This window comes from Dietzia sp. 2505 (assembly GCF_040546785.1).
Classification (GTDB): domain Bacteria; phylum Actinomycetota; class Actinomycetes; order Mycobacteriales; family Mycobacteriaceae; genus Dietzia.
Genome location: NZ_JBEPON010000007.1, coordinates 57,311 through 114,606, shown reverse-complemented (window position 1 = coordinate 114,606; position 57,296 = coordinate 57,311). Strand labels below are relative to the sequence as shown.

Below are 57,296 nucleotides of genomic sequence, written 5' to 3'. Positions count from 1 at the left end.
CAGATCGAGGCCGGGCACGGGTGCCCGCTGTCCATGACGCACGCCGTGGTGCCGTCCCTGCGGTTGAGCCCGGAGCTGGCCGCGGAATGGGAGCCGGCACTGATGTCCACGGTCTACGACCCCGAGCTGCGCGACCCCGCCACCAAGTCGGGCGTGTTGTTCGGGATGGCCATGACCGAGAAGCAGGGCGGCTCGGACGTCCGGGCCAACACCACCACGGCCACCCCGGTCGGGGACGGCCTGCACATGCTGCGCGGACACAAGTGGTTCTGCTCGGCCCCGCAGTCGGACGCCTTCCTGGTGCTGGCGCAGGCACCGGAGGGACTGAGCTGCTTCCTCGTCCCCCGCGTCCTCCCCGGCGGCGAGCGCAACCCCTTCCTGGTCCAGCGCCTCAAGGACAAGCTCGGCAACAAGTCCAACGCCTCGTCCGAGGTGGAGTTCGACGGCACCCTGGGCTGGATGGTCGGCGATCCCGGTCGCGGGGTGCGCACGATCATCGAGATGGTCGGGCGCACCCGTCTGGACTGCGTCCTGGGCGCCACGGCCGGCATGCGTCAGGGCGTGGCCGAGGCCGCGTGGCACGCCCGACACAGGGCGGCGTTCGGGGCGACCCTGGTGGACCAGCCGGCCATGGCCGCCGTTCTGGCGGACCTCCAGCTCGAGGCGGAGGCCGCCACCTGGACGGCGACCCGCCTGGCAGCGGCCTATGACGACGACGAGTCCGCCGCGTACCGGCGGCTTGCGACCGCGGTCGCCAAGTACTGGACGTGCAAGCGCGGACCCAACCACGCCTACGAGTCGCTGGAATGCCTGGGCGGCAACGGCTATACCGAGGCGTTCCCACTGGCCCGCCGCTACCGCGAGCAGCCGGTGCTGGCGGTGTGGGAGGGCTCGGGCAACGTCATCGCGCTCGACGTCCTGCGCGCGATGACCCGTGAGCCGGAGTCGGTGGCCGCCTTCGACGCCGAGCTCACCGCCCAGACCGGGCAGCACATCCTGTTCGACCGGCACGTCGAGCGCGTCCGCGGACTGATCGGGCGCGCGGCGTCCGATCCCGCTGCGGCGCCCGCGCTCGCACGACGACTCGTCGAGGCCATGGCGCTCGCACAGCAGGGCGCGGTCCTACTCGCTCAAGCCCCGGCGGCGGTCGCCGAGGCGTTCTGCCTGGCCAGGCTCGGCGACGAGCGCTCGGCCGAGTACGGCGCACTTCCCGACGGCGTGGACGTGGCCGCGCTCGTCGCCCGAGCCTGATCACGGCACCTGCCCCCCGCCACCCGGCACCCACGACCCGCGACCGACGACTCGCGAGCCACGACCCACGGCCCCGAGATGGGGTCCAGGCACGAGCGTTTCAGAGAAACGACACTGTCGGTTTCGCTATTCGGCTGACAGCATGTGAGTGCTGTCACACACTGGGGGTACCCGACAAAGAGGTGCAATATGTCAATCGATGGCGATCCGCGCGATCCGGTCTACCGACCGGGCCCGGCCCCCCTCCGCTCCCACCTGCCGATCCTGGGCGGGACCCTCGAGTACGTCGAGAACCCACTGGCCACGATGGCTCGCCGATACCGCGACCACGGGCCGGTCTCCGAACTGAGCTTCCTCGGCGCCACCTGGACCGCGCTGCTCGGCCCCGACGCATGCCAGATCGCCCTGCAGAATGCCGACAAGGCGTTCGCCAACGGCCCCGGCTGGGGATACCTCGTCGGTCCTTTCTTCGACCGCGGGCTGATGCTGCTGGACTTCGCCGAGCACCACCACTACCGGCACCTCATGCAGGAGGCGTTCACCCGCCCCCGGCTCGAGGGGTACGCCCGTACCCTGGCCCCGCTGGTCGAGCGCGGGATCTCCGGCTGGACCCCTGATCGGGCGTTTGAGATCTACCCTGCCCTCAAGTCGCACACGCTCGATCTGGCTACCGAGGTGTTCATGGGCGGCGCCGAGTACGCCGAACCTGGCGAGATCGAGCGGGTCAACACCGCGTTCGTGGACTGCGTGCAGGCCGCCAACGGCTACATCCGCTCGACCGCTCCCCTGCCGTTCACCAAGTGGGGTCGAGCGACCCGCGGCCGGCGCCTCCTGGAGGAGTTCCTCCGGCGTCACCTGCCCGCCCGCCGCGCCAACCCCGGTGAGGACCTGTTCTCGGCCCTGTGTCAGGTCGCCGACGCCTCCGGCGGGATCGACGACGACGACATCATTAACCAGATGATCTTCCTGCTGATGGCCGCGCACGACACCACGACCAGCACCGTGACCTCGATGGTCTACGAGCTCGGTCGCGATCGGGAGTGGCAGGAGCGTTGCCGGCGACAGTGCCTGGAACTGGGTCCCTCGCCGACCCTCGCCGAGCTGGAGGGCCTCACCGACCTGGACCTGGTGATGAAGGAGACGCTGCGGCTCCACCCGCCGGTACCGGTGCTGGCGCGCCGGGCGGTCAAGGACACCGAGGTGCTCGGCGTGACGATCCCCAAGGGCCGGCTCGTCTCGGTGATGCCGCTACTGTCGCACCACATGCCCGAGTACTGGACCGACCCGGAACTCTTCGACCCCGAGCGGTTCACCGAGGGCAGGCGGGAGGACAAGTCGCACCGCTACGCGTGGGAGCCCTTCGGCGGCGGGGTGCACAAATGTCTCGGCATGATCTTCGCCAACCTGGAGTCCAAGCTCGTCCTCAGCGCGCTGCTGCGGCACTTCGAGTGGTCGGTGCCGCTGGACTACGTCCCGCCCATGAAGAACGACTCGCTGCCGTTCCCCGGGGACGGGCTCCCGGTGTCCCTGCGGCCGCTCACACCGGCCCGCACCGGCTGAGCCGACCCCCGGCGACTGGCCCGCCCCGCGCGGGACCCGCCCGCCCGGCGAGCAGCTCGCTGCCGATCCAACGTCAAGAGCGTTCCGCGCACCTGCCTCTCGGGCGATGTGCGCGGAACGCTCTTGAAGATGGTGGGGCGGCCCGTTCGGGGCTACTTCTCCAGGGCGTTGACCACCGTGAGCTCACCGTCGGAGTGCGAGACGCGGATGCGCTTCTTGTCGAGCTTGCCGACGGAGGTCTTGGGGATCTCGTCGACGAACGCGAACTTCTCCGGCACCTGCCACTTGGCCATCCTGGACTCGAGGTGCGCCCGCAGGTCCTCGACCTCGGGGTCGGCCACGCCCTCCTTGACCACGATCGTGGCCAGCGGGCGCTCGTCCCACTTGGGGTCGGGGATACCGATCACGGCGGCCTCGGCCACGGCCGGGTGCTCGAGGAGGTAATTCTCGACCTCCACGGAGGAGATCCACTCGCCACCGGACTTGATGATGTCCTTGGCACGGTCGGTGAGCTGGAGGAACGCCTCGGGGCGGACGTATCCGACGTCGCCGGTACGCAGCCAACCGTCGTCGAACTGGTCCGAGTTCTCCACCTTGTAGTAGCTGCCCGTGATCCAGGGGCCACGCACCTGGAGCTCACCCACGGACTCGCCGTCCCAGGGCAGTTCCTGTCCGGCGTCGTCGACGATCCGGGCCTTGACCCCCGCGATGAACCGGCCCTGCGTGGTGCGCAGGTCGAATTGCTTGTCTTCCGGCAGGTCCGCCTTCGGCCGCGACAGCGTGCCGATGGGCGAGGTCTCCGTCATGCCCCACGCGTGGATGATGTCGATCCCGTAGTTCTCCTTGAACTTGCGGATCAGCGCGGGCGGGCAGGAGCTGCCGCCCACGACCACGGCACGGAAGCTCGACATGTCGATGGGGTGGTCGACGCTGTAGGCGTCCACGGCCTGCCAGATCGTGGGGACGGCGGCGGCCAGGGTCGGCCGCTCGGAGGCGATCATCGCGGCCAGCGGCTCGGGCTGCAGGAAGCGCTCGGGCATGAGCAGCGACGCCCCCACCAGGAACGCCGCGTAGGGCAGCCCCCACGACATGGCGTGGAACATTGGCACGATCGCCAGCACGTTGTCGTCGAGCGAGATGTCCATCCCGTCCGACATGCACACCTGCATCGAGTGCAGGTAGATCGACCGGTGCGAGTAGACGACGCCCTTCGGATCGCCCGTGGTGCCCGAGGTGTAACACATCGCGGCGCCGGAGTTCTCGTCGACCTCGGGCCACTCGAACTCGGTGGGCTGGGCCGCCAGAAGCGCCTCGTAGTCGTGCACCTGAACGCCCTCGGGGGCCTCGAGGTTCGCCGCTCCGCCGCCGGTGACGATCACGTGCTCGACGGTCGAGAACCGCGGCAGCAGGGGCTGCAGCAGCGGGATCAGGCTGGGGTCGACGATCACGACCTTGTCCTCGGCATGGTTGGCCACGAACTCGAGCTGGTCCGGGAACAGCCGGATGTTCAGGGGGTGGAGCACCGCGCCCATCGACGGGATGGCCAGGTAGGCCTCCATGTGCTCCGAGTTGTTCCACTGGAACGTCGCGACGCGCTGGTCTGCGTCGATCCCGAGCGAGCGCAGCCCGTGGGCGAGCTGGGCCGCCCGCTTACCGAGCTCGCCGAACGTGACTTTCCGTGGGCCCTGATCGGTCCAGGTGGTGACGACCGCGTCCGAGTGGACGGTCGCGCCGAACGTCAGGATGGTACTGATGTTCAGCTGTTCCGGCTGCATGGTGCTGCGCATGCGAGGGGCTCCTCACTCAGGGGGGTGTCGGGGGTCACTTCTGGACACGACCCTACCTGTCGTCCAGGGCGTCGAAGACCTCCTGGACCGTCTTCATGGCCGAGAGGGCCGCCGGCGCCCCGCAGTATCCCGAGGCGTGGATGACGGCCTCGGTGATCTCCTCTCGGGTGAGGCCGTTGGTCAGGCCGCCGCGCACGTGACCGGCCAACTCGGCGTCCGCCCGCAACGCCACGAGCATGCCGATGTTCAGCAGGCTCCGGTCCCGGCGCCCGAGTCCCGGGCGGTCCCAGATGTTGCCCCACACGTTCTCGGTGACGACGTACTGGAGGGCCTCCGAGGCGGTCCCCTCGGCCCGGCCCATCGCGCGGTCCACGAAGTCGTCGCCCATCACCTCGCGCCGGGTCGTGAAACCCCGCGACCGGAGTCCCGCGGCCGAAGGCCCCTCGCCTGAACCGTTCGTCGTCGTCATCTCGTGGTCCTTCCTGTCAGTGGGTGTCGGAGGGTGATCCCGGCCCATCCTGCCGTCGACCCGGGGGTCGGCTACCCTCGGAGGGTCCGGCTCCCCCGCCGGACACCCGTGGTGCCCGGCGGAAGTCGGTGTGAATCCGACGCTGTCCGCGCAACTGTGATCCCGCCCCGAGCGGGCGAGCCAGGTCGGCCGGTACCGCGGCGCCGTACGAACTGACCTCGCACGAAGGACGGTTGCGTGCCGTGGCGTCCGCGTCGTGGCCGAGCTGCTTTCGTCCTGGCGATCCCCGGAGGATGTCATGCACCAGTCTCGAGCCCGGACCACGCCCCGATCCCGCTTCCGGTTCGCCGCCGTCCTCACCGCCGTCGCCCTGGTCGTCTCGGCCTGCTCCGGCTCTGACGACCCGGCGGCCGACCAGACCGACGGCACCGGCGCCACCGCCTCCGGCGAGCCGCAGGCGATCATCTCGCTCAGTCCCACCACCACGGAGATGCTGTACGCCGTGGGTGCCGGCGACCGGGTGGTCGCGGTGGACGAACGCTCGAACTATCCCGCCGACGCCCCGGTCACCGACCTGTCCGGCTACACCCCGAACCTCGAGGCGATCCTCGCGTACCAGCCGGATCTGGTCGTGGCCACGGACGACACCGGCGACATCGTGGCCGGCCTCGAGCGGTCCGGGGTCGAGGTCCTGCTACTCCCCGCCGCACAGACCCTGGACGACACGTACACCCAGATCGAACAGGTCGGCGCGGCCACCGGGACGGTCGGCGAGGCCGCCGAGCTGGTCTCGCGGATGCAGGGCGAGATCGACGAGATCGTGGCCTCGGTCCCGGAGCGTGAGACCCCGCTGACCTACTTCCACGAGCTCGACGACACCTACTACACCGTCACCGACGACACGTACATCGGCGAGGTGTACTCCCTGCTGGGGCTGACCTCGATCGCGACCGGAGACGACGCGTACCCGCAGCTGTCCGAGGAGCTGATCCTCGAGGCGGATCCGGACCTGGTGATGCTCGCCGACGGGCAGTGCTGCGGGATCACCCCGGAGGTCGTGGCCGAGCGCCCCGGGTGGGGAGAACTCGCCGCGGTCAGGCAGGGCCGCGTCTTCGTGGTCGACGAGGACCTGGCCAGCCGGTGGGGCCCGCGCGTGGTGGACTTCATGCGCGAGGTGGCCGGGATCATCTCCACCCTGCCTGTGAACGAATCACAGCCCGAGAGGGCACCTGCCTCGTGACCCGTGCGTCGCCCCGCCACGCCCTGGTGTTGGGCGGGGCGACTCTGCTCTTCCTCCTGGCCCTGTTGGCGGGCACGCTCGTCGGCCCCGCCGGCCTCACGCCTCGAGGGGTCCTGCTCGAACTGGTCGGGCAGCTGCCGTTCGTGCAGGTCGACTCGGGGTTCTCGCCCCGCCAGCAGGTGATCCTGTGGGAGATCCGGATCCCGCGGGTCGTACTCGGCGGGATCGTCGGCGCGATGTTGGCGATCGCCGGTGCGACCTATCAGGGCGTGTTCCGCAACCCGCTCGCCGACCCCTATCTCCTTGGTGTGTCCAGTGGCGCCGGACTGGGCGCGACACTGGCGATCGTCGTGGGCGGGGCCATGGGTTCGGCGATGGTGCCCCCCGCGGCGTTCGTCGGCGGCATGATCGCGGTGATGGCCACCTACACCCTCGGCCGCAGTGTCGGTGGCGGGCGGACCGAGGTCGTGATCATCCTCGCCGGAGTCGCGGTCGCCGCGTTCGCGAGCGCCATCCAGACCTTCTTCATGCAGCGCAACGACGAGACCCTGAGGCAGGTGTACTCGTGGATGCTCGGCCGGCTCACGACCAGTGGCTGGTCCGAGGTGCGGACCGTGCTGCCGTACGTCCTGGTCTCGGTCGCGGTGATCGCCCTGTTCCGGCGCACCCTCGACGTGATGGCGGTGGGTGACGTCGAGGCCTCCACCCTCGGGATCGCCCCGGCCCGGGTGCGGCTGGTGCTGATCAGCGTCGCCACGCTGGGCACCGCCGCGGTCGTGTCCGTGAGCGGCCTGATCGGGTTCGTCGGCATCGTGATCCCGCACGCCGTCCGGATGGTGATCGGCCCGGGACACCGGCTGCTCCTGCCGCTGTCCCTGCTGGTGGGGGCGAGTTTCCTCATCCTGGCCGACATCGTGGCCCGCACCGCGATGAGCCCGGCCGAGCTGCCGATCGGGGTCGTGACCGCGGCGATCGGTGCCCCGTTCTTCCTGTTCGTCCTGCGGCGGAGCAGGGGCCTCATATGAACTCGGCCCCGGACGCTCGCGCGGCCTTGTACTGCCGGAGACTTCACGTCGCCCGTGACGCCGTGCCCGTCCTGCACGGGATCGACCTGGCCGTGCCGACGGGGACCTGGATCTCCCTGGTCGGGCCGAACGGCTCGGGCAAGACCACGCTGCTCTACGCCCTGGCCGGGCTCATCCCGTCCCGGGGGGAAGTCGAGGTCATGGGCCTGGCACCACGGAGGGCGGGGCGACGGCGGGTGGCCCGGATGGTGGCGCTCATGCCGCAGCGCCCCGTCGTGCCCGAGGGCGTGAGCGCGCGGGAGCTGATCCGGCTGGGCCGCACACCCCACATCCCCCGGTTCGGCACCGAGTCGCCCCACGACCACGAGGTCGTCGAGGGGGTGATCGACCGATTGGCCCTGCACGACCTGGCCCCGCGCATCGCGACCACGCTGTCCGGGGGTGAGCTCCAACGCGTGGTACTGGGCCGGGCCCTGGCACAGGAGCCCCGGGTGTTGTTGTTGGACGAGCCGACGAGCGCCCTCGACATCGGGCACCAACAGCAGGTCCTCGAGCTGGTCGACTCGATGCGGCGGGAGAGCGGACTCACCGTGGTGGCGGCCATGCACGACCTCACCTCCGCCGCGCACTACGGCGAACGCGTGGTCCTGTTGGACGACGGCCGGATCGTCGCCGACGGCTCCGGAGAGGACGTGCTGACCGTGGAACGGGTGGCCGAGGTGTACGACGCCCGCGTCGAGGTCCTCGACCGCCCCGACGGCCGCGCCGTCCTGCCGCTCCGCGAGCCGGGGGACTGATGGAGGTCGTGCTGCTGGGCACGGGTGCCGCCGACGGGTGGCCCAACCCGTTCTGCCGCTGCGACTCCTGCCTCGACGCCCTGAGGCGCGGGGAGGTGCGCGGCCAGACCGCCGCCCTGGTCGACGACGAGTTGCTGATCGACTGCGGGCCGGAGGTGCCGGGGGCAGCGTCGCGTCACGGCCGGACCCTCGCGGGGGTCGGACATCTGCTCCTCACCCACGCCCATTCCGATCACCTCGGCCCCCAGGCCCTGCTCTCCCGTTCCTGGGTCGCCGGGGCCGGCCCGCTCGAGGTGGTCGGACCGGCCGGCGCGCTCGAGCTGTGCAGGCCGTGGGTCGGGCCCGCCGACCCGGTGCGGCTCGTCCCGGTCGTGGCCGGGGACCGGCTTACAGTCGGCGGGTACGACGTGCGGGTCCTTCCCGCCCGGCACCGGGTGTTCGAGGACGGTGACGCGGTGCTCTACGACGTGACCGCCCCCGACGGCGCACGCGTGTTGTGGGCCACCGACACCGGCCCGTGGCCCGACGCGTGGTTCGGGGCCGTCCGGGGAGCGGGGTATGACGTGGTGTTCCTCGAGGAGACGCTGGGCGACCGCGAGGAGATCTCGGACGCCCATCTCGGGCTGGAGCGGTTCGACGCGATGCTCCGAACGCTGCGGTCCGTCGGGGCGGTCGACGACCGTACCGACGTCGTGGCGGTGCACCTCGGCCACCACAACCCGCCGCTCGATCAGCTTGTCCCGCGGCTGCACGAGCTCGGGGCCCGTCCGGGGTCGGACGGCGAGGTGGTCGGCTGCGGACCGGTCGGCCCGGACCGCCCCCGTCACGAGCGGGGCGGGCCCCGGTGACGGGCCCCGCCGGGCGGCAGCAGGTGCGCGACAGCCAACGCGCGACAGCGTATGCGCAACAACCGGTGCGCAAGAGCCGGCGTGGGATACTCCCTACCCGGTCCCCTGCTGGTCCGGACCGCCCCCGAACTCCCGCCCGGTTCCGCGCCCGAGCAGGTCGAAGGCCTCGTCGAGGTAGACGGTCGGGTCGTGCTCCGCTGCGCCGCGGCCCGGATCTCCCGCGAGCGACTGGTGCCTGAGCACCGACGCCCCGGCCGCCAGCCCCAGGTCCACGAGCACGCGGACCCGGAACACGCTCAGGTGGGGCGCCCGGCGGCCGACCGCCTCGTACAACGGGTCGAGGATGCTCTCGGCACAGGGGCGCTCCTCGTTGCCCATCAGCAACATGACCTGTTCGCCGACCACGAGGAGGTTCTCCGCCGCGACGATGTCGTCCTCCGAGCGGCCGTAGGACTCCCGGAAGATCGAGCGCAGGACGTCGAGCGGCGACATCCCGGCCGGCGCCTGGTCGACCCTCCGGACCCATTCGGCGACCTGCTCGCGGAGGAAGTGGACGAACGCGTCCTCGCGGTGGGCGAAGTAGTTGTGGAACGTGCGGGTGGAGACCCCGGCCCGGTCGGCGATGGCCGAGACCGTCGCCCCCTCCGCGCCCTCGGCAACCAGGAGTTCGACCGCGGCCACCGAGAGGCGGGTGAGGGTGTCGGCCTTCTTGCGCTCCCGGAGGTTAGCCATCTGTCCGCGTCCCGGTACCACCGCCACCGTCCGAGTCGGCGCGGCCGCCGCGCGCCTCGTGCCGGCCCGCCCCCGGGGACTGCTCGGCGACGGTGTCGGCCGAGTGTCGGCCGCCGACGAGTGCCGATTCGCGGTGGGCGCCACCGTCGGTGTCCTCGCCGTCCGTGCCGCTGATCGTCCCCTGTTGCGCGGACTCCTCCGAGGTCTCCAGCGCCGACCCCTCGACGTCGACGGTGGGCAAGAGCCTGTCCAGCCACCGGGGTAGACCCCAGGCCCGCTCGCCGAGGAGGAACATCACCGCCGGGATGATGGTCATGCGCACCACGAAGGCGTCGAACAGCACGGCGATCGCCAGCGCGAAGCCCATCACCTTGATGAACTGCTCGTCGATCGTCATGAACGCGGCGAAGACGCTGATCATGATCAACGCCGCGGCGGTGACGACGCGGGCCCCGTGTTTGAAGCCGTTGGCGACCGCGTTGTGTGCGGTCTTGCCGTGCACCCACCCCTCGCGCATCCTCGTGACCAGGAACACCTGGTAGTCCATCGCCAGACCGAACACGATGCCGATGAGCATGATCGGCAGGAAGCTGATGACGGGCTGCGGATCGGAGATGATCCCGCCCCAGCCCTCCTGCCAGATCGCCACGGTGACGCCGAAGGTCGCCGCGACCGAGAGGCCGAAGCCCAGCGCCGCGATCAGCGGCACCCAGATCGACCTGAACACGAGCATGAGCAGGATGAACGCGAGCGCCAGGACGATGGCGATGTACGGCAGCAGGACCTCGGTGAGGCGTTCGGAGATGTCCTCGTAGATCGGGGTGACGCCGGTGACGGAGTAGGTCCCCCCGGTCTCCTGTTCGAAGGCCGCGACCCCGGACCTGATCTCCGCCAGGACGTCCGCGGCCCGCTCGTCGGTGGCCCCGTATGCGGGCGTGACGAGGAGTTGCGCGGCGTCGCCCGCCTCGTTGGTCTCGATGATCTGCGCGTTCTGCACACCGTCGAGCGCCTGGATGTCCGCCGCGGCGGTGGCCCACGCGGCCGGACGCTCCTCCTCGGCGACATCGAGCGTGTCCACGAAGGCGATCATGGGGGCGTTGCGTCCGGGGCCGAACGCCTCGTCCGTCATGTCGTAGGCCACGCGGTTCGGGGTGTCCGGGGCCATCGTGCCGTCGGACGGCATGGCCAGCCGCAGCTGCACCGCCGGCAGGGCCAGCAGGACGAGCAGCAGGACCCCGGCGGTCGCGAAGAACACGGGGCGGGCGCGGATGCGGCGCACCCACGTCAGGCCCATCGTCGGCTTCTCGTCCTCCGGGTCGGGCGCCTTGACGCCCTTGACGCGGGCCGCGAAGAGCCTGGTCCCGACGGCACCGAGGATCGCGGGCAGCAGCGTGATGGCGACCAGGACGGCGATCGCGACGGTCGCCGCGGCGGACAGCGCCATCGCGGTGAGGAACGGGATGTTGATGATCGACAGGGCCGCGAGAGCGACGAGCACGGTGAGTCCGGCGAAGACGACCGCGGAGCCGGCCTTGCCGACCGCCAGCCCGGCGAGGTGCGCGCGCTGTGGGGCGTCGATGGTCTTGAGCTTCTCCGCGAGTTCGGCGGGCTCGAGGTCGTTCCCCCCGATGTGTTTGACCAGCTCGGTGCGGAATCGGGAGACGATGAACAGCGCGTAGTCGATGCCCACGGCGAGACCGATCATGGACGCCAGGGTCGGCGTCATGGTGTTGATCGTGTCCGTGAAGGCGGTGGCCGCGAAGATGCCCGCGATGCCGATCCCGACACCGATGATGCCGGTGAGCAGTGGCATGCCGGCGGCGATGAGCGAGCCGAAGGTGACGAGGAGGATCACCGCCGCCACCGCGATGCCGATGAGCTCGCCGATGGCGCTGATCTCGGACATCTGGAAGGCGTTTCCGGAGTACGCGATGGTCAGGTCGCCCTCGTTCTCGGCCACGACGTCGGCGAAGGCCTCGCGGTCCTCGGCCTCGATGTCCATGGTCGTCTCGGCCGCGAACAGGACCTGGACGGTGCCGGTCGTCTCGTCCGCGCTCAGCGGGCTCAGGGCCGCGATGTCGGCCCCGATCTGCTCCTGCGGGATCTCCTGTGCCGCTTTGGCCTCGGTCAGCTGCTGCGACAGCCCCTCGGCGGCGACCACCGGGTTGACGATCGCGTCGGTATCGGCGAGGAAGTCCAGCTCCCGCACCTGTGCGAGGAATGCGTCGACGTCCTCCGTCACCGCCGGATCGGCGAGGGTGCTGCCCTCCGGGGCGCGGATGACCACTGTCCCCGTGGGCGCGTCGAGTTGGTCCCCCGCCCCGGCGAACCGCTCCTGCATCTCCTCCTGGGTCTCGATCGACTCCAGGCCCGGGATCGAGAAGGTGGTGCTGGTCTGCTGCGACATCGTGGCCGCGGCGGTGCCGACGCCGACGATCAACAGCATCCAGGCCGCGATGAACCGCCACCTGAACAGATAGGCGGACCGCCCGATGCGGTAGAGGAATGACGCCATGCGCTGGCTCCTGGTGCGTAGGTGCGGGAAGCGAACCCTCGCAGTTTTGCATGGCCACTGCACCATTGCACAGCCTGTGCAAGCAGTTGTGGCGAACGCCACCCTGACCGGAGGCGCCGCCCGGCTTGTCGATACCCCCCGGGGTATGTACAGTCGTGGCACGCCCCTCGCTGGGAACCCCGACCGACAAAGGAGAGCACCATGCTTCTCGAGCGCATCTACGACGAGGACCTCGCCCAGGCCGGCTACTTCATCGGCTGTCAGGCCAAGGGGGAGGCCGTGGTGGTCGACGCCCGCCGCGACATCCGCCAGTACCTGGATCTGGCGACGCAGCATGGGATGACGATCACCGCGGTGACCGAGACCCACATCCACGCGGACTACCTGTCCGGTACCCGCGAGCTCGCGGCCGCCACCGGGGCGAGGGTCTACGTCTCCGGCGAGGGCGGTGACGACTGGCAGTACCGCTTCGAGGCCGAGCGCCTGCACCACGGAGACCAGTTGAAGCTGGGCAATATCACCGTCGAGGCCGTGCACACCCCGGGCCACACGCCGGAGCACCTGTCGTTCCTCATCACCGACGGCGCGTTCGCCGATACCCCCGGGTACATGCTGACCGGCGACTTCGTGTTCTCCGGCGACCTCGGCCGACCTGACCTGCTCGACGAGGCCGCGGGCGGGGTCGACACCCGGTTCGAGGGCGCCAAGCAGATCTTCCGGAGCCTGAAGAACTCGTTCGTCACGCTGCCGGACCACGTCCAGGTCTTCCCGGGCCACGGCTCGGGCAGCGCCTGCGGCAAGGCGCTCGGCGCGCTTCCGTCGACCAGCGTCGGTTACGAGAGTCGCTACGCGTGGTGGGCCGGGTACGTGAACGACGACGACGAGGAGGGCTTCGTCTCCGAGCTCCTCGACGGCCAGCCGGACGCGCACGCGTACTTCGGGCGGATGAAGCGGCAGAACAGGCAGGGTCCGGCCGTCCTCGGCCCGCTTGCCCCGCTGCGCCGATACGACTCCGCGGAGCTCGCCGACGCCCTGGAGTCGAACGACGTCGTCGTCGTCGACACCCGCGACCAGGACGAGGTCCACGCCGGTACCGTGCCCGGGGCGCTCAACATCCCCGGCGTCGACAAGGCCGCCTCCTTCGGCGCCTGGGTGTACGACCCGGAGCGTGAGGACACGCCCCTGGTGGTCCTGGCCGAGGACACCGAGATGGCCGAGGCGCTGCGGGATCACCTGCTGCGGGTCGGCATCGACACCGTCATCGGGTACACCACCAGCCTCGAGGGTCTGCCCATGACGACCCCCGAGATGATCACCGCCGACGAGCTCGCCTCGTTCGACTCGGCGATGGTCCTGGACGTGCGCAACAAGACCGAGCACGCCGAGGGTCACATCCCGGGCTCGGAGCAGCTCAGCGGCGGCCGACTCCTGTGGAACCTCGACCGGCTCCCGGCCGACGGGCCGATCGTGACGTACTGCCAGAGCGGCGTCCGCAACTCGGTCGCGGCCAGCGCGCTGCGTCGCGCCGGCTACCGGGTGGTCGAGCTCGAGGGCAGCTACGCCGCCTGGTCCGAGCGCAACCTCGTCTCCGCCTGAGCGGACCCACCCCACACCCCGGGGGCCGGACCACCCGTCCGGCCCCCGGCCCCGCGGCGACCCGCCGCCCCTCCCACCCCCCACACGAAAGGGCTGTCACCACCCATGCTCTCGACCCTCACCCACGCCCCGACCATCGCCCCGGCCGACCTGCGCGACGCGATGGACTCGGGCACCCCGCCCACGGTCATCGACGTGCGTTCCGCCGCCGAGTTCTCCGGCGTCCACATCCGCGGCTCCTACAACGTGCCGCTGCCCCTGCTGGCCGAGCACGGCGAGGAGTTCGCCTCCCGCCTGCCCGGTCAGGTCGTGCTGATCTGCCAGTCGGGCAACCGCGCCCGGCAGGCCAATGAGCGCCTCGAGTCCGTGGGCGTGGACCCCGACTCGGTGACCGTCCTGGACGGCGGGATCGCCGGCTACGAGGCCGCCGGCGGCGAGGTGATCCACGGCAAGGGCGCCTGGGCGATGGACCGGCAGGTCCGCATGGTCGCCGGTTCGCTCGTCCTGGCCGGAGTCACCGCCTCCAAGGTGCTCTCCCCGAAGTTCGCCTACCTCGCCGGCGCGATCGGAGCCGGGCTGACCTACTCCGCGGCGAGCAACTCGTGCGCCATGGCCGCGGCCCTGTCGAAGATGCCGTGGAACCGCTCGGACGACGAGCCCGGCCTCGGTTCCGTCCTGGACTCACTGCCCGCCCGCTCCTGACCCACCCCACTCCCACGCACCGGCGCCCCCGCCGGAGAAAGGCACCCGACATGGAGATCACCACGATCATCGTCGTGACCCTGGCCGTCCTGGTCGGACTGTCCCTGGGCCTGCTCGGCGGGGGCGGGTCGATCCTCGTCGTGCCGCTGCTGACCTACATCGGCGGACTCGACCCCAAGGAGGCCATCGCCACCTCCCTGTTCGTCGTCGGCGCCACGTCGCTGGTCAGCCTGTTCGGCCACGCCCGCAAGGGCAACGTCCAGTGGCGGACCGGACTGATCTTCGGCGCCGCCGGCATGGTGGGAGCCTTCCTCGGCGGACTGGCCGGCGGCTACATCCCCGGCACCGTCCTCATGGTCGCCTTCGCGGTGATGATGATCGCCACCGCGGGCGCGATGATCAAGGGCCGGAAGGACCGCGACGGTGAGAGCACCACCCATCACCACCCGCTCTGGCGGATCCTGCTCGACGGCCTCGTGGTGGGCGCCGCGACCGGACTGGTCGGCGCGGGCGGCGGATTCCTCGTCGTCCCGGCCCTGGTGCTCCTCGCGGGCCTGCCGATGACCGTCGCCGTGGGCACCTCGCTGCTGGTCATCGCCATGAAATCGTTCGCCGGGCTGGGCGGGTACCTGACCTCGGTCAGCCTGGACTGGCCGCTCGTCGCCGCGGTCACCGCCGCCGCCATCGCCGGGTCGTTCCTCGGCATCCGGCTCACCTCCGTGGTGCCGGAGAAGGCCCTGCGCAAGGGCTTCGGCTACTTCGTCCTACTCATGGGAGCCTTCGTCCTGTCCCAGGAACTGCCCTTCCCCGCAGCCCCGATCATCCTCGGCACCGTCGCCCTCCTGGGCATCGCCGCGGCGGTCTGCCTGTTCGCCTTCCGGGACCACTGCCCGCTGCGATCCACCACACCGGCGACCACACCGGTCACCGTCGCAGCCGCCTGACTCCGCGCGACACCCGCCCCCGACCGCACGGCCCCCCGGCCGTGAGGTCGGGGGCGTTCCCGTCGACGCCGGTTGTCCTCCGACCGCGGTGCGCGCACCATTCGCGTCATGGACACAACTCTGCTCTGGGACGGCTGGGAACCGGTCGTCCACTCCGTCGTCATGGTCGTGTGCGGTTTCGTCGCCCTGGTCGTGATCCTCCGGGTATCCGGCCCACGCACCATGGCCAAGATGACGCCCCTCGACTTCATCGTGGCGGTGACCATCGGGTCGGCGTTCGGGCGCACGCTCACCGCGACCGAGGTGCCGCTCGCGCAGACGGTCCTGGTGTTGGCGTTGCTCGTCGGCGTCCAGTGGGTGTTCGCGGCGGTCCGCGCGCGGTCTCCGCGGGTCCGTTCCCTGCTGGACAGCCCGCCGATCCTCCTCTACTACCAGGGACGGATGCAGGGCAGGGCCCTGCGAAGCCACCGCCTCCTCGAGGACGACGTCCACACGGCGGCCAGGCAGTCGGGGAAGGGTTCGCTCGAGCAGGTCGCCGCGGTGATCCTGCAGCAGGACGGCAGCCTGGGGGTCATCGGTCGCGACGATCTGGGCGACGCCTCGAGCCTCCTGCCGTTCACGGGCCGACACGACATCCGCGACAACGAGGGATAAAGGAATCGTCCCTAACCGGTGGCGTGACGAATATCACATCGTTACGGTGGCCCCACTCTTCGAGCGGAAGGCGGGGTCATGGATCAGTTCAACCGGAGGGCCTTTCTCGCGCGGGCGTCCCTGTTCGGCGCGTTCGTCAGCGCGGGCGTCGCGTTTCCGGGCGCCCTGAACGGCTCCCTCGGAGCTGTGGGACGAGCGAACGCCCAGGGGACCGGTAGTGCCGTCCTCGACGCGGTCGAGGAGTTCTCCCTCGACACCATGCGGGCGTTGTGCGTGATGGTCATGCCCGGACCTGACGAGTGGTCGAGGCAACAGGGCACGCCGCGCGACGACCCGGGACCGATCGAGGTCGGCGGCGGCGAGTTCATGAAGGACCTGTTCGACAACTACCTCGCGATGGGTGACCAGCTGGCCCGACCCCTCGCGCTGGGACTCGGCGAGGCGCTCTCCGACATGGGGATCCCCACGGAGCCCTTCCTCGGCCTGAGCGAACCCGACGGCCGCCGCATCGACCAGGTCCTCGGGTACGTCTACAGCGACCGGGTCCTCCCCCTGTCGCTCCCCGTCGCGCTGCTGCTCAACACAGGCGCGCTGCTCGTCAACCCCGGATCGATCGTCGGCCCGCTCGGGTCGCCGTTCTCGCGCCTGTCGCTCGGGGACAAGTGCCGGGTGCTCGAAGGGATCGAGGGGCCCGTCCCGCAGCTCATCTCGATCATCGACGGCGCCCTGCCGGTCCCGCTGCGCGGCTCGGCGTCGGGATTCCTCCGCTTCGCCGGCGGAATCCTGCTCCAGGGCACCGCCTTCGGCGTCTACTCCGAGCAGTACAACTTCGACCGGGCGACCCGGACGGTGACCCCCCGACCCGTCCCCTGGGACCTCACCGGGTTCCGGCCCACCGGCCTGGTCGACGGCCATCCCGAGTTCATCGGGTACTACCAGAACCGCACGGAGGTGCCCGCGGATGCGTGATGTCATCGTCATCGGAGCAGGAGGGGGCGGCCCCGCCGTCGCCGCCGAACTGGCCGGGAGGGGACTGGATGTCCTGGTCCTCGAGGGTGGCCCCCGACACGCCGATCCCGAGAATCAGTGGTCCCACGCGGAGAACGACGCCAACAACCCGAACGACGGGTTCCTCCGCTTCGGCCCGGAGGACCGCGACAAGCCCGCGTGGTTCCGGGAATGGACCGAGAACCTCTTCGTCTGGCAGTTGTCCGGTGTCGGCGGCACCACCCAGCACTACTACGGGAACAGTCCCCGTCCCATGCCGGGCGCGTTCCGCGGGTACACCGGTGCCGACGCGGCGGAGTACGACACCGCCCACCTCTTCCCCTTCAGCTACGAGGAACTGGTCCCCTACCTCGAATGGGTCGAGGCCACGCTGCCGGTGGAGACCGCGGCGATGGGCACCAAGGAGGAGATCACCTTCCGGGGCTGCGAGGGCGTCGGGCTGCCGGTCCAGACCTCCCGCGACATCACCCGGCCCGCGTTCCGGCCCCAGCAGAACGCGATCCTCCAGCCCGGGGGGAACTCGGGACGGACGGACGACGCCAACCTGCTCACCTATCCGCAGGCCACCGGCTGCACCTTCTGCGGCCACTGCTTCCAAGGGTGTTACGTACCCCGGCAGGCCCCGCGGAACCAGTACGCCAAACGCTCCACCGACAACAGCTACGTCCCGCTCGGGTTGGCCGCGGACGCGGTCCGCCCCGGTGGCCGCGCCTTCGAGTTGATCGCGGACAGCTTCGTGCAGTCCATCCGGCACGAGCAGGAAGGCGCCCACACGGTGGCCAGGGGGGTGACCTGGCGCAACAACACCACTGGCGCGACCTTCTCCGAGGACGCGCGCGTCGTGGTTCTGGCCGGTGGGGTCACCGAGAGCCCTCGCCTGTGGTTCAACAGCGGGCTGCCCAACCCGAACGACTGGGTCGGCCGCGGGCACACCGACCACCACTTCGACTGGGTGGTCGGCAGCTTCGACGAGTACACCGGCAATTCCAAGGGCGCCAACTCGGCCGCACGGATGGACTGGCCGGGTCGCGGCGGCATGGAGAACGTGGGGCTGGGTCCCGCGATCCAGGCGTTCACGCTGTCATTGTCCGACTCCGGGGTCCGCGGGGTCTACGACAACGGGCGCGGACTCTACGGACCGTGGGACGGCCCCTCGGGCCGCCTGGTGGGCAACGAGCTCAAGGACCTCATGATGGGCGGGATCGACAACCTGCTCAACTTCCTCGTGATCACCGACGATCACGTGCAGTCGACCAACCGGATCACCCCGTCCCTGTTCCCGGCCGACGAGAACGGCGCGCCGGCCAAGCTCGACATCACGCTGCGGAACCGCTCCCCGCGGACACAGGAGAACCGGGAATTCATGGTGCGCAAGTCCGCGGAGATCATGCGGGCCGCCGGGGCGAAGAAGGTGTACCGGCTGGACTGGGCTCCACTGCTGCTCCACGTGCACTCGTCGATGCGCATGGGCGAGTCCGACCAGAACTCCGTGCTCGACGCGAACGCCGAGGCGCGGTGGGTCAAGCGGCTGTTCATCGCCGACAACTCGGCGCTCGCCAACGCGCTCGGCGGACCCAATCCCACCCTGACCACCCAGGCGCTCGCCACCCGGACGGCGGAGAAGATCTTCCAGCTGTACTTCGGCGGGGACCCCTGGGTGGACTCCGAGGCCCCGATCGTGAGCACGGACGCCAGGATCTCCGCTCGCATGAACGCGATGGGGCTCTGAGCGGAGGAGCGCTGCGCACGCCCCCCCCGTCCGCGGCCCGGACCGCATTCGCGTCCCGACCAGCACACCGGGTGATAGCTTTTCTTCATCTTCAGGTCGATGCTCCGGGAAGGCAGCCCATGTGCACGCGAACGCTCTGGTCACCGGGCGAGGACCTGGTCCTGGCCGGCCGCACCATGGACTACGAGGTGGATCTGCGGACCAACTTGTGGGCCTTCCCGCGGGGGCTGTCCCGCGACAACGGCGTGGACGACAGCCTGCGCTGGACCTCGGTCCACGGCAGCGTGGTGGCGGCCGCCTACGACCTGGCGAGCACGGACGGGATCAACGACGCCGGCCTGGCCGGCCACCTGCTGTGGTTGGCGGAGTCCGACTACGGCGAGCGCGATCCGGACCGTCCGGCGTTGAGCGCCTCCGCGTGGGTGCAGTACATGCTGGACAACTTCGCCACCGTCGCCGAGGCCGTGGACTGGATGCGGCAGTCCAGGGTCCAGATCCGGACCTCCGGGGACCCGGTCACCGGCTCCACCGTCACCGTCCACCTGGCGCTCGACGACCGCAGCGGCGACTCGGCGATCATCGAGTACATCGACGGCGAACCCCACATCTGGCATGACCGGTCCTACACGGTGATGACCAATTCGCCGCCGTTCGCCGAGCAGCTCGAACGCCTCCACGAGATCACGGGCTTCGGCGGTGACCGCCCGCTCCCCGGTGGCACGGACGCCGACGAGCGGTTCGCGCGCGCGGCCTTCTACCTGGACCGGCTCCCGGCGCCCGCCGACCGGACGGGCGCCGTCGCGGAGCTGTTGAGCGTGATGCGCAACGCGTCCCAACCGTTCCGCGTGCCGGATCCGGATCACCCCAATGCCTCCACCACCCTGTGGCGGACCATCACCGACCACGTCGACGGTGTGTACGTCTTCGAGGACACCGGTCGGCCCAACATCGTCTGGGTCCGGTTGGACGGCCTCGACCTGTCGGAGGGCGCGCCCGTGCGCAAGCTCGACCTGGTCGCCGACACCGGGCTCGAGGGGGGACTGGTCGGCGAGGTCAGCGCGCACTTCGAGGCGACGGCCCCCATGGAGTTCCTCCGCGCGTCCTGAGCGCCGCGCTCAGAAGACGCCGACCCCCAGCCGTCGGCGCGCCCGCAGGTCCCACAGGTTGAGCGTGTAGACCACGCGCAGCGGCCTGGACAGGACCATGTCGAGCGCGGCCGCGAGGTTCACGATGACCCGGCGGCGCCTGAGGTCCTGAGGGGTGATCGTCCAGCGCATCTCCTCACGGATCCGCTGGGGGACCGCGAACTTGGTCATGGACAGACTCCACGGTCCCAGTGTCTTGTGTGCGAGTGTCCCCAGCTGCTTCATCCGGATCTCGAGGACCTTGAAGTCGGCGAGCGACTGGAGGTACTCGCGGACTGTGTCGTCGATCCGTACGCCGTCGACGCCTTCGGCGAATCGTCGCTGGTAGTCGTCCCAGTTCGCCGGCCAGCGGGCCTCGGGAACGTTCAGGGTGGTGCCGAGCGGCCGCGCGAGTTCGACGACCCGGTCGAGCTCCGCCTCCGACAGCGGCCCGTGCACCATCTCCCACTGATCGATGTAGTAGCGGACGAGACACAGCGCCACCCACGTCTGGGAGGTCGCGGAGTTGGCGTTGTAGCTGACCGGACTGGACTCGGTCGAGTAGACCTGCGCGTGGATCTCCCGCACCGCCTCGTGGAAGAACTGCCGATCCGCCTGGTTCCCCAGCGTCGCCACGGCGAGGTACTGGGCGGTGGTCCTGCCGCGCTTGATCGGGCGGAGGTCGCCGCGGCCCCGGTCCACCCGGCTCTCGACCACGCCGTACCCGACTGCGGGGTCGGCGAGCTGCATCACCACGTTCGCGACGGGTAGCCAGAACCACAGGTGCGTGGACAGGTCCGGGAGGTGCCGGATCCTCGTCGGGCCGACGCCTGCGTCGGCGGATCGCGTCCCTGCGTTCATCACGTCGCTCCCTGGCCCTGTCCGTGCCACCCGCTCGGCGGCCCTGTTTCAGATCACATATATCTTACATCGCAACCCATAAGGGGGGAACCCGCCGATCGACCGCGCGGTCGAGCAACGCCGCCTGGCAGGATAGGGTTGCCTAACTTAAGGAGACCCCCGTGGCAGATGAGCGCAAGAGCCCCACCCCGACCACCCTCACCGTGCTGCGCACCGAGACGGTGAGCGCCCACATGGTCCGGGTCGTCCTCGGCGGCGCGGGGTTCGACGCCTTCGCCCCACGCGCGGAGACCGACAGCTACGTCAAACTCGAACTGCCCTCCGAGGACGGCCCCGTGGTGCGGACCTACACCGTGCGACGCGTCGACCTCCCCGCCCGAGAGCTCTGGATCGACTTCGTCGTACACGGAGACGCGGGCGTGGCGGGCCCGTGGGCCCGGACGGTCGCGCCCGGAACCGACGTCACCGTCCGCGGGCCGGGCGGCGGGTACCGTCCCGACCCCGGGGCCGACTTCCACCTCCTCGCCGGGGACGAGACCGCGGTCCCCGCGATCTCCGCCGCGCTGGAGGCCCTGCCCGAGGACTCGGTGGGAGCGGTGTTCCTGGAGGTGGGGGACGACGACGACGAGGTGTCGCTCACCGCTCCGGAGGGTGTGCAGATCACCTGGCTGCACCGGGGTACACCCTCCACCCAGGCCGGCCCCGGACGGATCGACGGCGACGCGCCGCTGGTCGCCGCCGTGCGGGACATGCCGTGGCCGGACGGCGACGTGCAGGTGTTCGTGCACGGCGAGGCCGAGACCGTGATGAAGCACCTGCGCCCCCTGCTGCGCTCCGGACGCGGCGTCCCGGCCCGGCGGGCCTCGATCTCCGGATACTGGCGGCGGGGCCGCACCGAGGAGGGTTTCCGCACCTGGAAACGTGAGTTGGCGGAATCGGAGCCGGATCAGCAACCCGTGAGGTGAGTCCCGGGTTACGCGGTCGGCGTGACCCGGTACCCTCATGTGCCAGCACTGTTAACGCATCCGGCCCCTCACGCTCACCCGTGACCGTAGACAAGGCATGGCACATGGCATTCTCACGCGCGACGCTCTTCACCGGACTGGTGGCCACCTCGGCACTCGTCCTCGCAGGCTGCACCGGCGGTTCCGACGATGACGCCGCCGGTGGCGGCGGCGAGTCCTACACGATCGGCATCAACCAGCTCGTCCAGCACCCCGCTCTCGACGCGGCCACCGCGGGCTTCAAGGAGGCCTTCGCCGACGCCGGTGTCGAGGTGGAGTTCAACGAGCAGAACGCCAACGGTGAGCAGGCCACCGCGCTGACCATCGCGCAGCAGTTCGCCGCCGACGACCTGGACCTCACCCTGGCGGTGGCGACCCCGGCCGCCCAGGCGATGGCCCAGAACATCATCAACATCCCGCTGCTGTTCACCGCGGTCACCGACCCGGTCTCGGCCGAGCTCGTCGACTCGATGGAGGAGCCGGGCGCCAACGTCACCGGCACCTCGGACGCAGCGCCGATCGACGAGCAGCTCGAACTGCTCAAGGAGATCGTCCCCGACGCCGAGCGCGTCGGCATCGTCTACGCCTCGGGCGAGGTCAACTCGCAGGTCCAGGTGGACCAGGCCGAGGAGGCCGCCGGCCCGCTCGACCTGGAGATCGTCACCCAGACCGTCACCACGGTCAACGAGATCCAGCAGGCCGTCGAGGCGCTCGGCGACGTCGACGCGATCTACGTCCCGACCGACAACATGGTCGTCTCCGGTATCGCCTCGCTGGTCCAGGTGGCCGAGTCCAAGCAGATCCCCGTGATCGCCGCGGAGGAGGGCACCGTCGAGGGCGGCGCCGTCGCCACGCTGGGCATCGACTACACCGAGCTCGGCCGCCAGACCGGCGAGATGGCGCTGCGCATCCTGCGGGACGGCGAGGACCCGGCCACGATGCCGGTCGAGACCGCGACGGAGTTCACCTACGTGGTCAACGAGGCCGCCGCCGAGCGCCAGGGCGTCACCATCCCTGAGGACATCCTCGCTGAGGCTGAGAAGAAGTGATCGGCGCCGTCGAGGTAGGCCTCATCTACGGGGTCATGGCGCTGGGGGTCTACCTGACCTTCCGCGTGCTCAACTTCCCCGACCTCACCGTCGACGGCAGCTTCACCACCGGCGCCGCCACCGCGGCGACGGCACTCCTGGCCGGCTGGAACCCGGTGGCCGCGACCCTCGCGGGTTTCGTCACCGGGTTCCTCGCCGGCGTGGTCACCGGCCTGTTGCACACCAAGGGAAAGATCGACGGGCTGCTGGCCGGCATCCTCACCATGATCGCCCTGTGGTCGGTCAACCTGCGGATCATGGGCGGCGCGAACGTCCCGCTGCTGCGCCAGGACACCGCGTTCACACCGCTGCGCGAGGCCGGCATCCTCGGCACCTGGGGTGGCGTCGCCGTCCTCGCGCTGGCCGTGGTGGTGCTCGGCCTCGTCGTCGTCTGGTTCCTCACCACGAACCTCGGGCTGTCGATCCGCGCCACCGGCGACAACGGTCCGATGATCTCCTCGTTCGGTGTCTCCACCGACTTCACCAAGACCCTCACCCTCGCCCTGTCGAACGGACTCGTGGGCATGTGCGGCGCCCTGGTCGCGCAGTACAGCGGATTCGCCGACATCTCGATGGGAGTGGGGCTGATCCTGGTGGGCCTGGCCTCGGTGATCCTCGGCCAGGCGATCCTCGGCCAGCGCAGGCTGGTGTTCGCCGTGTTCGCCGTGGTCGTGGGTGCGGTGCTCTACCGCCTCATCATCTTCGCGGCCCTGCAGGTGGGCCTGAACCCCAATGATATGAAGGCCATCACGGCGATTCTGGTGGTGATCGCACTGCTGGTGCCCAGGTGGAAATCCATGGGTGGTCGGTTCGGGCGCAAGCCCACGACCGCGGTCGCCGCGAACGAGCGCGCGGTGGCGGGCACCGGGACCGCCGTCGACGCCGGGCCCGAGTCCGCCGCCACCGCCGCGACCGGCGCCAAGGAGACCTGACGATGCTGACCGTCACAGATGTGTCCAAGACCTTCTTCCCGGGCACCGTCAACGAGCGCCGGGCACTCCACGGTCTCAGCCTCACGATGGCCGAGGGCGACTTCGTCACCGTGATCGGCTCCAACGGCGCCGGCAAGTCGACCCTGCTCAATGTCGTGTCCGGGCGGTTGATCCCCGATTCCGGTCGGATCGACATCGACGGCAGGAACGTCTCCCGGCTTCGCGACCACAAGCGTGCCAAGTATGTGGGACGCGTCTTCCAGGACCCGTTGGCCGGGACCGCACCCACCCTCACCATCGAGGAGAACCTGTCGCTCGCGGTCCTGCGTGGCAGGCGGCGCGGGCTCGGCCCGAGCCTGAGCAAGAAGCGTCGGGCGCAGTTCGTCGACCAACTCGCCATGCTCGAGCTGGGTCTCGAGGACCGGCTCACCGCCAAGGTCGGGCTGCTCTCGGGCGGCCAGCGACAAGCGCTCTCGCTGCTCATGGCCGGGTTCACCCAGCCGCGGATCATGCTGCTCGACGAGCACACCGCGGCCCTGGACCCCCAGCGCGCCGAGCTGGTCACCACGATCACCGAGCGGATCGTCCGCGAGGGCGGGCTCACCACGCTCATGGTCACCCACAACATGGAGCAGGCCATCCGTTTGGGCAATCGGCTGATCATGATGCACGAGGGCCGGATCGTCTACGAGGCGGACGACGAGAAGAAGGCGTCGCTCACCGTGCAGGACCTGCTCAAGGAGTTCGCCAACATCAAGGGCGCGACGCTGTCCGACAAGGCGTTCCTGGGCTGAGGCCCCGGCTCCCCGCCCGGCCCCGCCCTGCCCCGCCGCCCATCGAGAAGAGCGTTCCGCACACCCGCCTCTCGGGCGATGGGTTCGGAACACTCTTCTCGTCGGGTTCAGCTCTTGATTTCGGGGCGGCGGTCCTCAGTGGTCCGGCGTGCGGAGACTGCCTCCCACCCGTCGCCGCGTCGGCGGACCAGGCCCCTCCGCTCGAACTCCTCGAACCAGCCCGGGGCCGGCCACTCGCCCCAGCGCTCGGCGTAGTGGGCTCCGTTGCGCAGCAGGTCCGCCAGGTGCTCCACCGGCGGAGACGACACGGGGTGCCACCGGTGGTAGGCGTGGGCGCCCGCCACGAGCACCACCGGCACCCGCCGGTACAGCAGCCTGCGACCGAAGTCGGTGTCCTCGGCGCCGTAGCCGGTGAACTGCTCGTCGAACCCGCCGAAGTCCGTGCGGATCCGTGTCCAGAGGTCGGAGTGGAGGGCGAAGGAGAGCGACCAGAACATCCCGAACTCGTCCGCCTCGAGTCGCCGGACGCCGTGCTCCGGGAACGGCCGCGCGGCGTGAGGGTCGGTGAGGCCCACCAGCTCGGAGGGATCCGGCGCCCCCGCCGATTCGGGTAGGTAGGTGACCGGGCCCACCCCCACCGCGTCGGACGGGAGCTCCGCGTACCTGCACCCCAGGTCCGGGCCGGGCATGCAGTCGACGTCGAGGAAGATGATCAGGTCGGCGCCGGACCTCACCGCCCGGTCCCCGCCGGCGTTCCGGCAGCGGGCCACCGGCAGGTCGGGCCCCGCCGGCACCTCGAAGGGGTCCGCGCCGTCAGCGGAGAGTTCGGCGGCCAGCTCCGCGCTCCCGGGCCGCTCGGGCAGTACCACCACGTGACGGGTACCGGGCAGGTGCGCGGCCAGCGCGCGCCGCTGGGACCACAGGTGATCGGCCCGCGCCGGCGTGCACACGGTCACCACGGCAACCGACGACGGGGCGGGATCGGACGTCATCGGGCACCCACCATCGAGTCCGCCGCCACCGTCTCCAGCACCGCCGCCAACCGCTCGGCCGCGCCGTCGATCTCCCAGGCCTCCCGCAGACCGGAGCCCGCCCCCGGCGTCGACCGGGACCGTTCGAGAGTCCGCCGCACCGCGCTGAGGAGGTGCTCGACGGAGGAGTCACGTCCGACGACGGCGCCGTGACCGAGGGCCTCGAGTTTCCCGGCGGTGTCGTCCTGCTCGGCGAAGGGCCGCTCCTCGGGCACCGCGACGACGTACGCGTCCGCGGCGGCCAGGTCGGCCACCGAGCTCTGGCCGGCCGCACTGATCACCACGTCGGCCCGGCACAGTTCGGCCCACGGATCGGCGACCCAGCGGCCGCCCGGGCCGCCGAGCTCGACCCACTCCGCCTCGCCGAGCTCCTCGCGGACGGCGTCCCACCGCTGGTCGCGACCGGATCCCCCGCTACCGCGGAGGTGCAGCACCCGCGGCCGACCGCGTCCCCTGCCGGCGGGCTCGGGCAGGCGACCGGCGAAGCGCGAGACCCCGCCCACGGGGATCACAGGCTCGCTCGCGCCGGCGGGGACGGGCGCCCCCGCCGAGCGCGGCCACCCTGCGACCAACGCCGAGCACACGCCGTGCGCCAGGGTGTGGGGGGCGTCGTCGCGCCGGCCGGGGAGCACGGTGGAGATCACTGGAGTCCCAGTCAGGCGGGAGGCCAGAGTGACCTCGACCGAGATGTCGGTCCACATCACGGTCGGCCGGTGGGTGTCGATCCACCCGGTCAGCATCGCCGTTCGCCGCCGTAGACCCGATTGACGCAGCGGGGCCCAGTGCAGGCGTCCTCCGGCGGTCGGCTCGAGGGCCGGATCGACCGCCCCGGACACCGCTCCCGGACCGTCGTGGTCCAGGGGAAGCCGCAGTACGTGGATGCGAGAGGGATCCGGGTTCCCGCCGTCCCCGACATCCGCGGAGGTGAGGATGGTGACCTCGTCGTCCATCGCGGCGGCCACGGCGAACGCGCGCTGGAGGTGTCCGTTCCCGTGATGGTGGGCGTACACGCCGATCACGAGACTGCCCCGACCGGAAGTCCCCTCAGCTGCGCTTCGACCCGGTCGATCCGCCGCTCATGGGAGAACGCGGCGGCGGCCGCACGCGCGGTGGCGACCCGGTCGAGGGTCAGGGCCGCCGGGATGGCCGCGGCCAGGGCGGAGCCCGGGTCGCGGCCCGGGTCGACCAACACCACGCCGGGCTGGCCACTGAGGATCTCGCGGATCCCGCCGCGGGCCAGTGCGACGACCGGCGTCCCGCAGGCCAGCGCCTCGACGGCGGTCAGCCCGAAGGGCTCCTCCCAGCACGGGGTCACCAGGGCCACCGAGGCCCCCGCGACCAGCGGGACCAGCGAGTCGCGCCCGAGCGCCCCGTGGTAGCGGACAGTTCCGCCGGCGTCACGAAGGCGCGGGGCCAGGACTCTACGCATGTATCGGTCGTCGCCGATCCGGCCGGCCAGGTCGAGGTCCATCCCGGCGCGCAGTGCGGCGTCGACCGCCAGGTGAGGGGCCTTCTCCGGCACGATGCGCCCGGACCAGACCGCGCGCGGCGGGGTCGCGGAGATTGCGCGGGGTCTCCAGATCCGGGTGTCCACCCCGTTCGGGACCACTTCCGCGCCCTGCGGCACCCGCCACGAACCGAGCACCGACCGACTGACTGCCTGGACCAACCCCGTGGACCCGCCGAGCAGGTCGAAGGCATCCTGCATGGGGGCGAGCCGTGGGCAGTGCAGAGTGGTGATCATGCGGGCGTCCACGTCTGCGGCCCGGATGAGCGGAACGTGACTGAGGCTGTGGTTGAGGATCACGTCGAAGCCGGAGTCGGCGAGGTGGTCCATCAGCCTGTGGAACTCGGCGGCGTCCGCCTCGTAGCCGCCCGGGGGGTAGAAACTATCCCCGAAACCGGTGACGCCGGACATCGCGGTGAACTCGAACCGGGGGTCGTGGCCCTCGCTGCCGGCGGCGGCGAACAGGGTCACGCGGTGCCCGCGCGCTCTCAGGGCCGCGACCTCCTTGGCCACCACCACCTCGAGGCCGCCGGCGTACGGCTCGCGGATGGGGAACCGCGAAGGGCCTATCACCGCGATGGTCATCGGGTCGTCGTTCTGGGCGTCCACGGGCCCCCTCTCGCTTCAGTCCTGCCGGCCGCTCCGGCTGGTCCGGGTGTTCCCGATCTGGGTCGGTTCTCCCCGATCTCAGATGGTGACCCCCCGGGGGGCCTGCCGCCACCGGAGGGGCGGCGGCGGGGTCACCAGCCTCCGACGATCCGCTCGAGCCGCACCCCTGCTCCGTCCGCTCCGAACGGCGTGACGCGCAGGTCCGCGGCGGGGATCGCGACCGGTTCGCCGGGGCGATCACCCCAGTGGTGCTCCCGCGCCAGGGCACGCGAGGTGCGGACCCTCGCGAGGGCGCGGCCCTCGTCGTCGTCAAGGGTGACGCTCCCCACGGGCGGGCACAGGGCGCGCAGCCGGTCCGGGTCGAGCCCCCCGAGCGAGCAGGGACGGAGGATGTCGATCAGGACCTCGGGACGACGACGAGGTCCCGCCCCTGCCGTCCCCGGTTCCCACCACCGGCCGCGCACGTCGAGCCCGACCCGGGGGTCGGCGGCGAAGAGCTCGGCGATCACTGCCGCGTCGGCGCTGTCGGGGTCGGCGGTCACGGACACGTCACCCCAGCGCAGCAGCGAGGCGCACGTCGCCGCCTCGGCCCCGCTCCCCGCGCCACTCGCGTGGACGTGCACGGCGATGAGCGGGATCTCGAAGATGCCGCCGGCCGGACGGGTGAGCGGGGAGACGATGAGGGGGGCCAGGCGGGCGGTCTCCGCGTTCTTCTGGGCGAGGTGACCGGGATCGTCCTCCGCCCGTCCGCCCCAGTCCGGGCCGTCGTGCCAGGCCACGGCGTCGGGGACGTGTCGCAGCCGGCCACCGGCCTGTTCGCAGCGCCACGCCAGATCCCAGTCCTCGCCGCCGTAGCCGACGATGTCGGGATCGAATCCGCCGGACAGGTCGTAGAGGCGCCGGTGCAGCCCGCACACCGCAGAGAGGACCCCGCGCCACAGGCCCGCGCGCCACCCGCCGGCCTCGTGGGTGAGGTCGTCGGTCTCGGCGTAGAACGAGGCGGGCCAGGCGGGGTCGGGCAGGACCTCGGCTGGCTCGGGGTCTGCTGGCCCGGCGTCGGCCAGCGCGCCGTCGGCCAGCGCGGCGTCGGCCAGCGCGGCGTCGGACCTGCCCGGGGCCGCGAACCGCCCGTACCGCCTCCGCCCCACCACCAGCAGGTCCGGATTCTGCTCGAGCGCGGCGAGCAGGGCGGACACGTAGTCGGGAGCGGGGACGGTGTCGCCGTCGAGGAACAGGATCACCTCACCGTCCCCGGCCCGCGCCCCCAGGTGGCGTGCGGCGGAGGCCCGGAACCCCAGATCGTCCTGTCTGACCACCGTCACCTCGGGCGGGACGGTGGGCGGCGTGGGCGAACCGTCGTCGGCGACGATCACCCGTGGCGGCTCGGCCAGGCCCGTCTGACGTCGCAGGGCGGCCAGGATCCGGTCGAGCATCCGCTGGTCTTGGTAGAACGGGATCACCACGTCGACGCTCATCGGTCCCGTGCTCCTCGGTCCCCCACTCGTGCCGACCAGCTCTCCCAGGCGCGAAGGTACGCCCGGCCCAGTTCCGCCAGCTCGGGTCCGGGCGGGTCGACGCGGGTCGGGACGGGGTCGTCGAGTAGCCGTCGCAGCTCTCCCGGCAGGTCGGTGGCGTCGGTGAGCAGCAGCGATCCGGGCCGCCTGCGCTCCATCTCCCGGGTGTAGTCCGAGTCGCTGACCAGCGGTCGGCGGCCGGCGGCGGACCAGGTGTTGATCGACCCCGAGGCCGACACGTTGCGGAACAGCGCGACGGGCACGGTCACCTCGCCGAGGACACGGGCGAGGTCGTCGTCGTCGATACGCCCGGTCAGCTCGGCGTGACCTCCCGCTGCCCGGACGGTCTCGAGTGCGGCCCGCACGTAGTCCTCGTGACCGTCGGCGGGTGCACCGAGCAGGCGCAGCGACACCGCGTGGTCACCGGCGGCGGCGAGCTCGGCGACCGCCTGCGCCACCAGGTCCACGGCCTTGCCTGGATGTAAGAAGCCGAAGACGCCCACGGAGCGCTCGTCCGGCCGGATCCGGTCGGGGGACGAGCCCGCGTGGCCGAGGTCGGGGACCGGCAGGGGGATCACGGCATTGACGGCGATGCCCGCCGCGTCGCAGAGGTGGCGCTCGTGCTCGGAACTCACCACCACCAGCCCCGCGGCCGCCGAGATCCGCTGGTAGGCCCGGGTCCGGCGCCGACACCGCTCGGCGCCCTCGGCCGGCTGCGGGACGTCGTGGAGCGTCACGGCCACCGCGCGGTCCCGGGCCAGCGATTCGATCGTGTCCGCCGCCTCGTCCGGCGTCGCCCCGAACAGGGCGTCCGTGATGTGCAGGTGCACGGCGCCGCCGGGGTGTGCGGCCAGTGCGTCGGCCAACCGGGCCACGTCCGGCACCTCGAGCAGCGGGGTCCCGGCGGCGTGAGCGCAGTCGGCGGCGAACCTGGTCACCCCGTGTGCCGGCGGGCCGAGAGCGACCGTCAGCGGCGGGGTCGGCGGGGTCGGCGGGTCGGCCGGCGGCGGGGCCTGCAGGGTCGGCTGGTTATGCGGGTCGGTCACGTGAGCCCCAGCAGTTCGATCCGGTCGGCGTGGCGCCGCAGCCCCTCCTCGACCACCCCCGGGGTGGACGCGTACCAGGCCAGATGCGCCTGGGTGACCTCGTCGCCGGGGACGCTGACTCCGTCGACCAACCAGTCGCGGGGACCGGTCTCCGGGAGGCCGAGTGCGCGCTCGACCGCCGGGTCCACGGGGGCCCGCGTGGCGCCGAGCGGTTCGCGGTCGCCGATGCGGGGCGGGTGGTCGATCAGGCCAGGGGGCAGTGCCGCGAGGACTCGGTCGAACACCTCCTGCAGGGTGTGGCGGTCCGGGTGGTTGATGGTGTGCCAGCGCGGGACGCCCTCGAGCAGATCCGAGGCGATCAGGGTGCCGTGGGCCTGTTCGCGGGTGCGCAGTGCCTCCACGGATTCCTGCGCCGCCCCGAGCGCCTGGTCGGGGTCGGGGGCGGCGCCGAGCACGTCCCGGTCGCCCGTCGCCGCGGCCACGATCGCCCGGAGGTCGTGGTACGGGGCGATCGGCGGCACGAGGGAGCGATCGTGCGGGGGCCGGATCAGCACCTGGTAGGGGTGCAGTCCGGCGTACCGCAGGACCGGCACCAGCACCACGGTCGCCGAGGCCGGCAACCGGGCGGCGAGCTGGCGGTGGCCGAGGGGCAGGTCGCGGTAGTCATCGCGGACGGGCTGCACGATGAGCACGTCGGTGCGCGCGAGGTCTGCGTGCAGGTCCGGCAGGTCGCGGGCCGTCATCTCGTACACCGGTCGCACGTCCCTCACCGTCAGGCCCTCGGCGGAGCGCAGCAGGTCACGGTAGACGTCGGCCTGGCAGTTGCCGATCACCATGACGGACGGCTGGGCGGGGGTGCTCACCGAGCCGAGCGTAGGCAGGGCCCCAGGTGGCGGCAACCGGCGGACGTGGCACGGTGGCGGGGTGACCTCCAGCACCTCCCCCGGCACGGCCCCGCTGCGGGTGCGGTCGATCCCCGCCGGACACGACTACGTGCGCCACGCCGTCGGCGCCGCCACCGGTCCAGCAACCGGCCCCGCCAGCGGTGCAGCAATCGGCCCCTCCACCGCAGCAGCACCCGACGCCTCCACCGTCCCGGCGGGGATCGTGGTGATCGCCGATCCCGTGCTCGATCCGGCCGAGCCGTCGCGCTGGTGGCCGCACCCCGCGCTCGAGGCCGCCGATCGTCCCGAGGTGTTGGACGGCACCGACCTCGTCCACGTGCACTTCGGCTACGAGCACCGCAGCCCGGCACAGGTGGCGGAGTTCGTCGCTGCGGTGCGGTCACGGGGGTTACCCCTGGTGGTGACCGTGCACGACCTGACCAATCCGCACGAGGCGGACCCGGCCGCGCACCTCGACCGCACGGGGCACCTGGTGCGCGGGGCCGACGCGGTCGTTACGTTGACCCACGGTGCGGCGGACGAGATACGGAGGCGTTGGGGGGTGGGCTCCCAGGTCATCCCCCACCCCAGGCTCATGCCGGTCGGGATCACCGAGCCGTACAGGTTGCGCCGCCTCGAGTGGGCCGGCCGCCACACCGGGCCGCACGCCGTACGGCCACCCGAGCGGCGGACCGTGGGCGTCATGCTGGGCTCGCTGCGGGCCGGGGTCGCCGCCGAGGGCCTGCTTCCCCAGCTGGCGGACGCACTCCCCGCCGGTGCCGACCTGGTGGTGATGGTGCGCTCGAACGCCCTCGCCGCCGCCCATGATCCCGGCCACGCCCGGCATGAGGCGGCGCTCGCGCTGGACACACTCGCCGAGCGTCCGGACGTCGAGGTCCGCTCCCACGAGCTGCTGACCGATGACGAGCTGTGCCGGGCCCTGGCCGGGTTCGACGCCCTGGTCCTGCCCCACCGCCACGGGACGCACTCCGGGTGGCTCGAGTTGTGCCGGGATCTGGGCCTGCCGCCGGTCATCCCGGATGTCGGCTACCTGGTCGAGCAGTGGGGTTCGCCGGCGGGCTCCTACGACCCCTCAGCCCCGACGGCTTCCGAGCTGCGCCGGGCACTGGCGACCGCTCTGGGCGGCCCACCGGTCCCCGCTCGCATGGCCGATGCCGAGGACAGCGCGGTCGCCGCAGCCCACTCAGCGCTCTACCGCCGCGTGCGCACAGCTGTGGCCTCTCGTCGCGGGGCCGGTTCCGATCACGTTTCCCCAGGAGACTGATCGGCGAATTCCCACGTATGTGACCACTCGCCGTGGGGCGGGCGGGCCGGGCGCGACGGACGGCGAGGCCAGGGCGGGGGCCGGGGCGGGCGGCGCGGGTCAGGCGCGGGGCCTCAGCCCTCGTTGCGGCGCACCATCTCGCCGATCCACTCCGGCACATAGGGCGAGGTGCAGCCCGCGGGAGTCGGATAGTCCCGGAGGACCCCCAGTCGCTCGCCGATCTCCAGTGCGCGCGGACGCAGGTCCGGGTTATGGATCCCGATCTGCGCGAGGCACGTGTTCATCTCCCACTGCAGCCTCTCGTGCGCGTCGGCCATCTCGGCCTCGATCGCGTCCAGCAGCCTGGGCAGATCCAACCCGTCGGGCTTCTTGACCACCCTGTCGGCGGTCAGCGCCCACCCAGCGGCGGCGACCACCGGATCGGGGTCGCCCAGCCATTCCAGCCGGAGTTGTTCGGCGTTCGGGCCCTTCATCACCACGTACCCGACCAGCCAGTCGTGCACCTTGCGGGTGCGGGCCTCGCGCAGCATCGCGTCCAGCTGCCCGGCGGAGAACTCCCTGGGGCGGCAGATCAGGAGCGCGAGCAGGCGCGCCGCCGAGTCTCCGGTGGCCCACAGCTCCTCCGCGAACGGCTGGTTCTTCTTGATCCGCTTGGCCACCGCGCGCAGCTTCGTCAGGTTGACCGCGTGGTCGTCGCCGTGCCGCTCGTTGACCGCCAGGATCTTCGGGTCCTCCAGCGCGGCCAGCTCGGCCATCACCGCGTCGAGATCCGGCTCGCTCGTCGTCGTCATATCGGTCTCCTCCTCCGCGCCGCCCCGCGCCCGCGGTCCTATACTCGCCGGATGCGCCTGTGGAGCATCCATCCCGACCTGCTCGACCGCGCCGCGCTGGTGACCGGATGGCGTGAGGGACTCCTGGCTCAGAAGGTACTCCGCGAGCCGTCGCAGGGCTATCACCGTCACCCGCAGCCGGAGCGCCTCCGCACGATGCGCGTCCCGGCCCGGCTCGGCCGACACACTGCGCCGCGGCCCCACCCGATGTTCGATCTCGTCCCCGGCCCGGTCGCGGCCCGGGAGCGCTCACCCCACCCGGAGGCCTGACCCGTGCTGCCGTTGCTCCTCGTCCCGCCCGCCCTCTCCACGGCCCTGGCGCTGAGCCCGGTGCGCGCCCCGTTCCCCGCCGCGGCCGCGGGGTGGGCGATCGGCCTCCCGTCGCTGGAGATGCCTCTCCACGTGGGAGCGGGGGCGGCTGCGATGACGGCCGCGCGACTGGCCCGCCGCCCCGTCACCGGAACCGACCTCGCGGGCGCGGGGTTGGCCGCCCTCACCTGCGCCGGGCTGGCCGTGGTGCAGGCCAGGCAGCTCGCCGCGCACGGCGCCCTGGAGCGGGCGTTCGACGAGTCCGCACGGGCGGACGCGGGGCCAGGCGCGTCGGCGCCCGTCGAGCGGACCGGTCAGGGAACCGCCGGGAGGACGACGACGAGGTCCGCCGCCCGCCGCACGCCGTGGCAGACAGTGCTCCTCCAGCCGTGGCCCCTCCGGCCGCGCGGCGTCGAGGCCCGCACCCGCCTCGCCTACGGGCCCGACGCTCGCGCGACCCGGTTCGACCTCTACACCGGAAGAGATTCCCAGAGCGTGCGCGGGGTGCTGATCCACATCCACGGCGGGCACTTCCGCGCCGGCGGGCCGAGCCGGGAATCGCGGGCGATGCTCTTCGACCACGCACTCCGGGGCTGGGCCGCGATCAGCACCACCTATCACCTCTCGCCCACGCCGGAGGCGGGCTTTCCGCAGCATCTCGTGGACATCAAGAGCCTGATCCGCTGGATCCGTACGGAGGGTCCCGCGCACGGTATCCCGGCGGAGGCCCCGATCGTGGTGGCTGGCAGCTCGGCCGGCGCCCACATCGCGATGATGACCGCGCTGACCGCCGGCGACCCGAGGTTCCAGCCCGGTTTCGAAGACCTCGACACCACGCTGGCGGGCGCGATCGGGCTCTACGGCTACTACGGCCGTCTGGGCGCGGGCACCAAGGACGTCTCCGACCCGGTACGCCACCCGGCGGAGGACGCGCCCCCGATCGCGATCATCCACGGAACCGACGACATGTACACCCCGGTCAAGGGCGCGCGCAGGCTGGTGCGGCACCTGCGCGGCGGGTCGTCGAACCCCGTGGTCTACGCCGAACTCCCCGGCGCGCAACACGGGTTCGACGCGGTGCAGTCCGCCCGCTACCTCGCGGTGATCGCGGCGCTCCGGAGGTTCACTGACCCCCTCGGCCAGTCAGCATGACCCTCGACTTCGGCCCGACTACTAAAAGCTTCCGTGTCGACGCTGGTCACGAAGCGGCCGGTAGAGGATCAGCGCTACCAGAATCGCAGCCACGAGGACGACAAGCGATCCGAACAACGTCGTGGCTCCGAGATCACCGAATCGGGACAACACCGCGATCGACCCGGCACCCATCGCGGAGCCACTGAATCGCACCAGATTGAAAATCCCCAGGCCCGAGCCGCTCTGACCGGCCAGAGTCTGGGTGGCCCCGGTTGACGCAGGCGTTTGAACCATGGCGATCCCGATACCGTTGATCACCAGCACTGACACCGTCAACCAGCTGTTCGCGGGACCGAAGGCGAGAACGACCGCGAGTAGTGCAACCGACACCGTGAGCAGTACCAGCCCCGAGACCAGTGTCCGAGTGAGTCCCCACTTCCTGATTGCCCTGGGGATGCTCGACGCCACGACCGCCATCGTCACGGGGAGGGCAAGGAGGACGAGGCCGGCCTGTGCCGTACTCATCCCTCGCATCGACGTCAGGTAGAGCGGGATCAACACCAGGATGGATCCGATCGTGAACATCTGCGAGAAGCCGGCAACGCTGTTCAGTACATAGCGTGGCTCGCCCATGAGGTGGACCGGGACGAACGGATGGTCAGTGCGGCGCGACCACCAGACCGAGACGCCGATCAGAACGACACCTGCGCCTACGAGAGCAACATGGACAGGCCACGGGACGGACGAGTTTGCCAGCATGAGGACGGAGAGGATCGACGCCCCGGCGCCGAGGGTAAAGGTCGTTGCCCCGGGCAGGTCCAATTTGAGCGGTGAACCGCGATGTCGCGGAACGAACGCGATCGTGGCGACGAGCCCGATCAGGCACATCGGGGCGAGACTGCCCAGCGCCCACCGCCACGTGAGCCATCCGTCGACGAGGCCGCCCGCGCTAGGACCGATCGCCTGGCCCAGTCCGTTCACTGTCGCCCACGCACTGATGGCGACAGCGCGGTGGTGTGCACCGAACATCCAGGAGATGAGGGCCATGATCACCGGGGCGAACGATGCCGCCGCCAACCCTGCGAATACACGCCAGGCGACCAGGGCGGGAAGGTTCGGCGCGAGCGCCGCGCCGATCGAGCAGATGGCAGTGCCGATGAGGGCCAGACAGTAGACCAGTCGGAGTCCGTACCGCTCGCCGAACCAACCGAACAGCGGCATCGATACCGCAAACGTGAGCATGAAGCCGACGATCACGAAGATCCCACTCGACAGCGGCGCCTCGAACTCGAGCAGAATGCTGTGTAGCGGGACATTGAGTAGGTTGTTGCTCAGCGTCCCGACGAACGTGCCGATCAGTACCGCGAACAAGCCCAGCCGGCCGCCTCGGCGAATTCTCGCCGTATCATCCGGCAGCGTCGATAGCGTCGTGCTCACCCGTTACCCCCGGTCTCCTTGACGCGTCCGCCCGGGCGGACGCCCGAGCGGCCCCCCACCTACCGCACGCACGCTGGGGACTCTCAATTTATAGACGAGTTAGCCCGCCCTTACCCGGGTCACCCTGCCCTGGAATCCATTCGGATTCCAGGGCAGGGTGCACAGGCATGGGCGGGCCACCGCCTCCCAGGGTCGACGGGAGCTAGAAGATGAGGATGGCGATGGTCGTGGACAGGGTCAGTCCGGCCATCACGGGGACGAAGCACTTTCGCGCCAGGTCGACCGCTGAGGTCCGGGTGACGCCGGCGACCGCGACCAGTGACGACCACGCCACGAGGGTTCCGCCGCCGGCCCAGATGTTGCCCATCTGACCGATCGCCGCGAGCGTGGCCGGATCCATGCCGACCGCGGGCGCCAACCCGCCGGCCAGGGAACCGGTGAGCGGGAGGCCCGAGAAACCCGACCCGTCCAGCCCGGCGACGAGACCGATCAAGAGCACACTGAACCCGGCGAAGAACGCGTTCTCCGGGATCCCGGACTGGGCCGCGGTGACCATGTCGAACAACAGAGTCGGGGCAGTCTCACCCTCCCCCAGACCGAGGATCTGTCCGGCGAACTCACCGTTGCCCAGGAAGAAGAACCCGGCGATCGGGATCACGATGCCCATCGCACGGAAAGCGAACACGAGACCCTCGATGATGTGCTCGGCGCACGTCTCGAAGAACCCCGCCTTCGTGGCGTCGGTGGCGCAGATCAGGTACGTCATGATCACCGCGATGCCCCCGACTATCGCCGCCGCGTCGCCACCCTCGAGATCGGGCACAGCCGTGAACTTGGCGATCAGCAGGTAACCGATGAACGCGGTGTAGGCCAGCGGCACCAGCACCGCGAACGCCCGCGCCTTCCTCGAACTGGGCGCCTGCTCGAAGACGTCCTCACGGTAGGCGATCTCCTGTTCGGGCCCTGGCTCACTGTCCGTCAGGGTCATCACCGTCGACCCGCTGACCGGATCCTGAGCCGTCGCCGCCACAACCGGCTGCGGCTGCGGCTGCGGCTGCGGCCGAGAGACAGCTCGACCCACGAACGCACTCAACGCCTTCGCCCGCATCCGACTCTCCGACGGGACCTTCGACCGCCCCGACCCGCCCCCCAGCGGAAGATCGACACCCCGCTCCCACGCATCCAACAACTCAGGGGAAGGACGACGGAAAGACCGGCGACTGGTGAAATACGTGATCACCATGGCCGTGATCCCCACGATCAGCGACATCACCATCGCCTTGTCAGCAACCTCATCAACACCCACACCCGCCGCGGTCGCCGACAACCCCGGCGCCACCTTGATGATGTAGTCCGACGACAACGCCATCCCCTGACCCGCCAGAGCGATGATGACACCCGCGGTCAACGGCGGCAGACCCGACCGGATCGCCACCGGGATCAGCACGGCCCCCACCAACGGCACCGCAGGAGTAGGCCAGAAGAACAGCGAGATCACATAGGTCACCACAGCAATGACCAGGAAACTCGACGTCGGCCCCTTGATCACCCGACGAAACGGCCTGATCATCAAAGTGTCAGCACCGATGGCCTTCATCGCCCCGAGCATGGCCGTGATGAAGGCGATCACCAAGAAGATGTTGAACAACTCCCCGGCCGCCACGAGACTACCCAGGAAGATAGACGCCAGACCGGCGAGAGGATCCATCGTGTACACCGTGGCGGTCACCAACGTCGCCACCACAGCCGGCACCACGATGTTCTTACGCGCCATCATCGTCACGAGAATGACAACGATCCCGATGAGATAACACCAATGCGCGGCAGTAATCTGAATATCCATACCTAGCTTCCCCAGTTCTACGGAGTCACATCAATGGCGAGCGCCGAATGACTAGACCAATGGTTTCTCTTTGGAAGTGGTACCTCAATGGGCATGTTGCACAGTGCGGATAAACGCCTTTGTGGAGGATATCTACCACTGATAACCGCAGGTAGCGGCGATGTTTCGGGCGCGTTTCCAGGCCCTCAAACCAGCAGGAGAATGGGATTTATCACCTGTCCTGAAGCTGGCAGAAGCTGTGGATAATTGCCTTAGGGCAAGGATTCGCTCGTCAGATGGTCTCACTTCAGAGAATGAGGATGGCGATGGTCGTGGACAGGGTCAGTCCGGCCATCACGGGGACGAAGCACTTTCGCGCCAGGTCGACCGCTGAGGTCCGGGTGACGCCGGCGACCGCGACCAGTGACGACCACGCCACGAGGGTTCCGCCGCCGGCCCAGATGTTGCCCATCTGACCGATCGCCGCGAGCGTGGCCGGATCCATGCCGACCGCGGGCGCCAACCCGCCGGCCAGGGAACCGGTGAGCGGGAGGCCCGAGAAACCCGACCCGTCCAGCCCGGCGACGAGACCGATCAAGAGCACACTGAACCCGGCGAAGAACGCGTTCTCCGGGATCCCGGACTGGGCCGCGGTGACCATGTCGAACAACAGAGTCGGGGCAGTCTCACCCTCCCCCAGACCGAGGATCTGTCCGGCGAACTCACCGTTGCCCAGGAAGAAGAACCCGGCGATCGGGATCACGATGCCCATCGCACGGAAAGCGAACACGAGACCCTCGATGATGTGCTCGGCGCACGTCTCGAAGAACCCCGCCTTCGTGGCGTCGGTGGCGCAGATCAGGTACGTCATGATCACCGCGATGCCCCCGACTATCGCCGCCGCGTCGCCACCCTCGAGATCGGGCACAGCCGTGAACTTGGCGATCAGCAGGTAACCGATGAACGCGGTGTAGGCCAGCGGCACCAGCACCGCGAACGCCCGCGCCTTCCTCGAACTGGGCGCCTGCTCGAAGACGTCCTCACGGTAGGCGATCTCCTGTTCGGGCCCTGGCTCACTGTCCGTCAGGGTCATCACCGTCGACCCGCTGACCGGATCCTGAGCCGTCGCCGCCACAACCGGCTGCGGCTGCGGCTGCGGCTGCGGCCGAGAGACAGCTCGACCCACGAACGCACTCAACGCCTTCGCCCGCATCCGACTCTCCGACGGGACCTTCGACCGCCCCGACCCGCCCCCCAGCGGAAGATCGACACCCCGCTCCCACGCATCCAACAACTCAGGGGAAGGACGACGGAAAGACCGGCGACTGGTGAAATACGTGATCACCATGGCCGTGATCCCCACGATCAGCGACATCACCATCGCCTTGTCAGCAACCTCATCAACACCCACACCCGCCGCGGTCGCCGACAACCCCGGCGCCACCTTGATGATGTAGTCCGACGACAACGCCATCCCCTGACCCGCCAGAGCGATGATGACACCCGCGGTCAACGGCGGCAGACCCGACCGGATCGCCACCGGGATCAGCACGGCCCCCACCAACGGCACCGCAGGAGTAGGCCAGAAGAACAGCGAGATCACATAGGTCACCACAGCAATGACCAGGAAACTCGACGTCGGCCCCTTGATCACCCGACGAAACGGCCTGATCATCAAAGTGTCAGCACCGATGGCCTTCATCGCCCCGAGCATGGCCGTGATGAAGGCGATCACCAAGAAGATGTTGAACAACTCCCCGGCCGCCACGAGACTACCCAGGAAGATAGACGCCAGACCGGCGAGAGGATCCATCGTGTACACCGTGGCGGTCACCAACGTCGCCACCACAGCCGGCACCACGATGTTCTTACGCGCCATCATCGTCACGAGAATGACAACGATCCCGATGAGATAACACCAATGCGCGGCAGTAATCTGAATATCCATACCTAGCGCCTTCTCGTTGGTCGCACGCTGTAGAGCTGGTGCTCACGGAAAGTGATGCCACAATGCTCTCCGGATGTGACCGCCCTCACAACAGATACTATGCACAGTGCGAGACGGAGCCGTTGTGAACAATGACCCCGGAGGCCGCAGGTAGCGCCTCTGGACCAGCTGCGTCTGGGCGCTGGTAGCTGCGGGGGCACGCTCTGATCAAGTACGAGGGGATACGCACACCGATCGACCGGTCACCGCCGGCCTTCCGGTCGGGCATGCCCTCCTGTGGCCCCTGCTAGGTGCGCGAGTAGCGCTCGTGCAGTGCGTACGCCTGCTGTAGTAGCTGCTCGAGTTCCCAGAGTTCGCCCGGGCCTCCGAAGTACTTGGGCTCAACGGATCCGAGTTTGCTCTCGTTCTCGATGATGCGGTTCCAGAGCCGCTCGCGCTCCTCGGTCTCGTCGGAGAATCTGGTGTCGAGGTACGACTCGCTGCAGCGGCGGAGGTCGCCGACGATGGTCAGGGCCTTACCGGCCGGGCTGATCAACGAGGCGATCACGGTGATGACGAGCACGCCGACGATCACTGCGAGAGAGATCGAGGTCGGCACCTCGACGACATTGACGTGTTCGCCGTTGTTGATGAACGGCAGGCTGTTCTCATGCAGAGCATGGAGGATCAGCTTGACGCCGATGAACCCCAGAATGGCCGCAAGACCGAACGACAGGTAGACCAGCCGGTCCAGTAGGCCGTCGATGAGGAAGTACAGCTGGCGCAGGCCGAGCAGCGAGAACACAGTGGCCGTGAAGACGATGAAGACGTTCTGTGTGAGCCCGAAGATCGCCGGGATCGAATCGAGGGCGAACAGGAGGTCGGTGCCACCGATGGCCACCATCACCAGCAACATCGGCGTCATGACCTTCTTGCCGTTCTCTATGGTGAACAGCTTGTCGCCGTCGTAGTGGTCGGTGGCCGGGATGACCTTCTTGGCGAGACGCACCGTGATGTTGTCGGCGTCGTCCGACTCGTCACCGGGGGTCAGCAGCCGGCCGGCGGTGACGATGAGAAACAGACCGAATATGTAGAACAGGAAGGCGAAGTTGTCGAGTAGAGCTGCGCCGATGACGATGAACCCGGTCCGGGCGACGATCGCGAAGGTGATGCCGAACAACAGGACTTTCTGCTGGTCTGCTCGGGGCACCTTGAAGCTCGACATGATGATCAAGAACACGAACAGGTTGTCCACCGACAGCGCCTTCTCGGTGACGTACCCGGCGAAGAACTCCACACCCATCTGGTGTCCGCCGAAGATCCACACCGTGACCCCAAACATGATCGCGAAACCCACGTAGATCGAGGACCAGATCGCAGCCTCGCGCAGCGTCGGGATGTGTGCCTGCCGCACATGGAAGAAGTAGTCGAACGCCAGCAACGCCACGATGAGGGCAATCGTCATGCCCCACACGAGCGGGGTGGCACCCATGGCGGATTCCACGAGCTCTCCTTGTTTGATCGGGGTGTCGTCTATCCGACGGCCACGGCAGCGGATTCATCGTTTCTGCGTCCGAGTTTCTGGGCCAGGACAGCGCAGACGATCAGCTGGGCCTGGTGGTAGATCATGAGCGGCAGGGCGATCATCCCGAGCGAGCCGCCCGAGAAGAGCACCGCGGCCATCGGCAGCCCGGCCGCGAGACTCTTGTTAGCGCCGCAGAACAACACGACCACGCGATCGGGCTGGGAGAATCGCAACACCTTGCCGTAGAAGAATGCGGTGCCAAGTGCGAACGCGAGCAACGCCAGACAGATCACGGCGGTGATCACCAGCTGGGACGGCGCCGTGGAACTCCAGATCCCCTCGACCATTCCAGCGCTGAACGCCCCGTAGACGACGAGGAGAATGGCCCCGCGATCAACGACCTTCGACACGATCGGCCGCGCCGACAACCACTGGGACAGCCACCGACGGGCCACCTGTCCGAGAAGGAATGGGACGAGGATCTGCAGCACAATGGAGAAGATCGCACCGCCCCCGACCGAGGACGAGCCGGATGCAGCCATCAGGAGAATCACAAGCAGCGGGGTCACGAAGACCCCCAGCACGCTCGAGAGCGACGCCGTGACGATCGCTCCCGCGACATTGCCCTTCGCCACGGAGGTGAACGCGATCGAGGACTGAACCGTTGACGGTACGAAACACAGGAACAGCAGGCCCATATACAGTTTCTCGTCGATCAGCGCGGGGCTGAGCAGCTGTAGAGCGATGCCCACGGCGGGGAAGAGCAGAAAGGTCATCGACACGACGGCAGCATGCAGCTTCCAATGAGTGAGCCCCTGAAGCGCTTGTCGAGGAGAGAGCTTGACCCCGTAGACGAAGAACAGCAGCGCGATCCCGATCGTGCTCGCTACGTCCAACACCTCCGCGAACACGCCGCGTGCAGGCAGGATCGCCGCCAGCGCCACAGTCGCGAGCATCGAGAGGATGAAGCCGTCGATGTAGAACCGCCGTAGGAACTTCATTGCACTCTTTTCCGATTGAAGTTAAACCCGAACCGCCACGGTCAACTCCACCTCGACCGGCGATCCGCCGGGAAGCGAAGTCACACCCACGGCGGCTCGGCTCGGTAGGTAACCGATCCCCAACCGGTTGAGGATCTCGACCGAGGCACCGTCGGCCACTGCGGAGTGGGACGTGAAGTCTGCGCCGCAGGCGATATAGACCGTCATACGCAGGCAGGTGTCGATCCGGTGTAGTCCGCCGAGCTCGGCGGCCAGCGCCGCGAGCGCATTGCCCGCGGCGAGACCGGCGGCGCGCGACGCCTCGTCGATCGTCACTTCTTCTCCCACCCGCCCGACGACGACGAGCTCGCCGTCGACGCGGGGCGTCATCCCCGCACTCATGGCGAGTGAGCCGTGGGATCTCGCCGCGACGTACTCGCCCTGCGGCACTAGCGACTGATCTGTCGCTCGTCGGAGGGGGCCTCCTGAAGCGGGGCTGTCACCAGCCAAGGGACACCCCCTCTTGTCGAGGGTCACAGCCCCCGGTCAGGAGACCGCGTTCGCGGTCTACGGAGATGACCTGCGCACTGCCCTCGGCTCCCCACTCGCCCTGACCCCGGACGGAGTGCCCCATCGCCCGGAGTTGCCGGATCACTTCGCCTCCGAGGCGGGACTCATACCGAAGCTCGGGCTCATCGCCGACAGTGTCGGCGTCGCTGCCGGGATATACGGTGAAGCGAGGTGCGGACACCGCTTCCTGGGCGTCGAGGCCGTGGTCGAGGAGGTGCGACAGGATCTGCATGTTCCACTGCACCTGCCCGTCGCCGCCCGGGGTGTTCCCCACGTGAAGCAACCGCCCCGCGGTGTCGGTGGCGACCCAGGCGTTCAGTGTGTGCAGCGGCTTGCGGCGCGGCTTGACTTCGTTCGGGTGCCCGTCGAGGAGGTACGCCCCCCGGCCCAGGCGGTTGTTGAGGACGACGCCGGTCCCGGGGATCACGATCTTCGCGCCGAAGGTGAACGCCAGCGAATGAATGAAGCTCACTGCGCGCCCCTCACCGTCGACCGCGACCATGGAGGTGGTGTCGCCCTCGGACGTAACGAACGGACGCTGCTCCGATCGCTCGTCGAGTCGGCCACGCCCCGCCCGCACCTCAGCGGGGCTGAGCGTCGTGGACCAGCGGTCGGTATCGCTGCCGCAGAAGGCATACCGGTCCTGGAATGCCTTGCGGGCGGACCGCGCCAGTCGGTCGATCGCGCCGGCGCTGAGCCAGGGCTCGAAGCCCACAGCGTTGTCGCAGAGGAGGGCCTGTTGCAGCACCATCCATCCGGCAGACGGCACCGGTGTCTGGTGGATCACCGCGCCGGCATACTTCGCGGAGATCGACTCCTCCGTCGTCGTCGTCACCTGCGCCGACCACTCGTCCCCGGTGAAGGGCGCACCTCCGTCCCGGAGGTGCCTGACCGCACGGTCTGCGAACTCGCCGGCGTAGAAGAATCCCAGCGGGTCTGCGGCCGTCGCTCTGATCGTCGCCGCCAACTCCGGCTGCCCCAGGGGATCACCGACTCCGGGAACCCGAGCATCACGCAGGAAAACGTTCGTCATACCGGGGTCGTCGCGGATACCCCCCAGGGCGACAGTCAGGTCCCGCGCGGTCTTGGAGGAGCAGGGTAACCCGCGCTCTGCCGCTGCGGCCGCCGGCTCCCACAACTCGGCGAGGTCGCGACTCCCGCCACGGGCAGCCATCGCGGCCATGGCCGCGACACCTCCGGGCACCGCGACCGCGAGGGCGCCGTCGAGCGGGAGCGCGGACAGCCCGAGTTCTCGGTAGAAATCGGCGGTCCCGCCATCGGGGCCGAACCCACTTCCGTTGACTGTCCACACCTGTCCGTCGGGTTCACGAACGACCGCGAAGGCATCCCCGCCGATGCCGCACTGCCCCGGCAACGTCAGCCATGACATCGCCGCCATCGCCAGGGCGGCGTCGACCGCATTGCCACCGTCTTCCAACACGCGCAGGCCGGTCGCGCTCACCCGGGGGTGGCTCGACGACACCATCGCTTCGCCGGCCAGAGCCGCCGGCCGTTTCGGTGCAGTCATCGACTTCCCCTTCACGCGTTCCGCATGGCTCGCCGACGCGGGCCACCGTCGTCTCCGACCTCTACGCCGACAAAGATCTCACCGTCCCTCTCCTCCACCGGGTACGTCTTGATCGCGACGGTGGCCGGGGGGTAGACGGGCTCGCCCGACTCGAGGTCGAACACACTCCCGTGGCAAGAGCAACCGATGCCGTCGTCGACGAGCTTTCCGGACGACAGCAGGCAGTCCAGGTGGGTGCAGTAGTTGGATGTCGCGTAGGCGGTTCCGTGGAGCCGGGCGACCGCCAACTCGACGTCCCCTGCGAAAAAGCGGCGGACCATTCCTTCGCGGACCTGTCCGGACCGGGCAACCGAGACGAATTCCATGACTTTTCCTCGCTGTCTGTGCTCGACGTAGTCGAACGTCGTGGGATGGGTTTCCTGTGACTCAGCTCGCGAGGTAGACGGTCTTCTCCCTGAGGTAGAAGTGCATCATCGTCTCCCCGGCTTGTTCCTTGTGTGTCTGCGTACTCGAGGCCTTGAATCCGCCGAAGGGGGCGTTGAGAGCCATTCCGGTGGTCGGCTGGTTGATCTTGACCAACCCCGTATCGGCGCCAGCCGCGAACTCGAGGGCCCGTCCGATGTCCCGGGTCATGATTGCGCTGCTCAGCCCGTACTCGCTGCTGTTGACTGCCGTCAGCGCCTCGTCCATGGTCGAGACCCGCTGGCAGGCGAGCAGCGGCCCGAAGACCTCCTCGCACGAAATCCGCATGCCGGCGGTGACGTCACCGAAGACCTGTGGATTGACGAAGTAGCCACCATCGGCGGCGACGGCGGCGGTGTCGGTCAGTCGGACGGCCCCGTCACCGCTGGCCGCATCCACATAACTGAGGAACTTCTCGAACTGCGGGCGGGAAGCAAGGGGGCCCATCGTTACGCCGTCCGCGTCCCCCCGCCCGACGACGATCTGCCGTACCTTCTCGAGGATCCGTTCCACCACTGCGTCGTAGATCGAATCGACGAGAATCGCGCGACTGGAGCCGGTGCACGCCTGACCGGACAGCCCGAAGGCGCCTTTGACAATGGTCGCCGCGGCCTTGTCCGGATCCGCGTCCTCGAGCACCACGACTGCGTTTTTCCCGCCCATCTCGAGTTGTGCACGGCGGTCGGGGCTGCCAGCGGCGTGGATCGCGCGGCCCACCGCCGTCGACCCGGTGAACGTGATCGCCGGAATACGTGGATCCGACGCCAGGGCGCGGCCGACCTCGGCGTCGCCGTGGACGAGGGCGATCGCCGAAGCTGGCAACCCCCCTTCCAGGAGAGCCTCGACCATGCGCTGGCCCAGCAAAGGCGTGATTTCCGAGGGCTTGTAGATGACCGCGTTGCCGGCCGCGAGAGCGGGTCCGAGTTTCCTGCTGGGAATGTTCAGTGGAAAGTTCCACGGCGTGATGACCGCCACGACACCGACCGGCTCTCGTCGCGTGTACACCAGGGGCGCTGCGGGGGACGCGAAGGTATGTCCGCCGATCCTCAGGGCCTCACCCGCGTAGAACCGCAGGTTGGTAGGGGTGCGGGACACCTCGAACGATGCCTCGGCGCTCGTCTTCCCCTCCTCACGGACCAGTTCGGACACGAGTTGGAGGGCCTGTGACTCGAGAACGTCTGCCGCCCGCATCAGAACCTGGGCACGCTTCTCCGGACTGGTCGCGGCCCACTCCGCTGCCCCGTCGACAGCCGCGTAGACGGCGGCGTCAACATCGTCAGCAGACGAACGCGGAAAGGTGCCGACGACTTCGGCGTAGTCCGCCGGGTTCTCACGTTCAAAACGTCGTCCGGTGGTCGACTCGATCCACTCCGAACCGACGAAATTCAGTCCGTCAACTGGTTCAGCTCGCGGGGTCATTGGGTTCTCCTGGGTAGATGGCAGCTCGCCGGTCATCGGCTGGTGCGCAGTGGTGATGGTCATCGACTCACACCATCGCTTCTTCGATCTCGTCCAACACGTCCGCGACGTCCATCAGGTCGGTGGACTCGTCCGACAGTCGGTCCGCCACTGACCCGACATCGAGTCCGACCATGACCCGGGCGCCCATGATGTCGTCGCCCCGGTCCATAGCGAAGGCGCCGACCAACGTGCTTCCGGCGAGCATGAGGGCCGAGAATTCCAGCGTCTGGGGATCCCCCCGGTAGATGATCCGGTCGACGTCCGCGGTGGTGCCCACCACTTGGATGTTGCTGTCGTACTGGTCTGACCAGAACCAGGGGGCATCGAACGCACCGGAGGCCCGCCCCAGGATGGTGTTGGCCACCGCGGCCCCCTGTCGGCCGGCGATCTCGAAGTGCTCGATCCGCCGGGTCCCCCCGATCATCGGCACCTCCCATTCGGCCACGTCCCCCGCAGTGAGAATCTCGGGGACACTCGAGCGACCGGCGGTGTCCGCGAGTATGCCGTTGCCGACAGCAAGGCCACTCTCCTCGGCGATGCCGGTATTGGGGATCATCCCGATGCCGATCACCACCGCGTCACCGACGACCGTCCCGCCGTTCCCGGTGCGGACGATGACCTCGGTACCGCGCTCCTCTATCGACTCGATAGGTTGACCGCAGCTGATGCGCACCCCGTTCCGGGAATGTAGTTCACACACGGCATCCGCCAACTCAGCCGGGAGTACCCCGGCGAGAGGCCTCGGCCCGGCCTCGAAAACCGTGACCTCCATGCCCAACCGGCGCACGGTCGAGGCCACCTCGAGCCCGATATATCCGCCGCCGACGATGACCATGTGACCACCTGGTCGAATGGCAGATCGCAGGGAGTCCGCATCGTCGAGGGTGCGGAGGTAATGGACGCGGTCGGAGGGCGCGGCTCCCGGGAACCGCCGTGGGCGGCCACCGGTTGCCAGGACCACATGTGAAGCGTCAAGCCGCCGTCCGTCCGAAAGCAGCACTCGACGGGAGGTCGCATCGATCCGTACGGCGGCGGTGCCCGAGACCAGCTCGACGTCCTTGTCGGTGAGCCACCGGTCATCGAACAGTGACAGTGAGTCGAAGTCCTCCTGCCCCGAGAGATATCCTTTGGACAGAGGCGGGCGCTGGTACGGCATATGGGGCTCGTCACAAACCAGCGAGATCGAACCGTCGAAGCCTCTGCGTCGCAGAGTGCGGACCGCGGAGGCGGAGGCTGTGCCACCGCCCACCACGACGACGTGATGGCTCTCGGATATGGCGGTCATTGCGATCAACTACTTCCGTGAGGCGCCGGACGAGGTCCGACGCCGGGTCCGGGGCGCGTCTAGATGGCCTGTTTTCTCGGCGTAGCCGAGACGAAGACGGTGCCATCGACGATCTTGGTCTCATAGGTTGGCTGGCATTCGTCCTGGTCCTCGGCGTAACCGGTCTCCAGGTCGAACTTCCATTGGTGGCCGGGGCAGATCACCGCCCCGTGCAGAATGGTGCCCTTGAACAGCGATCTCTCCTGGTGAATGCAGATGTCGTGGAACGCGAAGACATCCGGTCCGACCTTGAACAGAGAGACCGGCTCGCCGGCGACATCGACCAGCATCTTCTTTCTGGCGCCGAAGCTGCTGAGCTGAACGGTTGCGACCCATTCCTCGACTGGAGCGCTCACGGGTGTCCTCCGATGTGTGTGCTCGAGATGCACCCGCCGCGGCGGCCACCCTCAGGCGCCGCCGCGGCGAGTGGGACGGCCTGTCAGGCCACGGACTCCAGGTCGGGTGCGACGTAGCTCTCGTAGAGACCCTTGGTGTACGCGAACCGCATCTCGGCACCCCACCGCACGGCCTGCAGGCAGCGTTGCTGGAGCTCGACGGTGTCGGCGTGGTCGAGAACGATCTGGTAGCCGCGCTCACCGTGGACCTCATCCGAGGTGATGTGGAGATCGAAGAACTCGATCTCGTCCTCCGAGAAGCCGTACGCCTCCCGCATCGGAACGATCTGCTTCTTGTAGATGCTCGGAACCTGCGACTCGAGACCCACGATCAGAGCGGCTGTCGCGACGACGAAGTGCTCGCGCATGGCGATCGCATAACACCACGACTGCAGACCCCGTGTGATCGCGTTCATGTTCTCCGGGTCCTCGATGCGCTCGCGCGTGGTGCCGCAGGCCTCGGCGAAATGGATCAACAGGTCCGTGTGCCGAATGTCAGCCAGTTCTTCCTCGTACATGTTCTGCAGGAGGAAGTCCTTCGCCTCGGTGTACCGCTCCGGGGTGTTCGCGTAGATGTAGGACAGGTAGTCCGCGAAGGGGCCCACGTAGTGGTAGTGGTTCTCGGCCCACCGTGCGAAGTGGTGTCGCTTGAGCGTTCCCTCGGACCAGGCCTTGCTGAACGAGGCGTCCTTGGCTTCACGGCCCTTGATCGCCTCTTCTAGCGCTGCTCGGAAGTCTTCTCGGTTCAGGAGCTCGGTCATGGTGTCGTACCTTTCCGGTAGTCGACGACGTCCGTTCGGATCGTCGCGTAGGGGCTGGGTGCGCCCTCGCACCCGTTGTCTCAACAGGGCTCGTGATGGTGGGTTCGGTCAGACGGCGACGAAGGAACGCTCGACGACCTCGGCGAAGGCCTCGATCATGGCGGCGCCGACCGCCTTGTCCTGCTCTCCGTTCCCTCCACTGATCCCGACACCGCCCACGATCTCGTCGTGGATCTTGAGCGGAAACCCGCCGACGAAGACTGCGAATTTGCCGGGGAGCATGTGGCTGATCCCGAACGCCTCGTTTCCCGGGAGCGCAGGCCCGCCGGGGGCCTCGTTGAACAGATGCGTCGCACGCTCGTGGCCCGCGGCGGTGAAGGCCTTTGCGATCGCGATGTCCACCCCGGTGAGCCGGGCGCCGGGAAGGCGGTGGAGGGCCACGACGTTGCCGCCGTTGTCGACCACGCAGAGGGTCTGCTTGACCCCGATCTCATCCGCCTTGCGTCGGCCCGCTTCGAGCACTGGCAACGCGTCGTCCAGTTCGATCTTGGTGACTTGCCGCATCGGGTGTTCCCACTTTCCTGAGCGCGGTTCTTCTTCGGAGTTGCGGTGATCCTTCGATCACTACGACCAAGCTTCGACCAACGAGACCGAAGCCTCCATGGGCAGAGTGCACAGCTTTTTCGCCGGATTTGACACAACATGCACGGGCGCGGCATGGCATACTTCGGCCATGGCTGCACACGCGCACGCCGCGGACCACACCGAGCCGGAGCGTCTCCGCATTCGAGAGCTGTTGGACGAACCCGTCTTCGGCGGGTGGACGTTGCTCGGAGGAGACGACCGCTCGCTCGACGATGAGCTGCGATGGAGCATTCCTCTGGCACACGCCCTCAACCGCACGGGATCGTTGTCCGAACTAGCCGTCTTCGCGGAAGCCCATGAGGTCGACCATGCGCTGGCTCATATCGATGATCTCGCAAGATCCGGTGCCGCGGCGGTGATTGTTGCCGGGGCCACCGGTTCACTCTCACGTGCACCCCTACCCGTGGTCGGGGTCTCCAGGAACATTGATTTCCTGACTTTCAGCCGCCTCACCGGGGAGCGCGTCCTCAGCGAAGAAGCACACGTCAGGCGTTATGCGATGCAGGTACACGACCGAATTGCAGCGTTGTTGCACAGAGGCGCCGACCTGAACAGCCTGATCCGTGAGGTATCCGCGGTGTCGGGGCTCGACGCGGCAATCCTCGACACGCGTTCGCGGGTCATAGCCCACGGCATGGGCGGAACCCGGCAGGACAAGGCGCGGAAGATCGCCCTCCTCCAGACTCACTTCGCGGTGTCGGAACAGTTCAATCGAAACAGTTTGCGCGAAGAGCGCCTGTATCTCGCAAGCCCCCACAGCACCCCCGTTCCGCTGAGCCCGGTGTCGCTGGTCGCGTGGCGGATCCAGATGGGGCCGGTAGCAGAGGGATGGTTGGTGCTCATCCCGGGTGTTGATCACCGTGCCTTTCCGAGACACGACCTCGCGCAAGCAAAGGTTCTGCTCGAGCAGTCCGCGTCGATCGTCGCTACCGAACTCGTCCGTCAGCGCAGCATCGTGGAAGCGCAGGAGCGCGCACGCGGTGATTTCATGCAGGCGCTGGTACACGGCACCTACGCGAACAAGTCAGAACTGGCCGCCCGTGCGGAACACCACGACTTCCCCCTCGACTCGCTCTACACCGTCTTCGTGTCTCACGTGGGGTTCGGGGACTCCACCACATCGGAGCCAGAACAGGCGGCTCGGAAGCTGTCGCGGCTACTACCCAGGGAAGGTGGGTACCGCACGTTCGCAACCGTGTTGGGCGGGATAATCGTCGCCATTCGAGCCAACCCCGGGGCGCGCAATCCCAGAGGGGGCGGAACTGGCGTCAAGGCTGACGCCAAGGAGTTCGCCGAGGCCGCCTCGGCAATGCTCGCCACGGAACTCGGTGAAGGAGCCGCAGTCTGTTACGGATCAACCGCTCTCGACCCCTTGGCAATCCGGGAAAGCTATCGAGAGGCACGGGTGGCGTTGGAGGTTGCTCGGAGTCTCGGTCTTCGTGGCGGCATCCCACACGATGAAATTCAAGCGGTCTCAGTGCTCGCGTCCATCGCCGGAACGTCAGCCGGTGCGCAATTCGTCGGCCGCATGCTCGGTCCGGTGCGCAACCATGAGCTGGCTGAGGAACTCGAAAACACCTTGTCGGCGTACCTGGGGAGCGGCGGCAACATTAACGAGACGGCCCGCCGAATCCACGTACACCGCAATACCATGCTCTCCCGAATCGAGAAGCTATCCGGTTTGCTCGGAATGGACATCCGCAAGCCTGACCATCAGTTCTCTCTCCGGCTGGCCCTCCAGCTCGATCTCCTCACCGCCGCCCAGCAGAGGATCGCTCACGAGATCGCACCGCCGGAGTTGTACGCCAGTGGAGTGCGGCCGCACTGACACCACCCACTCGGCGTGTCCACACGACGAGCGGGTGACCACCACCTGGGGCGAAAGTTCGCAGAGGCTGGTGCAGCACCTGTGGGTTCGACGCAATGCAGTCCGCCCGCTACCTCGCGGTGATCGCGGCGCTCCGGAGGTTCACCGACCCCCTTGCCGGGTCGGGCGTAATGTCGCCCCGGTGACGACCCGCCAAGCGGGGTCGCACTGACGCGAGAGGCCATCATGCCGTTGACCGGTGAGTACGAGCCCAGCCCCAGCAAGTGGGTGCGGGACCAGGTCGAGCAGTACGAGAAGAGCAACGGGGCGTCGGGCTCCGAGCTGTCGGGAATGCCGCTGGTCATCGTGACCACGGTGGGCAAGAAATCGGGGAAGCTGCGCAAGACTCCCCTGATGCGGGTCGAGCACGACGCTTCCTACGCCGCCGTCGCCTCTCTCGGCGGCGCACCCACCCACCCGGTCTGGTACTGGAACATCAAGGCCCACCCGCACGTGGAGGTGCGGGACAAGGACCGGGTCGGTGACTTCGTCGCCCGCGAGGTGACCGGTGCGGAACGCGACCTGTGGTGGGATCGGGCGGTCGCGGTGTACCCCGACTACCGCGACTACCAGGAGAAGACCGAGCGGACCATCCCCGTGTTCGTGCTCGACCCCCGGGCCTGAGTTCCCTCACCGCCGCAACTACCGCACGCGCCGATCCCGGTGCCCTGCCACCCCAGGAGGTGTCGAATGACCCGAACCGCCCTCGTCCTCGGATGCGGTGGCACCATCGGGGCCGCCTGGGCGATCGCGGCCATGCACGCCCTCACCGAGCAGACCGGCTTCGATCCCCGCGATGCGGACGTCCTGCTGGGCACCTCGGCGGGGGCCGAGTTGGTGACCATGGTGGGCGGTGGCGTCGGGGTCGACGAGCTGGTGGACATGCAGCGTGGACGGGCGCAGGACCCCAGGCTCCGCGAGCACATCGCGTCCACCCCGCCCGGCAGACCACCGCTGCCCCGGCCACCCCTGCTCAATCCCGGACTGATGCGCACCCACTCCGGGCTGGCCGCCTTCGCCGGGATCGCCCCCAGCGGTCGCGGCGACCTGGGATGGCTGCAGCGGTTGGCCGAGGGGTTCGAGGTGGGCGCCTGGTTGCCCCACCCGGCCGCACGGATGGTCGCCTACGACATCCGCGCCGGTGAACGGGTCGTGTTCGGCGCGCGGGATTCGCCGATCGCGACCGTCGGCGAGGCGCTGCGGGCGTCGTGGTCGACCCCCGGGTGGATGACCCCGGTCCCCATCGGGAACCGCATCTTCGTCGACGGCGGAATGGGCTCGACCGCGTCGGTGGATCTGCTCGCGCCCGAGGACGCGGACCTGGTCTACGTCATCGCCCCCATGGCGTCGGCGCCCGGCGTCCGCGTGCCCGGCCCCGGCGGCCGGCTCGAATACCGCCTGATCCGACGCCCCATGTCGGCGGGACTGGCCGCCGAGATCGCGGTCGTCCGCGCACGGGGAACCACAGTGGTCCCGATCCTTCCGACGGCCGTCGACCTCGCGGGCCTGGGCGCCCACTTCATGAGCAGTACCCGCCGGGTGTCGGCGTTCGAGTACTCGATGAGGACCGCGCCCGACACCGTGCGCATCGCACTGTCCGACGCCGGTGTGGGCGCGTGACCCCGGGCCGCTGACGCGTCAGCGGGCCGCCCGCCGGGTGATCGGCCGGGACCCGTCCCCGAAGTCCGGATCGGGCAGACGGCGGCCGGGATCCGCGAGCCCCACCGGGTGCCCGTCCAGCGACAGCCGCCGCATGGACTCGAGCAACATGCGGCGCGCGCTCGCGTTGACCGAGGAGACCCGGCTCAGATCGAGGGTCACCTCGCCGTCACCGGGCGGGATCTCGGCCAACCGACGCAACACCTGCTCAGCGCTCGCGAACGTCATCGGCCCTTGGAGGCGGAAGGTGCGCCTGCCGGTGATCTCGTCGAACCGCACCGAGCGGACGGCCTCGACCTCGGTCACCGTGGTGTTCATCAGGTGGAGTTCCAGATCTCGCGAGAGCCGCTCGAACGTCCGGACCCCCTCGACACTGTGACCGTGTTCGTCGAGCCGGGGCGAGAAGACACCCAGACCCACCTGGCCGGGCAGGGCACCGAAGATCCCGCCGGACACCCCGCTCTTCGCCGGGATCCCGACGGTGGACATCCAGTCGCCGGCCGCGTCGTACATCCCGCACGTGGCCATGACCGCCAGCACCTGCCGTGCCACCGGCGCGGAGACGACGCGCTCGCGGGTGACGGGGTTGATCCCGCCGGTCGCCAGGGTCACCGCCATCACCGCCAGGTCGCGGACGGTCACCCGGTAGGCGCACTGGCGGGTGTAGCCGCGCACGGCCTCGTCCGGGTCGTCCTCGATGATCCCGCTGGCCCGGACCAGGTTGGCCATCGCCCGGTTCCGGAACGCGGTGCGCAGCTCGGAGTTCATGACGGCCGAGTCCACCTCGAGGCGCCGGCCGGCGAACGACGACAACCCGGCGGCCAGCGCCTCGTCACGCTCGTCCTCGGTGCCGCCGACCGGCCCGACCAGGGTGTGGGTGGTGATGGCCCCGATGTTGATCATGGGGTTCCGGGGTCTGCCGCTGATCCTCTCCAGGGAGATCTGGTTGAACGCGTCCCCGGACGGCTCGACGGCCACCTTCTCCAGAACCGCCTCGATCCCGCGGTCGCGCAGTGCCAGCGCGTAGGCGAACGGCTTGCTCATCGACTGGATGGTGAACTCGGCGTCCGCGTCACCGGCGGTGTAGACGACGCCGTCCATCGTGCAGGCGGCCACGGCGAACCGATCCGGGTCCACGGCGGCGAGTTCGGGGATGTAGTCGGCGAGGTGCCCGTCCGCGCCCGTCGAACACAGGTCGCGGATCTCGAGTAGGTAGTCAGGTACCGGCGTCTTCACGACCTCAGGGTGTCACGGCGCCCACCGGTCGCGCGCCCCGACGAGTCGCTCGGGTGGGGGTCGGGGAGGTGTCGGCGCGGTTAACGGCACTACAACGATTCTGTCTCACCGGTTACATCTGTCGCGGCCGTCCCCCCACACTGGGGTTACCCCCGACCCAAGACGAAAGGTTGCTCATGAAGCGGACGATCGCAGTAACGGGAGCTATCGGACTCGCAGTGTTCATGGGGGCGTGCGGCACGGACGACACGGCCGACGACGCCACCACCACTGAAGAGACCACCATGACCACGGAGATGACCACCGAGGAGACGACCGAGGAGGAGATGACGGAGGAGCCGGCGGCCACCGGCAACATCGTCGAGACCGCGATGGCCGCGGGGAACTTCACCACCCTCACCCAGGCGCTCGAGGCCGCGGGCCTGGTGGAGACCCTCGAGGGTCCCGGCCCCTTCACGGTCTTCGCACCGACTGACGAGGCCTTCGAGGCGCTGCCCGACGGTCAGCTCGACGAGCTCCTCGCCGATCCGACCGGTGACCTGGCCCAGATCCTGCAGTTCCATGTGATCGAGGGCGACGTCATGGCCGAGGACGTCATGGGGATGGACGGCGAGACCGTCGCGACCCTCCAGGGCGCCGAGTTCACCGTCGAGGTGGAGGGCGAGACCGTCATGCTGGTGGACGGAGCGGGCAACCGCATCACCGTCATCCAGACCGACGTGCCGGCCACGAACGGCGTCATCCACGCCATCGACGGGGTCATGATGCCCCCGGCCTGACAGGCACGGACGGGCCGAGAACGAGGAACGCCCCGGCTCGACCCGTCACGGGTCTGGCCGGGGCGTTCCTCGTTCTCGGGCAGCCGTCAAGGTCGCGCCGAATACTGGACTATCGTCCACTAACGGGGCCGGGGTCAGACCTCGTCGTAGCGCTTGAGGTCCCGGGTCGCCGGACCCTCGAGGAGTTCGCCACACGCCGAGAACCGCGACCCGTGCCACGGGCAGTCCCACGACCGCTCGGCCTCGTTCCAGCTCAGCGCGGCGCCCATGTGCGGGCACAGGAGCCCGACCCTGCAGGTCCGGCCGTCGTCCCCGGTGGCCTCGCCGATCGGTCGGAGGGTCGGCCGGGGAGGACGCACGGCCGCCTGCACGGCCGTGGCCGCGAGCTGCACCGGGAGGTCGGCGTACAGGGAGACGGACGTGCGGAGCACACCGGTGAGCGACGGCGTGCCGAAGGAGACGCGCGGCTCCCGTCCGCTGAGACGGTCCACCATGATCCCCGCCGCCGCGGGTGCGCCCGTGAGGCCCCACTTGCTGTACCCGCCGGCGAAGTGCACGCGTCCCTTCCCCCACGGCATCGGGCCGGACTTGGGCAGCAGCGTGACCGGGTGGAAGTCCTGCGCAGACCAGCCGTGGGTGAACTCGGCGCCGGGGAAGTGCTTGGCGGCGTATTCGCGCAGCGAGTCGATCTTGGATTCGGTGCCCGCGGCCGTCCCCGTGCGGTGGCCGTTTCCGCCCACCAGCAGGACCTCGCGGTCGCCCACGGGCACGCTCCGAAGCGAGCGGACCGGGCTCTCGACCGAGCCGTACATCCCCTCCGGCAGGCCGCCGGCGTACTCGAACGCGCACAGATAGGACCTCTCGGCCTCCATCGACGCCGCGGTGGGGCCACGGTCCAGGGCCGGGGACGCGGTGGCCAACACGACGTCACGCGCCGAGCACGTGCCGCCGTCGCTGCGCACCTCCACGTGGGCGTCCCCGTCCTGCCCCCGCACGTCCAGTCCGGTGACCCGGGAGTGCTCGACGATCCGGACACCGAGCGCCGTCGTGGCGCGGACCAGTGCGGCGAGCGCCTCGACGGGGTCGAGTTGCATCTGGTCGGGCAGCTCCACGGCGGCCCGGGCGGGGAACGGCACGTCGATCCGGTCGTACCACCGCGCGGGCAGTCCGAGGGCGTCGAGTGTGCGCTTCTCCGAGCGCAGGGTGCTGGTCCCCTTCAGGCTGCGCGAGAAGGTGACCGCCCGGGGTCGCTGCACCTCCACGCCGTGGGACCCGCAGAACTCCGCCCACCAGTCCAGGCCGTACTGGTTGGCCTCCGCGTAGGCGCGGGCGGTCTCCAGTCCGTGGTGCGAGCGGATGGTCGACAACCGGGTCCCCTGCAGGACCGAGACCTTGGCCGTGGTCGAGCCGCTGGCCCCGGCACCGACGGTGTGGGCCTCCAACACCACCACCGAGCTGCCCCGTGCGGCCGCGATCAGGGCGGTGATCAGGCCGGTGAAACCCGCCCCCACCACCACGATGTCCACGTGCTCACCCTCGGGGAACTCCGCCACCGGGGGATCGATCGTCGTGCGTCGCCAGAATGATGTGCCCATCGTGCGTCTCCTCCGAGCTCGGTACGAACCTCGCGCGGCCACTGTAAGGCCGCGCATCCCGTCTCGCACCCGCTGCGGCTCACATGCCACCGATCACCTGCCGCAGCCGCGCGGCGAACTCGTCCGCGCCGCGCGCCACGAGCCGCGAGTAGCTCAGCACCAGCCCCGGAACCGCGTACCGCGCGGATTGCCCGCTCAGCGACCGGGTGCGCCAGCCGGCCCGCTCGAGCTCGCGCACCACCTCGTCGTCGTCGTACCCGGGCAGCAACACACACAGGTGCAATCCCGCCTCTACACCCGTCACGTCGAGGTGCGGGCACTCCCGCGCGAGCGCGGCCACCAGACGGTGACGCCGGTCGCTGTATACCCGCGCCGCCCGTGCCAGGTGGCGGTCCATCGCGCCGGAGTCGATGAACGCGCCCAACGCCTCCGCGGGCAACGTCGACGGGCCGCGCCGGTGCACGACGAGCCAGCGGTCGACCTCACGGCGCAACGCGGCCGGCGGCAGGCACCA

General features: G+C 69.4%; 52 protein-coding genes and 1 riboswitch (2 of these 53 running past the window's edge). Of the genes, 24 read left to right on the top strand and 28 right to left on the bottom strand.

The features are described 5' to 3' along the window. Together ABIE38_RS13870 and ABIE38_RS13865 are read left to right on the top strand one after the other, a co-directional pair. Positions 1-1,251, top strand: partial view of an acyl-CoA dehydrogenase family protein gene (locus ABIE38_RS13870; RefSeq protein WP_354057226.1) — the 3' portion only. Its footprint begins 384 nt before the window's first position; only the last 1,251 of its 1,635 coding nucleotides appear in the window; its start codon lies off the left edge, out of view; its stop codon occupies positions 1,249-1,251. Between the two features lie 189 nt (positions 1,252-1,440). Further along, entirely contained in the window at positions 1,441-2,811 is a 1,371-nt protein-coding gene (locus tag ABIE38_RS13865; protein ID WP_354057224.1) for a cytochrome P450, read from the top strand. Between the two features lie 152 nt (positions 2,812-2,963). Here the strand turns inward: ABIE38_RS13865 and ABIE38_RS13860 are convergent, their stop codons facing one another. Continuing rightward, a complete protein-coding gene (locus tag ABIE38_RS13860) occupies positions 2,964-4,598 on the bottom strand; it encodes a long-chain fatty acid--CoA ligase (RefSeq protein WP_354057222.1) in 1,635 nt (544 codons plus the stop codon). 52 nt (positions 4,599-4,650) lie between these two features. Further along, complete coding sequence (locus ABIE38_RS13855) at positions 4,651-5,067, bottom strand: carboxymuconolactone decarboxylase family protein (protein WP_354057220.1); 417 nt, start codon at positions 5,065-5,067, stop codon at positions 4,651-4,653. A gap of 124 nt (positions 5,068-5,191) precedes the next feature. Further along, a riboswitch (cobalamin riboswitch) is annotated at positions 5,192-5,252 on the top strand. Between the two features lie 113 nt (positions 5,253-5,365). On the opposite strand from ABIE38_RS13855, the gene ABIE38_RS13850 reads away from it, so the two are divergent. From ABIE38_RS13850 to ABIE38_RS13835, 4 genes are read left to right on the top strand one after another with little or no spacing between them, the layout of a single operon-like run. Further along, positions 5,366-6,307 carry an ABC transporter substrate-binding protein gene (locus tag ABIE38_RS13850; RefSeq protein ID WP_354057218.1) on the top strand — a complete coding sequence of 314 codons (942 nt, stop codon included), beginning with the start codon at positions 5,366-5,368 and terminating at the stop codon, positions 6,305-6,307. Next, positions 6,304-7,332 carry a FecCD family ABC transporter permease gene (locus tag ABIE38_RS13845; protein ID WP_354057216.1) on the top strand — a complete coding sequence of 343 codons (1,029 nt, stop codon included), beginning with the start codon at positions 6,304-6,306 and terminating at the stop codon, positions 7,330-7,332. Before ABIE38_RS13850 ends, ABIE38_RS13845 begins: the two co-directional genes overlap by 4 nt. Continuing rightward, positions 7,329-8,129, top strand: a complete 801-nt coding sequence (locus tag ABIE38_RS13840) for an ABC transporter ATP-binding protein (RefSeq protein WP_354057214.1) — start codon at positions 7,329-7,331, stop codon at positions 8,127-8,129. Before ABIE38_RS13845 ends, ABIE38_RS13840 begins: the two co-directional genes overlap by 4 nt. Next, positions 8,129-8,977, top strand: a complete 849-nt coding sequence (locus ABIE38_RS13835; protein ID WP_354057212.1) for an MBL fold metallo-hydrolase — start codon at positions 8,129-8,131, stop codon at positions 8,975-8,977. The genes ABIE38_RS13840 and ABIE38_RS13835 overlap by 1 nt, the downstream gene beginning before the upstream one ends. 93 nt (positions 8,978-9,070) lie before the next feature. Here ABIE38_RS13835 and ABIE38_RS13830 read toward each other — a convergent pair whose 3' ends face one another. Together ABIE38_RS13830 and ABIE38_RS13825 are read right to left on the bottom strand one after the other, a co-directional pair. Next, positions 9,071-9,709, bottom strand: a complete 639-nt coding sequence (locus ABIE38_RS13830; protein WP_354057210.1) for a TetR/AcrR family transcriptional regulator — start codon at positions 9,707-9,709, stop codon at positions 9,071-9,073. Then, on the bottom strand, positions 9,702-12,224 hold the full coding sequence (locus tag ABIE38_RS13825; protein ID WP_354057209.1) for an MMPL family transporter: 2,523 nt from the start codon (positions 12,222-12,224) through the stop codon (positions 9,702-9,704). Before ABIE38_RS13825 ends, ABIE38_RS13830 begins: the two co-directional genes overlap by 8 nt. 201 nt (positions 12,225-12,425) lie before the next feature. On the opposite strand from ABIE38_RS13825, the gene ABIE38_RS13820 reads away from it, so the two are divergent. The 7 genes from ABIE38_RS13820 (at position 12,426) to ABIE38_RS13790 (ending at position 19,963) form a co-directional block, all read left to right on the top strand. Further along, positions 12,426-13,820: a rhodanese-like domain-containing protein gene (locus ABIE38_RS13820; RefSeq protein WP_354057207.1), complete on the top strand. Its 1,395-nt coding sequence runs from the start codon at positions 12,426-12,428 to the stop codon at positions 13,818-13,820. Positions 13,821-13,925: 105 nt separating this feature from the next. Further along, positions 13,926-14,522 (top strand): rhodanese-like domain-containing protein, encoded by a 597-nt coding sequence (locus ABIE38_RS13815; RefSeq protein ID WP_354057205.1) that lies wholly within the window; start codon positions 13,926-13,928, stop codon positions 14,520-14,522. A gap of 50 nt (positions 14,523-14,572) precedes the next feature. Beyond that, positions 14,573-15,466 (top strand): sulfite exporter TauE/SafE family protein, encoded by an 894-nt coding sequence (locus tag ABIE38_RS13810; protein WP_354057203.1) that lies wholly within the window; start codon positions 14,573-14,575, stop codon positions 15,464-15,466. 108 nt (positions 15,467-15,574) lie between these two features. After that, positions 15,575-16,120: a DUF421 domain-containing protein gene (locus ABIE38_RS13805; RefSeq protein WP_354057201.1), complete on the top strand. Its 546-nt coding sequence runs from the start codon at positions 15,575-15,577 to the stop codon at positions 16,118-16,120. Positions 16,121-16,198: 78 nt separating this feature from the next. Then, positions 16,199-17,089 (top strand): hypothetical protein, encoded by an 891-nt coding sequence (locus tag ABIE38_RS13800; protein WP_354057199.1) that lies wholly within the window; start codon positions 16,199-16,201, stop codon positions 17,087-17,089. Beyond that, positions 17,082-18,857: a GMC family oxidoreductase N-terminal domain-containing protein gene (locus tag ABIE38_RS13795; protein ID WP_354057198.1), complete on the top strand. Its 1,776-nt coding sequence runs from the start codon at positions 17,082-17,084 to the stop codon at positions 18,855-18,857. Before ABIE38_RS13800 ends, ABIE38_RS13795 begins: the two co-directional genes overlap by 8 nt. A gap of 119 nt (positions 18,858-18,976) precedes the next feature. Further along, positions 18,977-19,963 (top strand): linear amide C-N hydrolase, encoded by a 987-nt coding sequence (locus tag ABIE38_RS13790; RefSeq protein WP_354057196.1) that lies wholly within the window; start codon positions 18,977-18,979, stop codon positions 19,961-19,963. A gap of 9 nt (positions 19,964-19,972) precedes the next feature. Here the strand turns inward: ABIE38_RS13790 and ABIE38_RS13785 are convergent, their stop codons facing one another. Continuing rightward, positions 19,973-20,842, bottom strand: a complete 870-nt coding sequence (locus ABIE38_RS13785) for an oxygenase MpaB family protein (protein WP_354057195.1) — start codon at positions 20,840-20,842, stop codon at positions 19,973-19,975. Positions 20,843-21,003: 161 nt separating this feature from the next. Here ABIE38_RS13785 and ABIE38_RS13780 point away from each other — a divergent pair, with 161 nt between their 5' ends. The 4 genes from ABIE38_RS13780 to ABIE38_RS13765 all read left to right on the top strand — a co-directional run bounded on the left by ABIE38_RS13780 (position 21,004) and on the right by ABIE38_RS13765 (position 24,660). Then, positions 21,004-21,807, top strand: a complete 804-nt coding sequence (locus ABIE38_RS13780) for a siderophore-interacting protein (protein ID WP_354057193.1) — start codon at positions 21,004-21,006, stop codon at positions 21,805-21,807. 104 nt (positions 21,808-21,911) lie between these two features. Then, positions 21,912-22,895, top strand: a complete 984-nt coding sequence (locus ABIE38_RS13775; protein WP_182645369.1) for an ABC transporter substrate-binding protein — start codon at positions 21,912-21,914, stop codon at positions 22,893-22,895. Beyond that, complete coding sequence (locus tag ABIE38_RS13770) at positions 22,892-23,866, top strand: ABC transporter permease (protein ID WP_354057191.1); 975 nt, start codon at positions 22,892-22,894, stop codon at positions 23,864-23,866. The genes ABIE38_RS13775 and ABIE38_RS13770 overlap by 4 nt, the downstream gene beginning before the upstream one ends. A gap of 2 nt (positions 23,867-23,868) precedes the next feature. Continuing rightward, a complete protein-coding gene (locus ABIE38_RS13765; RefSeq protein WP_354057189.1) occupies positions 23,869-24,660 on the top strand; it encodes an ABC transporter ATP-binding protein in 792 nt (263 codons plus the stop codon). A 107-nt stretch (positions 24,661-24,767) separates the two neighbouring features. Here the strand turns inward: ABIE38_RS13765 and ABIE38_RS13760 are convergent, their stop codons facing one another. From ABIE38_RS13760 to ABIE38_RS13735, 6 genes are all read right to left on the bottom strand, one after another. Further along, on the bottom strand, positions 24,768-25,652 hold the full coding sequence (locus ABIE38_RS13760) for a glycosyltransferase family 2 protein (RefSeq protein ID WP_354057187.1): 885 nt from the start codon (positions 25,650-25,652) through the stop codon (positions 24,768-24,770). Next, entirely contained in the window at positions 25,649-26,701 is a 1,053-nt protein-coding gene (locus tag ABIE38_RS13755) for a glycosyltransferase (protein ID WP_354057185.1), read from the bottom strand. Before ABIE38_RS13755 ends, ABIE38_RS13760 begins: the two co-directional genes overlap by 4 nt. 5 nt (positions 26,702-26,706) lie before the next feature. Continuing rightward, positions 26,707-27,807, bottom strand: coding sequence for a glycosyltransferase (locus ABIE38_RS13750; RefSeq protein ID WP_354057183.1), 1,101 nt, complete (start codon positions 27,805-27,807; stop codon positions 26,707-26,709). A gap of 131 nt (positions 27,808-27,938) precedes the next feature. After that, positions 27,939-29,282 carry a glycosyltransferase gene (locus ABIE38_RS13745; protein ID WP_354057181.1) on the bottom strand — a complete coding sequence of 448 codons (1,344 nt, stop codon included), beginning with the start codon at positions 29,280-29,282 and terminating at the stop codon, positions 27,939-27,941. Next, positions 29,279-30,367, bottom strand: coding sequence for a glycosyltransferase family protein (locus ABIE38_RS13740; RefSeq protein ID WP_354057179.1), 1,089 nt, complete (start codon positions 30,365-30,367; stop codon positions 29,279-29,281). The genes ABIE38_RS13745 and ABIE38_RS13740 overlap by 4 nt, the downstream gene beginning before the upstream one ends. Then, a complete protein-coding gene (locus ABIE38_RS13735) occupies positions 30,364-31,230 on the bottom strand; it encodes a WcbI family polysaccharide biosynthesis putative acetyltransferase (protein ID WP_354057177.1) in 867 nt (288 codons plus the stop codon). The genes ABIE38_RS13740 and ABIE38_RS13735 overlap by 4 nt, the downstream gene beginning before the upstream one ends. A 61-nt stretch (positions 31,231-31,291) precedes the next feature. Between ABIE38_RS13735 and ABIE38_RS13730 the strand changes: the two genes are divergently transcribed. Then, entirely contained in the window at positions 31,292-32,536 is a 1,245-nt protein-coding gene (locus ABIE38_RS13730; protein ID WP_354057175.1) for a glycosyltransferase, read from the top strand. Positions 32,537-32,649: 113 nt separating this feature from the next. On the opposite strand, the gene ABIE38_RS13725 is transcribed toward ABIE38_RS13730, so the two are convergent. Continuing rightward, a complete protein-coding gene (locus ABIE38_RS13725) occupies positions 32,650-33,327 on the bottom strand; it encodes a DNA alkylation repair protein (protein WP_354057174.1) in 678 nt (225 codons plus the stop codon). 51 nt (positions 33,328-33,378) lie between these two features. Between ABIE38_RS13725 and ABIE38_RS13720 the strand changes: the two genes are divergently transcribed. Continuing rightward, positions 33,379-33,636 carry a pyrimidine dimer DNA glycosylase/endonuclease V gene (locus tag ABIE38_RS13720; RefSeq protein WP_354057172.1) on the top strand — a complete coding sequence of 86 codons (258 nt, stop codon included), beginning with the start codon at positions 33,379-33,381 and terminating at the stop codon, positions 33,634-33,636. A gap of 3 nt (positions 33,637-33,639) precedes the next feature. Beyond that, on the top strand, positions 33,640-34,827 hold the full coding sequence (locus ABIE38_RS13715) for an alpha/beta hydrolase (protein ID WP_354057170.1): 1,188 nt from the start codon (positions 33,640-33,642) through the stop codon (positions 34,825-34,827). A 21-nt stretch (positions 34,828-34,848) separates the two neighbouring features. Here ABIE38_RS13715 and ABIE38_RS13710 read toward each other — a convergent pair whose 3' ends face one another. The 13 genes from ABIE38_RS13710 to ABIE38_RS13650 all read right to left on the bottom strand — a co-directional run bounded on the left by ABIE38_RS13710 (position 34,849) and on the right by ABIE38_RS13650 (position 49,565). Continuing rightward, entirely contained in the window at positions 34,849-36,246 is a 1,398-nt protein-coding gene (locus tag ABIE38_RS13710) for an MFS transporter (RefSeq protein WP_354057168.1), read from the bottom strand. A 202-nt stretch (positions 36,247-36,448) separates the two neighbouring features. After that, complete coding sequence (locus tag ABIE38_RS13705) at positions 36,449-38,089, bottom strand: hypothetical protein (RefSeq protein WP_354057166.1); 1,641 nt, start codon at positions 38,087-38,089, stop codon at positions 36,449-36,451. 286 nt (positions 38,090-38,375) lie between these two features. Beyond that, entirely contained in the window at positions 38,376-40,016 is a 1,641-nt protein-coding gene (locus ABIE38_RS13700; protein ID WP_354057164.1) for a hypothetical protein, read from the bottom strand. A gap of 286 nt (positions 40,017-40,302) precedes the next feature. Next, a complete protein-coding gene (locus tag ABIE38_RS13695) occupies positions 40,303-41,487 on the bottom strand; it encodes a TerC family protein (protein ID WP_354057450.1) in 1,185 nt (394 codons plus the stop codon). A gap of 41 nt (positions 41,488-41,528) precedes the next feature. Continuing rightward, positions 41,529-42,521, bottom strand: coding sequence for a bile acid:sodium symporter family protein (locus ABIE38_RS13690; RefSeq protein WP_354057162.1), 993 nt, complete (start codon positions 42,519-42,521; stop codon positions 41,529-41,531). Positions 42,522-42,542: 21 nt separating this feature from the next. Next, positions 42,543-42,950: a RidA family protein gene (locus tag ABIE38_RS13685; RefSeq protein WP_354057160.1), complete on the bottom strand. Its 408-nt coding sequence runs from the start codon at positions 42,948-42,950 to the stop codon at positions 42,543-42,545. Between the two features lie 49 nt (positions 42,951-42,999). After that, on the bottom strand, positions 43,000-44,598 hold the full coding sequence (locus ABIE38_RS13680) for a gamma-glutamyltransferase family protein (protein WP_354057158.1): 1,599 nt from the start codon (positions 44,596-44,598) through the stop codon (positions 43,000-43,002). An 11-nt stretch (positions 44,599-44,609) separates the two neighbouring features. Next, positions 44,610-44,963: a Rieske (2Fe-2S) protein gene (locus ABIE38_RS13675; protein ID WP_182613268.1), complete on the bottom strand. Its 354-nt coding sequence runs from the start codon at positions 44,961-44,963 to the stop codon at positions 44,610-44,612. Positions 44,964-45,024: 61 nt separating this feature from the next. Continuing rightward, a complete protein-coding gene (locus ABIE38_RS13670; RefSeq protein WP_354057448.1) occupies positions 45,025-46,479 on the bottom strand; it encodes an aldehyde dehydrogenase family protein in 1,455 nt (484 codons plus the stop codon). A 67-nt stretch (positions 46,480-46,546) separates the two neighbouring features. Continuing rightward, positions 46,547-47,806: an NAD(P)/FAD-dependent oxidoreductase gene (locus ABIE38_RS13665; protein WP_354057156.1), complete on the bottom strand. Its 1,260-nt coding sequence runs from the start codon at positions 47,804-47,806 to the stop codon at positions 46,547-46,549. A 59-nt stretch (positions 47,807-47,865) separates the two neighbouring features. Next, positions 47,866-48,201: a Rieske (2Fe-2S) protein gene (locus ABIE38_RS13660; protein ID WP_354057154.1), complete on the bottom strand. Its 336-nt coding sequence runs from the start codon at positions 48,199-48,201 to the stop codon at positions 47,866-47,868. A gap of 83 nt (positions 48,202-48,284) precedes the next feature. Continuing rightward, positions 48,285-49,001, bottom strand: coding sequence for an iron-containing redox enzyme family protein (locus ABIE38_RS13655; protein ID WP_354057152.1), 717 nt, complete (start codon positions 48,999-49,001; stop codon positions 48,285-48,287). Between the two features lie 108 nt (positions 49,002-49,109). Further along, positions 49,110-49,565 carry a GlcG/HbpS family heme-binding protein gene (locus ABIE38_RS13650; protein ID WP_354057151.1) on the bottom strand — a complete coding sequence of 152 codons (456 nt, stop codon included), beginning with the start codon at positions 49,563-49,565 and terminating at the stop codon, positions 49,110-49,112. Positions 49,566-49,734: 169 nt separating this feature from the next. Between ABIE38_RS13650 and ABIE38_RS13645 the strand changes: the two genes are divergently transcribed. From ABIE38_RS13645 to ABIE38_RS13635, 3 genes are all read left to right on the top strand, one after another. Next, a complete protein-coding gene (locus tag ABIE38_RS13645) occupies positions 49,735-51,474 on the top strand; it encodes a PucR family transcriptional regulator (RefSeq protein WP_354057149.1) in 1,740 nt (579 codons plus the stop codon). 225 nt (positions 51,475-51,699) lie between these two features. Continuing rightward, complete coding sequence (locus ABIE38_RS13640; protein ID WP_354057147.1) at positions 51,700-52,137, top strand: nitroreductase family deazaflavin-dependent oxidoreductase; 438 nt, start codon at positions 51,700-51,702, stop codon at positions 52,135-52,137. 66 nt (positions 52,138-52,203) lie between these two features. After that, positions 52,204-53,133: a patatin-like phospholipase family protein gene (locus ABIE38_RS13635; RefSeq protein WP_354057145.1), complete on the top strand. Its 930-nt coding sequence runs from the start codon at positions 52,204-52,206 to the stop codon at positions 53,131-53,133. Positions 53,134-53,151: 18 nt separating this feature from the next. On the opposite strand, the gene ABIE38_RS13630 is transcribed toward ABIE38_RS13635, so the two are convergent. After that, on the bottom strand, positions 53,152-54,408 hold the full coding sequence (locus ABIE38_RS13630) for a glutaminase (protein ID WP_354057143.1): 1,257 nt from the start codon (positions 54,406-54,408) through the stop codon (positions 53,152-53,154). Positions 54,409-54,584: 176 nt separating this feature from the next. On the opposite strand from ABIE38_RS13630, the gene ABIE38_RS13625 reads away from it, so the two are divergent. Beyond that, a complete protein-coding gene (locus ABIE38_RS13625; RefSeq protein ID WP_354057141.1) occupies positions 54,585-55,187 on the top strand; it encodes a fasciclin domain-containing protein in 603 nt (200 codons plus the stop codon). Positions 55,188-55,321: 134 nt separating this feature from the next. On the opposite strand, the gene ABIE38_RS13620 is transcribed toward ABIE38_RS13625, so the two are convergent. Together ABIE38_RS13620 and ABIE38_RS13615 are read right to left on the bottom strand one after the other, a co-directional pair. Next, on the bottom strand, positions 55,322-56,782 hold the full coding sequence (locus ABIE38_RS13620; RefSeq protein WP_354057139.1) for an FAD-dependent oxidoreductase: 1,461 nt from the start codon (positions 56,780-56,782) through the stop codon (positions 55,322-55,324). Positions 56,783-56,861: 79 nt separating this feature from the next. Beyond that, a protein-coding gene (locus tag ABIE38_RS13615; RefSeq protein WP_354057137.1) for an aminotransferase-like domain-containing protein crosses the window boundary here: on the bottom strand, positions 56,862-57,296 show its final stretch. 1,044 nt of this gene lie beyond the right edge of the window; the window shows 435 of its 1,479 coding nt (coding positions 1,045-1,479); its start codon lies off the right edge, out of view; it ends in the stop codon at positions 56,862-56,864.

Bases quoted from the DNA above. Each gene is read 5' to 3' on its own strand.
- ABIE38_RS13840 (WP_354057214.1), top strand. From the start codon at position 7,329: ATGAACTCGGCCCCGGACGCTCGCGCGGCCTTGTACTGCCGGAGACTT.
- ABIE38_RS13785 (WP_354057195.1), bottom strand. From the start codon at position 20,842: ATGAACGCAGGGACGCGATCCGCCGACGCAGGCGTCGGCCCGACGAGG.
- ABIE38_RS13645 (WP_354057149.1), top strand. From the start codon at position 49,735: ATGGCTGCACACGCGCACGCCGCGGACCACACCGAGCCGGAGCGTCTC.
- ABIE38_RS13835 (WP_354057212.1), top strand. From the start codon at position 8,129: ATGGAGGTCGTGCTGCTGGGCACGGGTGCCGCCGACGGGTGGCCCAAC.
- ABIE38_RS13670 (WP_354057448.1), bottom strand. From the start codon at position 46,479: ATGACCCCGCGAGCTGAACCAGTTGACGGACTGAATTTCGTCGGTTCG.
- ABIE38_RS13695 (WP_354057450.1), bottom strand. From the start codon at position 41,487: ATGGGTGCCACCCCGCTCGTGTGGGGCATGACGATTGCCCTCATCGTG.
- ABIE38_RS13820 (WP_354057207.1), top strand. From the start codon at position 12,426: ATGCTTCTCGAGCGCATCTACGACGAGGACCTCGCCCAGGCCGGCTAC.
- ABIE38_RS13700 (WP_354057164.1), bottom strand. From the start codon at position 40,016: ATGGATATTCAGATTACTGCCGCGCATTGGTGTTATCTCATCGGGATC.
- ABIE38_RS13725 (WP_354057174.1), bottom strand. From the start codon at position 33,327: ATGACGACGACGAGCGAGCCGGATCTCGACGCGGTGATGGCCGAGCTG.
- ABIE38_RS13825 (WP_354057209.1), bottom strand. From the start codon at position 12,224: ATGGCGTCATTCCTCTACCGCATCGGGCGGTCCGCCTATCTGTTCAGG.
- ABIE38_RS13655 (WP_354057152.1), bottom strand. From the start codon at position 49,001: ATGACCGAGCTCCTGAACCGAGAAGACTTCCGAGCAGCGCTAGAAGAG.
- ABIE38_RS13620 (WP_354057139.1), bottom strand. From the start codon at position 56,782: ATGGGCACATCATTCTGGCGACGCACGACGATCGATCCCCCGGTGGCG.
- ABIE38_RS13705 (WP_354057166.1), bottom strand. From the start codon at position 38,089: ATGGATATTCAGATTACTGCCGCGCATTGGTGTTATCTCATCGGGATC.
- ABIE38_RS13865 (WP_354057224.1), top strand. From the start codon at position 1,441: ATGTCAATCGATGGCGATCCGCGCGATCCGGTCTACCGACCGGGCCCG.
- ABIE38_RS13745 (WP_354057181.1), bottom strand. From the start codon at position 29,282: ATGAGCGTCGACGTGGTGATCCCGTTCTACCAAGACCAGCGGATGCTC.
- ABIE38_RS13775 (WP_182645369.1), top strand. From the start codon at position 21,912: ATGGCATTCTCACGCGCGACGCTCTTCACCGGACTGGTGGCCACCTCG.
- ABIE38_RS13790 (WP_354057196.1), top strand. From the start codon at position 18,977: ATGTGCACGCGAACGCTCTGGTCACCGGGCGAGGACCTGGTCCTGGCC.
- ABIE38_RS13720 (WP_354057172.1), top strand. From the start codon at position 33,379: ATGCGCCTGTGGAGCATCCATCCCGACCTGCTCGACCGCGCCGCGCTG.
- ABIE38_RS13690 (WP_354057162.1), bottom strand. From the start codon at position 42,521: ATGAAGTTCCTACGGCGGTTCTACATCGACGGCTTCATCCTCTCGATG.
- ABIE38_RS13625 (WP_354057141.1), top strand. From the start codon at position 54,585: ATGAAGCGGACGATCGCAGTAACGGGAGCTATCGGACTCGCAGTGTTC.
- ABIE38_RS13855 (WP_354057220.1), bottom strand. From the start codon at position 5,067: ATGACGACGACGAACGGTTCAGGCGAGGGGCCTTCGGCCGCGGGACTC.
- ABIE38_RS13800 (WP_354057199.1), top strand. From the start codon at position 16,199: ATGGATCAGTTCAACCGGAGGGCCTTTCTCGCGCGGGCGTCCCTGTTC.
- ABIE38_RS13810 (WP_354057203.1), top strand. From the start codon at position 14,573: ATGGAGATCACCACGATCATCGTCGTGACCCTGGCCGTCCTGGTCGGA.
- ABIE38_RS13760 (WP_354057187.1), bottom strand. From the start codon at position 25,652: ATGACGTCCGATCCCGCCCCGTCGTCGGTTGCCGTGGTGACCGTGTGC.
- ABIE38_RS13795 (WP_354057198.1), top strand. From the start codon at position 17,082: ATGCGTGATGTCATCGTCATCGGAGCAGGAGGGGGCGGCCCCGCCGTC.
- ABIE38_RS13650 (WP_354057151.1), bottom strand. From the start codon at position 49,565: ATGCGGCAAGTCACCAAGATCGAACTGGACGACGCGTTGCCAGTGCTC.
- ABIE38_RS13850 (WP_354057218.1), top strand. From the start codon at position 5,366: ATGCACCAGTCTCGAGCCCGGACCACGCCCCGATCCCGCTTCCGGTTC.
- ABIE38_RS13640 (WP_354057147.1), top strand. From the start codon at position 51,700: ATGCCGTTGACCGGTGAGTACGAGCCCAGCCCCAGCAAGTGGGTGCGG.
- ABIE38_RS13665 (WP_354057156.1), bottom strand. From the start codon at position 47,806: ATGACCGCCATATCCGAGAGCCATCACGTCGTCGTGGTGGGCGGTGGC.
- ABIE38_RS13815 (WP_354057205.1), top strand. From the start codon at position 13,926: ATGCTCTCGACCCTCACCCACGCCCCGACCATCGCCCCGGCCGACCTG.
- ABIE38_RS13830 (WP_354057210.1), bottom strand. From the start codon at position 9,709: ATGGCTAACCTCCGGGAGCGCAAGAAGGCCGACACCCTCACCCGCCTC.
- ABIE38_RS13635 (WP_354057145.1), top strand. From the start codon at position 52,204: ATGACCCGAACCGCCCTCGTCCTCGGATGCGGTGGCACCATCGGGGCC.
- ABIE38_RS13805 (WP_354057201.1), top strand. From the start codon at position 15,575: ATGGACACAACTCTGCTCTGGGACGGCTGGGAACCGGTCGTCCACTCC.
- ABIE38_RS13675 (WP_182613268.1), bottom strand. From the start codon at position 44,963: ATGGAATTCGTCTCGGTTGCCCGGTCCGGACAGGTCCGCGAAGGAATG.
- ABIE38_RS13680 (WP_354057158.1), bottom strand. From the start codon at position 44,598: ATGACTGCACCGAAACGGCCGGCGGCTCTGGCCGGCGAAGCGATGGTG.
- ABIE38_RS13765 (WP_354057189.1), top strand. From the start codon at position 23,869: ATGCTGACCGTCACAGATGTGTCCAAGACCTTCTTCCCGGGCACCGTC.
- ABIE38_RS13860 (WP_354057222.1), bottom strand. From the start codon at position 4,598: ATGCGCAGCACCATGCAGCCGGAACAGCTGAACATCAGTACCATCCTG.